This is a genomic window from Phyllobacterium myrsinacearum, from assembly GCF_014138285.1.
GTDB lineage: Bacteria > Pseudomonadota > Alphaproteobacteria > Rhizobiales > Rhizobiaceae > Phyllobacterium > Phyllobacterium myrsinacearum_A.
In genome coordinates this window covers 115,343-172,439 of the sequence record NZ_JACGXN010000004.1, presented here as the reverse complement: position 1 = coordinate 172,439, position 57,097 = coordinate 115,343, and the positions used below count along the sequence as shown (strand labels likewise).

Sequence of the window (57,097 nt, the reverse complement as noted above, 5' to 3'; positions counted from 1 at the left end):
ACAGCCGGAGCCGGGATGACGCTTGTTGCAAGCGGAGAACACAGCCGCATCCCGGAAATAGGAACAGCGCGTCCGCTGCAGCAGATTGCCGCCGATGGTTGCCATGTTGCGGATCTGGGCAGAGGCGGCCAACGCCAGGGATTCCGCCACAGCCGGAAAAGCCGCCCGTATGGCAGGATGATCGGCCACCGCACTCATGCGCGCGAGTGCACCGATAGACGCCATGGTGTCATTGATCTCTATGTGATCGAGCCCGGAAAGGTGCGTGATGTCGACCACGGTTTCCGGTTCGGCAATACCGCATTTTGCAAGATCCAGCAGTGTTGTGCCACCGGCAAGCACCATATGGCCAGCCAGAGCCGAGGCCGTCCGAGCTTCGTCGGCAGATTGCGCGCGCAGATAGCTGAAATTCCTCATGACGTGGCCTCCGCTGCTTCGCGTACCGCAGCCACAATATGGGAATAAGCGCCGCACCGGCAGAGATTGCCGGACATATACTCGCGGATCTCATTATCCGATTTCGTATGCCCCTCCCGGATACAGGCAACCGCCGACATGATCTGACCGGGGGTACAATAACCGCACTGAAAGGCATCATGCTCCAGAAATGCAGACTGGACAGGGTGCAATGCACCGTTAGGGTCTGCGAGACCTTCAATTGTCGTGATGGCGCGTCCTTCAGCCTGTGCCGCAAGGGTCAGGCAGGCAAGTACGCGCTGGCCATCTATGTGGACGGTGCAGGCGCCACACTGGCCCTGATCGCATCCCTTTTTTGTTCCAGTGAGGCCAAGGTGTTCGCGCAGTGCATCCAGCAAGGTCACGCGCGGCTCAACGGCCACGTCTCGGCTCTCGCCGTTAATATCCAGTTTCAGGTTCAGTGTTCCGGTCATCGTATTGCTCCTGCTTTTACGGACGCAGATTGGTTCAACGGCCCGATATGCAAACGCCATGCACGACAAGAAGTTCACATCGCCGTGCACTTTATCTTCTAGACGATCCAAATCCGGGCTAGGTGTATTAGAGACATGACATCGGGGCCTATTCTGCGATAAGAAGGCAAAAGGACTCCACTTAAACGGAGGGGCCTCCGCTTATTTTAAGAACTTGTCGCTCGTGGTCAAGCCCCCATAGGCGTGGAGCAGAATTTGGTCGCAAAACCAGTTACAAGTCCCGAAGAACAGCGTCCGATAGCGAGAGGCATGCGTGCGGATGCACGCCGCAACCGGGAAAAGCTGCTTGAAGTGGCCGCCATCGTTTTCTCAGAGCACGGCATAGAAGGTTCTCTCGAGCAGATCGCGCGTCGTGCAGGCGTCGGTATCGGCACGCTTTATCGCCATTTCCCGACACGCGAGCATCTCGTGGAAGTCGTCTACAGGCGCGAGGTTGAAAGCCTCTGCGCGGCGGCAAGCGAACTGGCGCTTAATCATGCGCCGGATGTAGCGCTTGAAGAATGGATGCACCGTTTCGTCGGGTATATCGCCGCAAAACGGGGGATGACAAACAGCCTGCAGATACTCGTTACCACAAACTCCGAGCTGTTTGCCGCAAGTTCGGGGATGGTCGCCGTTTCACTACGCAATCTCGTCGAAGCGGCAGCCAATCAGGATCTCATCCGGAGAGATATTGACAGCACAGACCTGTTGCACGCCCTGTTCACAATCTATTCCATCCCCGACGCCCCCGATTGGCATGACCGGTCACGCCGCCTGGTGAAACTCCTGATGGATGGACTGCGCTGGGGTGCACGCGACAGACATGGTGCCCGGTCCGACGGAAACCGCGGCTAGGTCTCCGTGATATCCGATAGTGATTCTTCCGCAGGCATAGACTGTAGCAATGTTTCCCGCGCTGATCGCAGATGATTGCGGCAGGCAATATCTACTTTTCCGGCATCGCGTGAACGCAACGCATTGATATAAGCCAGATGTTCTTCCAGAGCCTTGGCATTCCGCGCCCGCTCGTTCACTTTTTTCCATTGATAATGATAGTGAAATACCATGGCGATGACGTCATAGAAATCAATGACGAAACGGTTGCGTGAAGCGGAGTGGATCATGCGGTGAAAACGCTCGTCGAGCTCGGAAAAATCCAGATAGCGGGTGTCGATGTCGCGCAGTAGCGCAATGTGATCAGCCTCCAGAACATCCAGCTCCTGAATGGCGGGGTGATCATCGGGCAGATTGACGAAAGCGATTGCCGAGCGCAGTTCGAAAATCTCACGGATTTCAAACAGCTCCAGAGCAAATGAGCGGGTAAATCCCTTCAGGACCCAATGACTGTTCTTGCGTTTCTCGATGAGCCCGAACCGGCTGAACCGGATCAGAAACTCCCGGACGCTTGAAGTGCCGACACCAATATCGCGGGCGAGTTCCAGCTCATTGATCTGCATACCCGGCTGTGCACCCCCGGCCAGAATACGCTGCATGAAGCTGCGCTCGATGATCTCCGAAAGGGAATCCGTTTCTTCGTCGGGGAAATAGTCGCCCTTTACCGGCTTGCGCAACACGGTCTTGCTACGCTTGGTCCATTCGATGAGACCTTTTTCTTCCAGGGCACTGAGAATGGCGCGAACCGTCGTGCGGCTGATGCCAAGCTTTGTTCCAAGTTCTGGCTCTGACGGAAGCTGGTCAATGTCCTTTAGAAGACGCAGACATCCGTTGTAGCCCTCCTTGAACACTGTGTTCTGCTTCGACATTCTGCTCTTTCGTCATTCTGTAAAGGCACGCTCCGCAAGCGATAGCCGATGCCATGGGAACTGCTCTCTCGTCTTTTTATCCATAAGAGACGTTGACGGCAAAATGTATTTTGTCGATAAAAGACGAAATGCGCGGATATTGACATGTCAATTCAGTGCTCTCACGATTGACTGGTTCTGGGAGGAGCAGTTGGATATCCGAAAGATTGGTAAAACGCCGCTGGCCGTAACGAAGATCGGCTTTGGTGGAGCCGCAATTGGCGGGCTCTACCGCGAATGCACGCGCGAAGCTGCGATGAAAACGTTGCAGACTGCCTGGGACGCGGGCCTGCGCTACTTCGATACAGCGCCTTTTTACGGCTTTGGTCTCTCGGAGAGGCGGACCGGTGATTTTCTCCGTGACAAGCCACGCGACAGCTATGTCCTGTCAACGAAGGTCGGGCGTTTTCTGCGTCCGGTACCGGACGACCAAATCCCTGACCATTCCTACGTAAATCCCCTGCCCTTCGCTATTGACTATGATTACAGCTACGACGGCATCATGCGGTCGTTTGAATTCAGCTTTGCCCGCCTCGGACTGAACAGGATCGATATCCTTTACGTGCATGATATCGGCGCTTACACCCATGGTACCGAGAAAAATGCCGTTTACATGGACCAATTGCTTGGCGGCGGCCTGAAAGCTCTGGAGGAACTCAAATCTTCCGGTGCAATCTCTGCCTATGGTCTCGGTGTCAACGAAGTCGACGTTTGTCTTGATGTTATTGCCCGGCATCCAATTGACTGTATCCTGCTCGCCGGCCGTTATTCGCTGCTCGACCGCTCGGCGGAAAGAGGGCTGCTGGAGGTCTGCCGGAAACAGCAGATTTCCCTTGTCATTGGCGGCGTATTCAACTCCGGCATTCTGGCAACCGGCCCTGTGCCCGGCGCCAATTTCGACTACGGGCCGGCCTCGGAAGACATTCTGGATCGCGTCCGCTCCATGCAGGCAATTGCAACAGCGCACGATGTGCCGCTGGCCGCGGCGGCACTTCAGTTTCCATTCCGCGAGCCCGTGGTGGCAAATGTGCTGATCGGGACAGCAAAGCCCTCGAGCCTGACGAGAAATATCGAGCTTCTTGCAACGAAAATCCCTGATACCATCTACACCGAATGCGAGCCTTTCACGATCCGCTGATCCGCTTGCAAAGAATAGGCATTTAAATTAGCTTCGCATGATCGATGTTTTTTATCGATAAAGAGCGGATTGAAAAGCGCCCTCTCAATCCGGACATAAATAAATAAATCCGGCGCTATGAGAGGAACACAACCATGATTTCTAAGAGAAAGTGCATCAATCGCAGAACTATCCTTGGTACTGCAGGTATCGCTCTGTTGGCAGGAATGGTGTCCGTCGCACCCGTCCGCGCCGCGGATGTGACCATCCCCATCATCGTCAAGGACACGACCTCATTCTATTGGCAGATTGTCCTCGCGGGCGCACGCAAGGCGGGCAAGGACCTTGGTGTCAAAGTGCCGGAGCTTGGGGCTCAGGCTGAATCTGATATCAACGGTCAAATTTCCATTCTCGAAAACGCCGTTTCCGGTAAGCCGGCTGCTATCGTCATCTCACCGACAGAGTTCAAGGCGCTAGGCAAGCCGATCGATGAGGCAGCGAAATCCGTCAAGATTATCGGCATCGATTCCGCTGCGGATTCCAAATCATTCACCTCGTTCCTGACAACGGACAATGTACAGGGCGGACGTGTGGCAGCCGATGGCCTGGCCGCTGCCATCAAGGAAAAATATGGCAAAGCCGAAGGTGAAGTGGCTCTCATCACCGCGCTTCCTGGTGTCGGCTCTCTCGATCAGCGCGCCAAGGGATTCAAAGAGCAGCTTGCAGCAAAGTATCCTGATCTCAAGCTGATCGCCGACAAGGTTGCGGACGGACAGGCCACGACCGGCCTCAACATCACAACCGATCTGATCACGGCCAATCCGAACCTGCGCGGTATCTTCACATCCAATCTGATCATGGCTCAAGGCGCAGGTCAGGCCATTGCCGAGAACAAGGCACAGGACAAAATCAAAGTCATCGGCTTCGACAGTGACGAAAAGCTGGTGAAATTCCTGTCGAACGGAACATTGGCCGGCCTGATCGTTCAGGACCCCTATCGCATGGGCTATGATGGTATCAAAACGGCTCTGGCGGCTTCCAAGGGCGAGAAGACCGAGGCCAATGTCGATACAGGTGCAAACCTGATCACCAAGGCCAACATGAATGAGGCACGCGCACAGGAGTTGCTCAACCCCAAGCTTGACTGATCCTGATATGTCCAACAGTCAGCGGGGCCGCCATGACCGATCATGACATTTCGCACCGGTCCGATAACGGACAGAGTGAAACCATATCCGCAGCGGCGGCCCATTTGCCTATTCTGGAATTGCGCGGGCTCGAGAAGCAATATCTGGGAACCCACGCGCTGAAGCCTGCCGATCTCGCTTTCAAGGCCGGAGAAATTCATGCCATCGTCGGCGAGAACGGTGCGGGAAAATCGACGCTGATCAAGCTTTTGACAGGCGTTATCCCCCGCACCGCCGGTGAGATATTGTTGCGGGGCGAGCCGGTCGCCCTGACAACACCACTGGAAGCCATCCAGCACGGTATAAACGCCGTGCATCAGGAGGTCGTGCTCTGTCCGCACTTGACGGTCGCGGCGAATATCTTTCTGGGCGAGGAACACCGCCGGTTCGGATTGCTGCAACATCGCCATATGGTGCGTGAAGCGCAAAAAATCCTTGATGACCTCGGTTTTGTATTGCCCGCACACGTGCTTCTAAGCGACCTGACAATCGGTCAGCAGCAGCTCATCGCAACAGCTCGCGCAGCAACGCGCGGGGCAAGGTTTCTTATCTTTGATGAACCCACTGCCTATTTGACCCGCGAAGAAGCGGCACAGCTCTTTGCGCTGATCCGCCGCCTGCAGAAAAGCGGCGTGACCATCGTCTATATCAGCCATCGTATGGAGGAAGTCTTCGAACTTGCCGACCGTGTGTCCATCCTGCGTGACGGCCGTTTGGTCGGCACGCGCAATATCGATGACACCAACGAGAATGAGCTGATCAGCCTGATGATCAACCGTTCGATCGAGCAAATCTACCACAAAGTTCCCTTCACATTCGGCAAGACGATCCTCGAGACACAAGCGCTCTCCGGCAGCGGTTTCGAGAATATCAGCATCAGTGTCCGCGAAGGGGAAATCGTCGGGCTTTACGGACTGATCGGTGCAGGACGAAGCGAGTTCGTCACCACGATCTTCGGACGGCACCCGAAATCATCGGGCAAGATTTTCTGGGACGGCAAGGAAGTCAATATCGAGCGCGAACGCGATGCCATCAAGCTTGGGATTGCGTTGGCGCCCGAAAGCCGCCGCGATCAGGGGCTGTGTCTGTCCCTGCCGGTATCGCTTAACCTGAACCTGCCAATCTACAAGCAGCTTAGCCGCAACCTTCTGATTTCCCATCGCGAAGAATCCAGACATGCCGACAGCCAGATTTCAGATCTGCGTATCAAAACTGCCTCGCGCAGTGCCAGTGCAGCAAGTCTTTCCGGTGGCAACCAGCAGAAGATTGTCATCGGCAAATGGCTCAATCACGGCGCCAAGCTTTTTATCTTCGACGAGCCGACAGTCGGCGTCGATGTCGGCACAAAGGCCGAAATCTACCGGTTGTTCTCAACACTTCTGCAAAATGGTGCCGGTATTATTCTGATCTCGTCCTATCTGCCTGAAGTCTATGAACTTGCCGATACCCTGCACGTGTTCCGGCGCGGGCAAATGGTGGCGAGCCATCCTCATAAAACCGTTACGCATGAAGACATTCTGACCCAAGCGCTCGGGTCCGCATCGGCCGATACGGACACGCACAACTGATCTGTTCCACCGCGGCCCCCTGGCCGCACCGACTATCTGGAGAATTATCCTGATGAGCCTGGAAACCAAAGATGTTGGCCCAACTCCGAAACGGCGCTTCAATGTCCTGTTCGGACTGACGCTGTTTGCGCTGCTGCTCGCCCTGTGGCTTGTCCTTGGCGTTTCGACAGACAGTTTCTGGACTGGCAACAACATAGCCAATCTGCTGCGGCAAGGCTCGATGATCGCAATCCTCGCCATCGGTCAGACCTTCGTCATCATAACGGGTGGCATCGATCTCTCCGTCGGCGCGATTGTCGGCTTTACCAGTGTCGTCGTTGCATGGCTTCTGGCCCATGGCTTTCCCGTCTGGGCAGCGATCCTGATTACACTCGGCATCGGGGTCTGCATCGGGCTTTTCCACGGCTTCGGCATCGTTCGGCTCGGGCTTCCGCCTTTCATCATCACACTCGCCACGCTGACATCACTGCGCGGTATCGGCCTGCTGATCACCAATGGTGCGACGATCTCGATCGACAATGATCCTTTCACCGAATTCTCCCGCAATGATTTCGCCGGCATACCCAATCTCTTCTGGATGGTGGTTCTTGTGGGTATCCCGGCGTATATTTTCCTGCACCACAGCCGCTGGGGCCGCTATCTGTTCTCGGTAGGATCGAATGCCGAAGCGTCCCGCCTTTCCGGCGTCAATGTGAAAGGAACGATTTATCTCGCCTACACATTGTCTGCGGTTTGCGCATCATTCGTGGGCTTGTTGCTGGCCTCCCGCATTGGTATCGGCAATGCAACACAGGCGGAGGGCTGGGAGCTGCAGGCCATCGCGTCGTCGGTTATCGGCGGGACCAGTCTTTTCGGCGCTGTCGGCTCCATTCACGGGCCATTGCTGGGCGCCTTTATTCTGGCGACGATCAACAACGGTGCGAACCTGCTTAACGTGAATTCGTTCTGGCAGCGCGTGATCACAGGGGTTCTGATTATCGTGATTGTCTACTTCGATCAGCTGCGCCGCCGACAGAGATAGGGTTCTGATCCCGTGCAACTTTGGAACATTTGAGTGGTTTATCGGTTTCTATAGTACCGAGAGCGAGTTTTGGGAGAGCTCTTGCTTTCGTCAGAGGTCTGGTCGAGCAATCGTAGCGCTTCATCCTTCGATACTCCCAGACCTCGTCCATTTTCACTGGTGAATCAGGCGATATCGAGAACCAGTGCACGATGGTCCGAGACCTCCGGGTGCGCTACAACATCAAACTTCCGGATTTTGACGTGAGGCGTTGTCAGCATGTAGTCGGCAAAGCGCCCGTTTTTCGGATAGAAAGATGTTCTCGTATCAGTGTGACCACCTGTGGTGACAAGATCGGAAAGCCCAAGCCGCGCCAGAGCCTCGAACGTGACGCTCCCGGGCAGGACATTGAAATCGCCGCATACCACCAATCTCTCATCGTTCCGGTGCACCCGCTCGATCAGTCTGACGAGGAAACGTGCCTGCTCCACGCGCAGAGATGAATCCTCTTTTCCCGTGATATCGCGCAGCCCGTGCATATGCGCGACGGTCAGCGAAAACCCATCCTCGTAGCTGAATATCCGGACACAATGGGCATTTCGTGCCCTCGGATGTTCCCCCCAGCCATTGGGCGAGAAGGTACCATGCACAAAGTCCATCGCTTGACCGATGACTGCATGCGTCTTTCGAACGAAGGTAGCCAATCCAAATTCTGAATGCAGCTTGTCTTCGCCATCGAAAAGCAGACCTCTCGCCGTCGGGCAAAAGTAACCAGCATGCTCCGGAAGGGCGGCACATATCTCGTCGAAAAGATGGGCACGCTGCGGAAGTTCCGTATTCCCGTCACGATAGAGAAGCCAGTCGTTCCGTGCATCTGGTGTATGCACAACCTCTTGCAGACAGAAAACATCGGCATCTACACCCGCAAGATACTGGATCAACGGCCCGTGCAGTCTGCCACCCCACACATTGAGGCTAAGTATTCGCAGTGCCATGCCGATCGCTCCTCAGGATGCTCTGACACAGATATATGCGATTCGTAATGTCGTCACACCATCAACGCTTTTCCGGATATTCGAGCAGAGCGATGGTCATACCGCGTTGTTCAGGTTGACGCGTTTGGAAAGTGCGGCAGCGCTTTCCTTCCGCTCGCTGTAGCGGTCTGTGAGATAACCGGAAACATCGCGCGTCAGCAGCGTGAACTTGACAAGTTCCTCCATCACATCGACAACACGGTCATAGAAGGCTGAGGATTTCATGCGGCCGTCTTCATCAAACTCCTGATAAGCCTTGGCGACCGATGACTGGTTGGGAATCGTCACCATGCGCATCCAGCGGCCAAGCACGCGCATCTGATTGACGGCATTGAACGACTGCGACCCGCCCGAAACCTGCATCACTGCAAGCGTTCGTCCTTGTGTGGGACGGATTGCTCCCATGGCGAGCGGTATCCAGTCGATCTGTGATTTCATGACACCTGTCATTGCGCCATGCCGTTCAGGGCTGGTCCACACGTGTCCTTCTGACCAGAGCGAAAGTTCGCGCAACTCCTGTACCTTTGGATGATCAACGGGCGCATCATCCGGAAGTGGTAAACCAGCTGGATCATAAATTCGGGTCTCAGCACCGAAATGTTCCAGCAGACGCGCGGCTTCCTGGGTCAGAAAACGGCTATACGATACCTTTCGGACCGAGCCGTAAAGCAGCAGGATACGCGGGCGGTGTGTCGAGAAGGAAACAGACAGCTTTCCGGCTTCAGGAAGCTGCAGAGCCTCGGATACGATGTTCGGCAAATCAGACAAGGCGCTTTCCCTCACTGTCGACAACGACTTCACCGTCTTCCTTGGTGAACGCGCCCTTCTGCGGGCTCGGCAGAATATCCAGAACTGCTTCGGACGGGCGGGTGAGACGCACGCCATTTTCAGTCACAACAAAGGGACGATTGATCAGGATTGGATGCGCTTCCATGGCGTCCAATAATTGTTCGTCATTCAATGACGGATCATTCAGCCCAAGCTCGGCGTAGGGTGTTCCCTTTTCGCGGATAGCCTCGCGCACAGTTAGTCCAGCCCTGCGGATCAAATCCTTGAGTTCCTGCCTTGCAGGCGGCGTCTTCAGATATTCAACGACTGTAGGCTCGATACCCGCATTGCGGATCAATGCCAGCACGTTGCGCGACGTGCCACAGGATGGATTGTGATAAATGAGAACGGTCATCAGGCGGTCCTTTCTGCTTTTTGAAGGTTCTGGACGGCTGCGCCGCGCTCATACCAATTCTTGCTGCGGTTGACGATCCACACGACCGACAGCATAACCGGAACTTCGATTAATACGCCAACGACCGTCGCTAGGGCCGCGCCGGAATTGAACCCGAACAAGCTGATGGCAGCTGCAACCGCCAACTCGAAGAAGTTGCTGGCACCGATCAGCGCTGATGGTCCGGCCACGCAATGCTGCTCGCCACTGATGCGGTTGAGAATGTAGGCCAGTCCGGAGTTGAAATAGACCTGGATAAGGATCGGCACGGCCAGAAGCGCGATGACGAGAGGCTGTGCGATAATCTGTTCACCCTGAAAACCAAAGAGCATGACGAGGGTTGCAAGCAGCGCCACCAGTGACAACGGCTGGAGAACAACGAGCAATCGATCAAGACCTGCCTTGCCGCCATTCGCCAATAACTGTCTGCGGACGAATTGAGCGATAATGACAGGCACAATGATATAAAGAACCACCGAGAGTATGAGCGTGTTCCACGGCACGGTAATTGCCGAAAGACCAAGCAGCAGTCCAACAATGGGTGCAAAGGCCACGACCATGATCGCATCATTGAGTGCCACCTGCGACAACGTGAAATGGGGCTCGCCCTTGGTGAGGTTTGACCAGACGAACACCATGGCGGTGCATGGTGCGGCTGCAAGAATAATCAGTCCGGCAATATAGGAGTCGATTTGCACCGCAGGCAAATATGGCCGGAACAGCCACCCGATAAACAGCCAGCCAAGCAGTGCCATGGAAAATGGTTTAACCGCCCAGTTGATGAACAGGGTCACACCAATTCCGCGCCAATAGGCGCCGACTTCATGCAGTGAAGCAAAGTCGATGCGCAGCAGCATCGGTATGATCATCAGCCAGATAAGAACGGCCATCGGAATATTCACATTCGCGTATTCGGCCGCGCCAATGGTTTGAAACATGCCGGGGATGAAATGGCCGAGAGCGATGCCAACGACAATACACAAGGCAACCCACAGGGTGAGATAACGTTCAAAGACAGACATTGGATTTCCTCAGAGCAAAAACAGATCGCGTCAGAATGGACGCGCTCAGGCATTGAATTCTTCCTTGGGCGGACAACATGGAACGATGTCAGCGATGAGGGGCGCACAAATCTCCGGGTGACCTGCACAGCAATCTTTCAAGAGGTAATTGATTGCTGCACGAAGGTTCTCGAATTTGGCTCTGTAGATGATGGAACGGCTTTGGCGCTCCGATGCGATCAGTCCCGCGCGGGACAGGATTGCCAGATGTGTCGACATGGTGTTCTGCGGAACATCAAGCAGCCGCGCTATCTCACCCGCTGCAATTCCTTCCGGCTCATGCATCACAATCAGCTTGAAAGCATCCATGCGTGATGGCTGGGCAAGAGCCGAAAAGGCTTCAATGGTGTTCTCTTTTTCCATATATCTGGATTTATCGATATATAAAGCAAATGTCAAGGACACCGAAGCACGTGACTTAACCTGGCAAATCCTTTGCTACGATGGCTCCAGAGGAGACAAATCGCCCAGGATTGTCGGGATGAGTTCGGAAACAGTCGGGTGAACCGGTACCGCCCATTTGAGTGTCACATAGTCCACCTTGGCGCTTATGGCATCGATTATCCCGTGGATCGCCTCATCACCGCCCGTTCCCAAAAAGGCCGCCCCCAAAATCTGCTTTGTCGCGGCATCGGCAACAACCTTCATGAAACCCTGCGTTTCATCCTTCTCGACCGCGCGGCCGACGCGGGTCATGGGCCGTTTGGAAACCAATAAGGGGCGTCCCGTTGCCCGCGCCTGTGTTTCGCTCATTCCCGCCCGGCCGAGTGGCGGATCGATATAAAGCGCATACCCCGGAACGCGATCACTGACCTTACGGTTTTCGCCGTCCAGAAGGTTGGCCGCCACGATCTCGAAATCATTGTAGGCCGTATGCGTAAACGCTCCGCGTCCATTGCAATCTCCGAGCGCCCATACGCCTTCAGCACCCGCCGCGAGACGATCATCGACCTTGATGTAGCCGCGCTCGTCCGTCTCGATGCCGGCTTTATCCAAACCCAGATCGTCCGTATTGGGACGGCGGCCAATCGCCAGAAGCACGTGTGAGCCAACCACTCTGCGCGCGTCTGAATCACAATCGAGATGAACTTCAACACCCTCCGCATGAGGCTTGAAAGCAATACAGCTGGAATTGAGGCGGCAGGAAATTCCTTCGCCCTCCAGAATATGCTTGATCGCCTCGGAAACATCCTCGTCTTCACGCGATACCAGCCGGGGGCCTTTTTCAACGACGGTAACCTGCGATCCAAAACGCCGGTACATTTGCGCGAATTCGAGACCGATGTAACTTCCGCCGATCACCACCAGATGTTTCGGCAGCGTATCGAGCTGCATCATGGTTGTGTTGGTCAGGTAATTGATATCCTGAATTCCCGGCATATCGGGAATATTGGCACGCCCCCCGACATTGATGAAAATGCGCGGGGCGTGAAAGGTCGCTCCGTCAACGCTGATCGTATGCGGATCGACAAACCGGGCGTGGCCTTCGACGACGGTGCAATTCTTCATGCCACGCAGCCATGTCTCCACACCCGTACGGGCGTTAAAGGAAACAGTATCAGCCCTCTGGCGCACACGCTTCATGTCCACGCGAACGGGTTGTTCGATCACAACGCCGTAGTCAGCACCGCGCCTTGCAAGATGCGCCGCATAGGCACTGGCAACCATGGTCTTCGTCGGCATGCAGCCGGTGTTGACACAGGTGCCGCCAAACAGTTTTCGCTCTATTATCAATACATTCATATCGGCTGCGGTTAACCGGCCTGCAAGCGATGGGCCTGCCTGTCCTGCACCTATGATGATCGCGTCGAATGATTGACTCATGACAAGCTCCAACAAGAAAGAATCTCGACAAGGTAGCACAGCGACATTGCCTTGAAAGTGTCCGGCTCAGGCATGGATGCATCGACAGGGGAATGCCGAATCTTTAAACCGCGGAAAGAAAATAGTCCAACCAGCCCCAACCAGCCAAAATTCTGTTAGAAGCAAACAATGAACTATCTGCGGCAAGCCATAGCCAGCCTTACTGTTTTCGGAACCGCAAGCGTACGGGAACTCCGATCCTTGGCCCGGCCGGGGGCACGCATGGTCGACGAATTCGAATGCGTCATATCGGTTCTCCTTGCTATCGTCTTTGCTCATAGCCTTGGTGCCCAGAATGTCGGTTGGGCGGCATTCAGCGGCTATATGGTCATGCGTTCGCATGTGTCCGAAAGCCTCACCCGTGGTATTCTACGCATAATCGGTACGTCAGCGGGCGCGGGTACTGCTTTGGTTCTCGCCCCACTCGTCATCGGCAAGCCGTTTCTTCTCAGTCTGTCGCTCGTGAGTGTCGGCGGCATTACCCTTTACTTCGCCCTTGTTGGCAAACGCAGTTATGCCTGGCTGTTTACCGGCCTGACTTTCTGCATGGTCCTGATTGATGGCATGAAGCACCCGTCAGAATCAGTGCTGCCGTTTGCCCAGTCACGCCTCATCGAAATCCTTGCGGGAACCCTTGCCTGCATTCTCGTCAGTGCCATATCGACCTTCACCATACGGCGCAGACTGCCGCGACAATCCAAGGAAACACCTGCTCAGACGGCAATACGGCACTCTATGATCTGGCACAGGGGCGCAGCAAAACATGCCCTACAGGCCGCAATCGCCCTTGGGTTGATCCCATGGATATGGGTGTGGACTGGCATCACTTCTCTCAGTCAATCGAGTATTACCATAATGGCTGTGATGATGATTCCCGTGACCAGTCTGGCCGCAAGCGTTTTGAACCCCATCACATCGCGTCTGGTCCTGCGCTTTGTCGGCTGTAGCGTGGGCGGCTTGATCGCAACCCTCATTCTGCTCAGCAGTCACCACTCGCCTGTCCTCATGACGCTTGGCGTGTGTATCGGCGTACTCGTCGGACGTCATATCGAAAACAGCAACTCATCCATCAGCTATATCGGAACGCAATTTGTCCTCGCCTTCCTTGTCGTTCTCGTACCGGATACCTACACCGATGCGGCGCTGGAACCTGGTATCGAGCGCTTGGCCGGCATCCTGTTTGGCGTCGTCATTCTGGAGCCTGTCCTGCTTGCGTCGCACTATCTGTTTCGCGATAACCCCTCCCGGAATGGCGATAACGACATGAAGCAGCCATCATCGAACGAATAAATAAACGTGGTAGATGAAGAGCCGGGTTCTTGCTATAAACTTTACGCGCGACAATTTTTATATTGACATAGCAATATAAATTGAACATCCATGCAGCGGACGAAGGTGGGAGAAGCATAGGCCATCGCCAACGGATGAAGCACGGCAGAAGGGCCGCGTGTTATCCGGTCGTGTACCGCCGATGCTCGACTGCCGGCTTTCAAGAAAACAACTGTTCTGGAGGGAACAATGATCCGTACCCATTTTACCAAACTGCTTCTTGCCGGCGCAGCAGCGCTTATGGCCACCGGCGCCTTTGCTGAAGGCATCGGCGCTTCTCTGCTTACCCAGCAGCATCCATTCTACATCTCGCTTGCCTCCGCAATGACAGCGGAAGCCAAGGCGGAAAATGTGCCGCTAGAGATCGCGATTGCAAATCAGGACCTGAACAAGCAGCTCGCCGATGTGGAAGATTTCATCACCAAGGGCGTCAGCGTCATCATCATCTCTCCCGTGGACAGCACGGGCGTCAAGTCGGCCATCACCAAGGCGCAGAAGGCAGGCATCAAGGTGATCACTGTTGACGTTCCCGCCAAGGGCGTTGAGGTCACGTCCCACGTCGGCACCGACAACTATACCGGCGGTGTCAAGGCTGGCGAACTGATGGCCAAACAGATTGGCGACAAGGGCAATGTGGCTGTTATCGACTACCCGACAGTGCAGTCCGTCGTTGATCGTGTCGAAGGTTTCAAAAAAGCGATTGCGTCGCACCCCGATATCAAGATCGTATCCGTCCAGACCGGCATCACCCGGCCCGAGGCACTCGCCGCCGCACAGAATATCCTGCAGGCAAACCCCGATGTCGTCGGTATCTTCGGCTTTGGCGACGATGCAGCGCTGGCTGCCGCCTCGGCCGTCAAGTCTGCAAAGCTTCAGGATCAGGTCAAGGTCATCGGTTTTGACGGCATGGAAGAAGCGCGCAATGCGGTCAAGAATGATCCTGTCATGGTCGGCGTGATCGCCCAGTATCCAGACCAGATGGGCAAGGTTGCTGTTGAGACTGCTAGCAAGGTTATCAAGGGCGAGACCGTTGAAGCCAAGCAGCCGATCATTCCGGGTGTTGTCACCAAAGCAGGCGAAGAAAAGTAATTCTCGCTGACGTCTAAATTCAATAGTGCCGCCCGCGCAGGCCCTCCTCGCGGGTGGCTGTTCAGAAAGACCTCCGGTAAGGATTGTCATTCATGACTGTTTCATCCAACGCCCCTGTGCTTGAAATCAAAGATGTGGCCAAGACCTTCGGCCCCGTAACGGCGCTCAAGCGCATGAATCTTTCCGTTCGGTCCGGGCGCGTTCATACGCTGCTGGGCGAGAACGGTGCGGGCAAATCCACCCTCATGAAAATTCTTGTTGGGCTGTTCCAGCCGACATCGGGATCAATCACGCTCCGCGGCGAACCGTATGCCCCGAGAAATCCCATTGAAGCGAAGGCGCTGGGATTGAGCATCGTGTTTCAGGAACTCAGTCTCTGCCGCAATCTGTCGGTAGCCGAAAATATTCTGGCGACGCATGAACCCAACCGGTTCGGCTTCATCAACGAACGTGATCTCAATGCACAGGCTGCACAGATCGTTCAAGACCTTGGCCTGCCCGTCAATGTGCGTACCAAGGTCGGTGATCTGTCCATCGCCCAGCGCCAATTGGTTGAAATTGCCAAAGGGCTCAGCCGTCCCGCCGACGTGGTCATCCTTGACGAGCCGACATCTTCGCTGTCCGACAGCGAGGCGGAAATCCTCTTCACCATCATTGAGCGCCTGAAGGCCAAGGGCACTGCCATCATCTACATCTCGCACCGCATGGAAGAAATCATGCGGATTTCCGATGATATCACCGTCATCCGTGACGGCTCCTTTGTTGCGACAACGGAAAAGCAGGACACGAGCATCGAAGGCCTGATCGCCCTGATGGTCGGGCGGGAAATGAAGGATATTTATCCCCCGCGTCTTGTCGAGCGCCCTTCATCGGCTGTCGCTCCCGTCCTTGCCGTGGAGAATCTCTCCGAAGAAGGCCGGTTTGAGGATGTTTCGCTCGATGTGCGTCCGGGCGAGGTCGTCGGCCTCTTCGGCCTGATCGGCTCCGGCCGTTCCGACGTGATGAAGGCATTGTTCGGTTTCGGGCAACCGGCCGGGACGATCCGCCTGAACGGCAATCCTGTACATTTGCGCTCCCCGGCCGATGCGATCCGTCATGGCATCGCGTTCGTCACCGAGAACCGCAAGGAAGAAGGTCTGGTGTTGCAGCACAGCGTCGAGCGGAATATCAACATGGTCGCATTGGGCCAGTTGGCCGGACAATTCGGCTTTACCCGCCCCGCCCGCGAACGGGCGGCAGCCAAGACGGAAGTCTTGCGCCTTGCCATCAAGACCGCCTCGATCGAGACACCTGCGGGATCGCTCAGCGGCGGCAACCAGCAAAAGATCGTCATCGCCAAATGGCTGCAGACGCAGCCCAAAATACTCATCCTTGACGAGCCGACGCGCGGCGTTGATGTCGGTGCCAAGTTCGAGATTTATCGCATTATCCGCGAGCTTGCAGCCGCCGGTACCGCAATCCTGATGGTATCTTCGGAATTGCCTGAGGTTCTTGGCCTCAGCGACCGTCTCGTCATCATGCACAGCACGCGCGTGGCAAAAGTGCTGGATGCGCAGGGCGTCAGCCCCGAAACCGTTATGACCTACGCAGCAGGAATACACCAATGACCAATTCGACCGAGACGAAGCAGGCGCTTCTGGCTTCCCCCCTCATCCGGCAATATGGTGGCATCGTCATCTCGCTGATCATCCTCTGTCTGGTCTTCTCCTCGATCAGCCCGCGGTTTCTCGCTTTCAACAACTTTATGAACATCATGCAGCAAGTGGCTGTAATTGCAGTTGCTGCCTATGGCATGACCTACGTGATCCTGCTCGGCGATATCGATCTTTCCGTCGGATCGATCATCGCTGTTGCGGGCATGGTGGCAGCGCAGGCCTTTTCCATGGGTTTTGGCTTTGCGCCCACAGTGCTCATCACGTTGGCGGCTGGTGCCATTATGGGCGGGCTGAACGGGGTCCTGTCGGCAAAACTCATGCTACCCTCCTTCATCGTCACCGTAGCGACCATGGGTATCTATCGCGGCGCCGTCAGCCTGCCGACCAACGGCGCGCCTGCTTCCATCGAGAATGAAACATGGCTGGCTATCGGCAGCGAGAGCTGGCTTGGCCTTCCCATCATTATCTGGATCGTCATCGCACTCTTTGCGATCAACCACGTTGTCCTGTCCCGCACGATCTTTGGCCGCCGTGCCTATCTGGCCGGCGGTAACCGTGAAGCCGCGATCTATTCCGGTATTCGCGTCGATCGGCTGAAGATCATCATCTTCATGATATCAGGCATCATGGCTGCCATTAGCGGAATCTTGCTCTCGTCACGTCTCTCATCGGCTCAGACCAATGCCGGCATGGGCTATGAACTGGATGCAATCGCTGCCGTTGTGCTTGGCGGCACCAGCCTTGCGGGCGGCGTCGGCACCATGGTCGGGACCATACTCGGTGCGCTCATTATCGGTGTCATCAACAACGGCATGAACATGCTGGCGGTCCCCTATTTCTATCAGCTCATCTTCAAGGGTATTGTCATCCTGTTCGCCGTCTGGCTGGACGTGCGCAGCAAGTCGATGCGAGCCTAATCCAGAACGGCAGGCCCGGGAAGGAACACGGCGAACGGTTCGTCCACCGTGCGTTTGAGATAGGCAAGATAAGATGCATAGCTTCCGTGATCGGGGGCGATGCGTCCGAACTGTGCATCCGGAACAGACGCCATCGGAATAAGAACAATGGGTGCGGAAATCGGCGTCAATTGCGCTCCGCGCCCGACCTGCAATGTCGTCAGGATCCCATACATTTCGCCCGTAATGGACGGGCGTGAAACGATGATCAGACGCTGCTGGCCCGATGTGTTTGTCGCGAGATAAATGTGGCCGGAGAGATTTGGAATGGCGACAGTGCCCTGCTGTGTAAACGCCGCATCAAGCCGTTCCTTTTCAAGGAAACGCAGATTGGACGAGGCATCGCTCCAGTTGATCTCGGTGCAATAGGCAAAGATTGCCTTAGGATCCCCAAAGGAGGGACGCAAGGTCAGATATTTGCCTTCGATCCACCCGGCACCTGCACGGGAATAGGCTCCAAATTCCTCGCTGGCATGCCCGTTATTCACCGGCGCCGGGTTGTCGTGTATGTCAGCGGCACGCAGGCGCATGCCAAGTGCTTCTTCAAGCCGAATGGTCGTGGCCAATGTAAACGGCCGGTGGCCGGATAGCGCCTTCTCCAGCGTTGACAGGCTGATCTTCGCCTGATCGGCCAGATACTGCCGTGATACCCGGCGCCGTGCCATCTCCTCACGGATCTTCGTAGCAACAGCCTGGTTCTGCCGCTCCGATAGCTGACTGTCGATGTCCCCGGCCATGCCGCCCCGCTTTCCGTCAAATCGCGTACATTCCTTCACATATCCACACAAGGCCGTCTTGAGCAAGACATGTTGTGACGGGCGCGTGCGGAACATTCCCGAAGCTTACGCTGGCGGCGAAAAGGCCCATGTATGAAATGGGGAAAGCTTCCCGATGGGAGCACCAACAGGAGCTTTCCCGATGAAAACCGCAACCTTCAATACTCAGCAATCTCCACAAGCGATGCCCCATTGGCTACGCCGTACCTGCCATGCACTTTGGTTGATCAACATCGTTGGTTTGCCATTCATTGCGCTCGCGGTGTTCTTTTTCAGTCTGCTCACAGCACACGCCGAAACCAACCAATCACCTCTCGTCACCATGGACGAGGTCAAATCCGGCACGCTTCTGCTGAAAAGCTCGGAAGCAGGCCGTTATATCGAAGCCCCGCGCGTGGCCACGGATGTCGACATCGTCGTCAGCGGCCCCACTGCCCGCGCCCGTATCACCCAGATATTCACAAATCCCTCCAATGGCTGGGTCGAGGCGGTTTATGCCTATCCGCTGCCCGAAGACAGCGCCGTACACGCCCTGAAAATGGTCGTCGGCAAGCGCGTGATCATCGGTGACATCAAGGAGAAAAAGGAAGCCAAAGCCATCTATGAAACGGCGAAGGCATCCGGACAAAAAGCCAGCCTTGTCGAACAGGAACGTCCGAACCTCTTCACCAACTCCGTCGCCAATATCGGCCCGCACGAACAGGTTGTTGTTCAGATCGACTATCAGGAACCTATTCGCCTCTCCGGTGACGAATTCTCCCTGCGCGTACCGCTGGTTGTGGCTCCTCGCTACAACCTGGCACCGATCACGCAGACCGCCGACCTCGCGACCGATGGTTCCGGCTGGGGTACATCAGCCGACCCGGTTCCCGATCGCGACAAAATCACGTCGCCTGTGCTTGATCCGCGCATCAATGCGCCGGTCAATCCCGTCAGCATAAAGGTCCGCTTGCAGGCAGGATTTGCCTTGGGCGACGTAAAAAGCCATCATCATGCTGTCAACACCGAAACCATTGATGCGCAGACGCAGGTCATCTCACTGGCTGGTGACAACCATGCCGATCGTGACTTCGAACTGACTTGGAAACCGCAGAATGCCAAGGCACCCGCTGTTGGCCTGTTCCGCGAAACTGTTGGCAAGAATGACTATGCCCTCGCCTATGTGACGCCGCCGGTTATCGAACAGAAGCAGGAGCAACGCCCCCGCGAGATCGTCTTTGTTATCGACAACTCCGGCTCGATGGGTGGCACGTCGATGAATCAGGCCAAGGCCAGCCTCGACTATGCCTTGAGCCGTCTCAAGTCTGCTGACCGGTTTAATGTCATCCGTTTTGACGACACTATGACCTCCCTATTTCAGGATACTGTTACGGCCAACCGCGACAATGTCTCCACGGCCCGTGAATTTGTCGGCGACCTCGAAGCATCCGGCGGCACGGAAATGCTTGCACCACTGGAAGCAGCCCTGAACGACCAGCGCCCTAATGACCAGAGCTTTGTTCGTCAGATCGTGTTCCTCACCGATGGCGCCATCGGCAATGAACAGCAACTGCTCGATACCATCGCAGCCAAGCTTGGTCGGTCACGCGTCTTCATGGTCGGCATCGGCTCGGCTCCGAATAATTATCTGATGAACCGCGCCGCCGAACTTGGCCGGGGCACCTTTACCTCCATCGGCTCGACCGACCAGGTAGACGAGCGCATGCACACTCTCTTTGCCAAGCTTGAAAGCCCCGTCATCACCAACCTCAGCGCAACCTTCTCAGCGGGCAATGCTGACGTGACACCGGCTATCCTGCCTGACCTCTATCGCGGCGAGCCGCTTGTCATCGCAGCCAAACTTGGCTCGCTCTCCGGCACCCTTACCGTCAAGGGTATGATCGGCACACAACCATGGGAAGTGACCCTTCCGGTTGCCAAGGCAGCAGGGGGTGAAGGCCTGTCGAAACTCTGGGCACGCCGCAAGATTTCCGATGCGGAGGTCGAAAGCACCCTTGGCAAGATCAGCCGCGAAGAAGCCGACAAGCGTATCCTCAAGCTTGCCCTCGAAAACAGCCTCGTGTCGCGCCTCACCAGTCTGGTTGCCGTCGATAAAAACCCATCGCGGTCGCAGGACAAGCCGCTGACCCGCGCCGATGTCCCGCTCAATCTCCCCGCAGGCTGGGACTTTGACAAGGTTTTCGGCGAACAGACGACACGCAAGGCCGCTCTTGAAAAAGCCTCGGACGTTCAGTTGGCAAAGCTGGTGGAAAGCAAAAAGCCGGTTGTCCAACAGGCCCCAACCAATCAGCTTCCCTTGCCACAGACGGCGACCGACGCGGAACTGCGCATGATCGCCGGGTTGATGATGCTCCTCGCAAGTGCCGGACTGTTCTTCTTCACCCGCAAGACCGCAAGGAACCCATCATGAGCGCAACTGAAACAGTGATTGGCATGTCAAAACGGAAAGGCAGGGCGGTTCTCCGCCCTGCCCTGCGGGCCGGAATGATCGTGATGGCTCTGATTGGTCTGATACTGCTCAGCCAAGGTATCTGGATCCACGCGAAGGCCATTGTGGCCCAGGTGCTTCTCGACCGTGCCTTTACCCGGAGCGTCGCAACCGGACAACCGGTGAAGCCTTGGTCATGGGCCGACACCTGGCCGGTTGCGCGGATTGAATTCCCGCGCATTGGTGAAACATCCATCGCCTTGCACGGGGCAAGCGGTCAGGCATTGGCGTTTGGACCCGGCCACGTGGATCGCAGCGCAGAAGCGGGCGAATACGGCACGGCCGTTTATGCAGCGCACCGCGACACCCATTTTGCCTTTCTGAAGAACGTGCAAATAGGCGACATGGTCCAGATTACGCGGGGTGATGGCAAAGCTTTCAGCTATCAGGTGATGGAAACATTGGTAGTCCGTTGGGATCAATCCGGCATTGACACCAACGCCGATGGCAAAAATCTGGTTCTTGCCACCTGCTGGCCATTCAATGCCACAACCTCGGGGCCGATGCGTTATCTGGTCAAGGCACGGATGCTGGAATGAGCTTAGCTATCCAGTTCGCCCCGCCGGATCAGCTCTTCCCTGATGAGCTTCTTGGCGATCTTGCCATAGGCGGATTTCGGCATGTCCGGCCAGAAGACAAAACGCTTCGGCAGTTTGTACCGCGCCATCTTGCCATTTAGCCACGCCATTAACGCGTCGCCATCCGGGGCGCTACCGGGCCGCGCTACACAGACCGCCAGTCCGACCTCACCCCACACCGGATCCGGAATGCCCAGCACCGCCACCTCGCTGATATCCGGATGCATCAATATCTTTTCCTCGATCTCGCGCGGATAGACGTTGGAACCGCCGGAGATGTACATATCGGACGCCCGCCCGGTGATATAGACGAAACCCGCCTTGTCCATATGACCGAGATCTCCGGTACGGAACCAGCCATCGCGAAAGGCTTTCGCATTGGCTTCGGGATTGTCGTAATAGCCCGCGAACACCGCCGGCCCGATCACACAGATTTCACCGGTTTCACCGGGGCCGACCTCCCGGCCGCTCTCGTCCTGTATGGCGACCTGCATGCCGGTCCGCGCGAAACCGCAGGTGCCGATACGCGTATCTGGTCCATCGTCTACACTGTGATAGGCGGGCGGCAGGACCGTGATATTCCCGGTAACCTCACCAAGCCCGAAATACTGCACGAGCACCGGTCCAAGTGTTTTGAGCGCGTGGATCTGGTCTGTCCGGTACATGGGTGCGCCCGCATAAATCACATAGCGCAGGGAGGAGTGATCATGCTCATGCACCGCCGGGTGCTCTGTCAGCATTTTGAGGATCGTCGGCACCGTGAACATATTGCTGACGCGCCATGTCTCGACCAGATGCCATGCCTCGGCCACATCGAACTTCTCTGTCGGCAGCAGGATTGTTTTCGAGCCGCGAGCCACTTGTGTCAGTTGGTGAATGCCCGCACCATGCGACAGCGGCGCCACAACCAGCGATGCATCCTTTTCTGTCGTGCCCGGCATGAGATCGCAGAGATGATTGGTGATGACAAAAGCCATCTGACCATGGGTGAGAACGGCTGCTTTGGGCCGTCCTGTTGTGCCTGACGTGAAGAAGAACCAGCAGGGATCGTCATGATCGACGGAGGCGGTTGCAACCTTCCGGCCATCAAACCGGGTTACGATATCGTCGTAATCGTCGCCGAATTCGGCCTTGCCAATCGCAATGACGAAGGCAAGGTTGGGATTTGCCTCGCGGCTTGCTGTGACATGCTCGGGAAAAAGATGGCCGCAGATCATACCCTTGGCCCCGCTTGCCCTAGCGAGATAGGCGACCTCATCCGGTGTCTGGCGGAAATTCGTCGGTACCCACACGGCACCCAGCTGGAAACAGGCGAACATGGATTCGAACATCTGGTTGCAATTCTGCGACTGGATCAGAATGCGGTCGCCCTTGACGACATCGAACTCACTTTGCAACGCGGCAGCCATGGCATCGACGCGCCGTTGCAATTGGTCCCAGCTCCAGCTTTTATCACCCCAGACAAAACCTGTTTCCTCAGGCAGGCGACGCGCTGTCTGCGCGAGGAAGCCTGACAGGTTCATCACGCGTTTCGACATGGCCGTGATCAGGGCCGCATCCTTGCTGCTCATGCTTTCATCCGTTCGGGTCTTGGTTTGGATTTTACAACGGGTGCTGATGTCCGTCTCGGCCGGTCATTCAGCGGCTGTAAATGCGCCAGCCGCGCCTCGATCTTTTTCGCCTCTGTGCGCATCAGTTCTGCCAGTTCCTGCTGACGCGCAGGCTGCATCCGGCTGTCGATCGCAGCAATACTCAGCGCACCCGCCGCTCTCCCGTCCGGAAAATGAATGGCAACGCCAATGCCCCAGGAATTGGCAAGAATACGTCCGGGATTAAGGGCAAACCCCTGCTCGCGCGTCTTTACAATATCTTCCTTGATCTGCAGGGGCGCCAGATTGGGATAATCGGCAAGCAGCACGGCTTCGTTGGCAGCCAGAATGATATCAATTTCGTCATCCGCCATCGTCGAAAGAATGGCAAGCGAACCACCGCCGACGCCGAGAGGATGCCGGTAACCCGCCTGCAGCGCATGGGTGCGAATGGGATAGGTGCCTTCTTCCCGGTGCAGACAAACCGCATAGGTTTCGCGCTGGATAGACAGAAAACTGGTATCCTGCGTCTTGGCCGAAAGAATGTTCAAGCTATCGCGCGCGATCTGCAGCAATCCGTAACGGCGCGTCGCCAACGTGCCCAGCACATAAGCTTCCTGACCGAGATAATACCGCCGGGTCTGTACGTCCTGCTCAACCAACCCCGAACGGATGAGTGCGAGCAGCAGCCGGCGCGTCGTCGGCTTGTTCAATCCGCTCTGCTCGACAATCTCGCTCAGCGATCCTCCCTGATCGCCAAAATAGCTGACAAGACTGAGAAGACCGAGCGCCCTGTCGACGCTTTGCGATCCGCTGAGACTGGCTGGCGCTGCAATCCTTTCCTCCATGCTTCCCCACATGTTTTCGATCCATATTGTGGATCATTTCGTCGATCTATTGAACTATGGCATAAAAATTATTGCAAGATGCCAGCATTTGTTTATGGTTTTATCAAATTCAATGAGGAGCTGCATTCTACAATATGGACCAATGATTTAAATGGAAGCAATGGAGGTTGCATCTGTTCGATGAGTTCCGGGGGAATGCGCCATGCTGTTTGGGAGGAAATCACATGAATAATCTGTCACGCCGTCAAGTACTGGCCGGCACCGTTGCAACCCTTGTTGCCAGCCCCTTCGTCATGCGGCGTCCGGCCCATGCTGCCGAGTTTTCCTACAAGTACGCCAATAACCTGCCGGTATCCCATCCCATGAATATTCGGGCGCAGGAAGCCGCAGACAAGATCAAGGAAGAGACTGGCGGACGGTTTGAACTGTCGATTTTTCCGTCGAGCCAGCTCGGTTCCGATACGGACACACTCAGCCAGCTCCGCTCCGGCGCGGTTGAATTCTTCACGCTGTCCGGCTTGATTCTGTCGACGCTCGTTCCGGCCGCTTCCATCAACGGTATCGGCTTTGCCTTCCCCGACAGTGCCACGGTCTGGAAAGCGATGGATGGTGATCTCGGCGCCCACGTGCGCAAACAGATCGAGAAATCCAATCTCGTCGCCATGGAAAAGATCTGGGACAACGGTTTCCGTCACATCACGTCGAGCACCAAGCCGATTGTCACGCCTGACGATCTCAAGAACTTCAAGATCCGCGTACCGGTCAGCCCCTTGTGGACGTCGATGTTCACGGCTTTCCAATCCTCTCCGGCGAGCATCAATTTCAATGAGGTTTACTCTTCACTGCAGACCAAGGTCGTCGAGGGTCAGGAAAACCCGCTGGCCATCATTTCGACGGCCAAACTCTATGAAGTGCAGAAATACTGCTCGCTGACCAGCCATATGTGGGACGGTTTCTGGTTCCTGTCGAATCGCCGCGCCTGGGAAGCATTGCCCGATGACGTAAAGACCATCGTTGCCAAGCACATCAACGCCGCCGGTCTTGCCGAACGTGATGACGTGGCAAAGCTCACAGAAACCTTGCAGGCAGACCTGAAGTCGAAGGGTCTTGAATTTAACACTCCCGACCCCGTACCGTTCCGCGATGCCCTGCGCAAGGCGGGCTTCTATTCTGAATGGAAGGGCAAATATGGCGAAGAGGCCTGGGGTCTTCTGGAAAAAGTCGTTGGCCAGCTGGCGTAAGGGCGAAGCTGATGGCGGGGATCAGACTGACGGAAGGCGCCGTGGCGGCGGATGGAGAAAGCATTCTTTCTCCCCCGCCCCGAAATGACAACTCCATTGCATCGAAACTAGACCGGCTGCTTGGACATCTCGTCGAATTTCCTGTGGCAATCCTTGTTGTTGCCGAGGTGGTCATTCTGTTTGCGGGCATTATCGCCCGCTACGTCGTGCATCAACCGTTGATCTGGTCGGACGAACTCGCATCAATCCTGTTTCTGTGGCTCGCCATGCTTGGTGCCGTCGTCGCGTTCCGGCGCGGCGAACATATGCGCATGACAGCACTGGTCGGTATGATGAGCCCGAAGCGGCGGGCGTTCTTCGACGTCATTGCTGTTGTCGGTGCGATGGCATTCCTGCTGTTCATCGTATATCCCGCCTATGATTACGCCCATGAGGAAACCTACATCACCACGCCTGCGCTGGAGATAACCAATGCGTGGCGCGCGGCGGCATTGCCTGTTGGCGCCGGACTGATGATCATCTCGGCTCTCATCAAACTCTTTCAGGTATCGAATCTGCGGAATGTCGTAGCTGCGGTTGCGCTCATCGGTGTCGTGACCCTTGCGTTCTGGCTGCTTGGCCCTTCCCTAAAACCGCTGGGTAACATCAATCTGCTGATTTTCTTTGTCGGCGTGGTTGCAGCGCTCGTTCTCAGTGGCGTCCCCATTGCCTTTTCCTTCGGTCTTGCCACGTTCGGTTATCTGGCATTGACCACGAATGTGCCGATGATCGTTGTCATCGGACGCATGGATGAAGGCATGTCTCACCTCATCCTCCTGGCTGTGCCGCTCTTTGTGTTTCTGGGCGTACTCATTGAAATGACCGGCATGGCGCGCGCTATGGTGCAGTTTCTGGCGAGCCTGCTCGGGCACGTACGCGGCGGCCTGTCCTATGTGCTGATCGGCGCCATGTATCTGGTCTCCGGAATTTCTGGTGCCAAGGCCGCCGACATGGCTGCGGTCGCCCCGGTTCTCTTCCCCGAAATGAAGGCACGCGGTGCCAAGCCTGGTGATCTGGTTGCCTTGCTCTCGGCCACCGGCGCGCAGACAGAGACCATCCCGCCCAGCCTCGTGCTTATCACCATTGGCTCTGTAACCGGCGTTTCGATAGCGGCGCTGTTCACCGGGGGCCTGCTACCCGGTGTTGTTCTGGCGGTCATGCTGTGTTTTGTCGTCTGGCGACGCTATCGCCACGAGGACCTGTCGCATGTGACGCGCGCAACCGGACGACAGATCGGGCGGGCATTTGTCATTGCTCTTCCCGCTCTGGCGCTTCCCTTCATCATTCGCGCTTCCGTTGTCGAAGGTGTGGCGACAGCGACCGAGGTGTCGACCATCGGTATTGTCTACTCCGTGCTGGCCGGGCTTTTCGTCTACAGACAGTTTGATTGGGCAAGACTCAAGCCGATGCTGGTGGATACCGCCTCGCTCTCCGGCGCAATTCTCCTGATCATCGGGGCCGCTACGGCCATGGCATGGGCATTGACACAGTCCGGCTTCTCGCGTGATCTCGCCGCCGCTATGGCTGGCCTGCCGGGCGGGCCCATCACGTTCCTGGCGGTATCGATTGTTGCTTTCATCATCCTCGGCAGCGTGCTGGAAGGCATTCCTGCCATCGTACTCTTCGGTCCGCTGCTGTTCCCCATCGCCCGACAGGTTGGCGTGCATGAGGTGCACTACGCCATGGTCGTGATCCTTTCGATGGGTATCGGCCTTTTCGCACCGCCCTTCGGTGTTGGATATTATGCCGCCTGCGCCATTGGCCGGGTCAACCCCGACGAGGGCATGCGGCCAATCTGGGGTTATCTCGCAGCCCTTATTCTCGGCATCATTCTTGTGGCTGCCGTTCCATGGATCTCGATTGGCTTCCTGTAATGACTGAAAGACTGAAAGACAAAATCGCCATCGTTTTCGGGGCAGGTTCGTCCGGCCCCGGATGGAGCAACGGCAAGGCCGCCGCTGTCGCTTACGCTCGCCAGGGCGCAACCGTCGTGTGCATCGACCTGCAGGAGAAAGCTGCCGAGGAAACAGCTGCGATTATCGCGTCTGAAGGTTTTTCCGCGATTGCCGTAACGTCCGACGTCACGAACAGCGCATCCGTTACAGAAGCCGTAGATAGTACGATCAAACGCTATGGCCGGATCGATATCCTGCACAACAATGTCGGCGTCGCCACGTCGGGCGGCCCGGAAGAGCTCGACGACGAGAAATTCCGTATATCGCTCGATATCAACGTTGGCTCGGTTTTCCGCACGGCCAAAGCCGTTCTGCCGCATATGAAGGCACGCAAATCCGGAGCAATCGTCAACATCTCCTCATTGGCAGCCATCCGCTGGACCGGCTATCCCTATTTCGCCTATTACGCAGCCAAAGGCGCCGTCAATCAGGCGACGGTGGCGCTTGCCATGCAATATGCCCCGCACGGTATCCGCGCCAATTGCATCATGCCGGGCATGATCGACACGCCGCTGATCTACAAGCAGATTTCCGGTAATTACACCTCCAACGAAGAGATGGTCGCTGCCCGTAATCGTCTTGTTCCCTTGGGACAGATGGGAACTGCGTTTGACGTGGCCAATGCAGCCGTCTTTCTTGCCTCCGACGAAGCAAAATTCATTACCGGAGTCTGCCTGCCCGTTGATGGCGGGCAAAGCTGTTCGGCGGTGGTCGGTGCCTGACCGCCGGTTGCAGCAGCCCGGCCCGGCGGCGGTAGAACGGTTCGAAAGTTTCCTCGGGACGGGGCGCACGTTCAGCTTTGACCTTCAACCGGGTCTCAGCATCAACGACGCCATTGCCATCCCGCTTGCCGCCGCAAATCTCCGCGCTGCTGCGCTTGTCATCGAAGGCGGGGCTTTTGCCCCTTTCCATTATCTCATGCCGGCACCGTCCGCCGATGGTCTCCATGCAGCCTGGTACAGCGATACGTTTTCACCCGCGGGTGAAACCCTGATGGAACGGGGCAATGTCACGTTTGGCGAGCGGGACGGCGCGCCGTTTATCCATTGCCATGCCACGTGGATCGAACCGGATGGCAGACGCTGTGCGGGCCATATCCTGCCGCACGAAACGATCGTCAGTCAGCCGATCCGTGCCACGGCGTGGGGTGTAGAGAGTGTGCGCATGGTTTCGGAGCCGGACACGGAAACGGCGTTCACCATTTTCCATCCCGTGCCCGTCGCTGATCAGCCGAGCGCGTTCGCAGGTCCGCAGACAATCATCGCCCGTGTTCGGCCAAACGAAGACATCACCGGCGCGCTTGAAGCCATCTGCCGCAAGCATGGCTTTACCGGCGCTCATCTGCGCGGCGGTGTCGGCAGTCTGATCGGCGCGCGATATGTGGACGGGAGCAGGGTCGACGATATCGCGACGGAAGTGTTCATCACCGGCGGATTTGTTTCGGCGGACTCCAGTGCAACATGCGTCGAGATCGTCATGGTTGATACCAGAGGCGGCATCTCCCACGGGAACCTCCTGCGCGGCGACAATCCCGTCTGCATCACCTTCGAACTGTGTCTGGAAGAGGCCTGAGCAACCTCTTCCCCCAAGCAACAGAGAGGATCACTATCATGACGACATTCGATACCGGCGAGCGTACAGCCCTTGTCACCGGCGGCGCGTCGGGAATCGGCCTCGCCACGGTTCATGCTCTGGCAAAGGATGGCTGGAAGGTTGTCGTCGCGGATCGCGACGTTAAGGAAACCGTGAAGGCAGACTTTGGCAAAGCCTTTCCTGATCGCATCCGGTTCGTCCAACTTGATGTCACCGACGAGCATGCCGTCGAAGCATTGATGGCCGAGACGGAAGCGGAGTTCGGCCCGATCAGAGGCATTGTCTGCTCCGCGGGGATCGGCCGCGATACCCCCTTCTTCGACACCACGGCCGATATGTTCCGGCAGATTTATGAGATCAATGTCATCGGCACATTTCTGGTCACACAGTCCGGCGCGCGCATCATGGCGGCAAATGCCGGCGGCGCGATCGTCAATCTCGCGTCGATCTCAGGCATGCGTGGCAATATAGGGCGGTCGGCCTATGGCGCGTCAAAAGGTGCGATCATCAATCTGACCAAGGTGATGGCCGTCGAGCTCGCTCCCTATAACATCCGCGTTAATGCCATTGCACCCGGCCCGGTCGAAACACCCATGGCAGCTGCCTTGCACACACCCGAAATACGGGAGGGCTGGAGCAAAACAGTACCGCAGCGGCGCTATGGCCAGCCGGAGGAAATCGCCAGCACAATCGCCTTTCTTCTGGACGAAGGCCGTTCGAGCTATGTCACGGGACAGACACTTGCTGTCGACGGCGGATTCACCGCCGGAGGCCTCATCGGCTAGAAATTCCGATGCGCTCACCCATGTCTGGTTCCGGATAGCTCAGGCTCTGCAGCTGTGTCGGGTCAACACCCTCAATCCGGCGCAACACAGCGCGGGCGAGTTCACGCCCGGCATGCCGGATATCTTCGTTATAAACGATGACCTCCGGCCGGAACCACTGCAGGAAATTCGTGGTCTGCTTCGACACCAGATCAATATCCTGTCCAAGCTTCAGGCCAGTTGCCTCAATACCTGCGACAACAGCCACGGCCAGACCGCCGGTACAGCAGATGATCCCGTCCGGCGGGTTTGGTTCGCGCATGAACATCTCGGTGCGGTTGCGCACATCGGTAAGCGAGAGAGTACCATTCCAGTGATCGAGCGTGACAGCTGTTGCACCGGTTTCCTGCAGGCCGCGCCTGAAACCATCGTCCAGATGCCAGTAATAGGTATGCGCCGGACTCGGCCCAGCCACCATGGCAATCCGACGGCGCCCCCGTTCAACCAGACTTTTCACGGCCGCATACGCATAAGCTTCATTGTCGAAGTCGTGAAACGGATGTTCGATGCCCATTCGGGTCCGCCCGTGGGTGGCGAAAGGAAAGTGATGATCCGTGAGATAACGCACGCGCGGATCACTTGGCTCAGTCTGGGACATGATGATCCCGTCAGCGGACCCCGTTTCAATAATGTAGCGGATTGGGTGCATCGGATCATTTTCAGGCGAGTACGGGGTAACGATCAGATGGTATGGCGTCTCGGCCAGAACTTCGGAAATGCCATAGACCAGATTGGACGTGAGCCCCATGATCTCGCTCTGCGCATTGAGCACAAGGCTGATGACATTGGTCTTTCCGGTCCGCAGTCGGACACCCGCGCGGTTCGGCCTGTAGCCGATCTGCTTCGCAATCAATTGCACGCGGGTCTTGGTTGCCTGCCCGATCTCCGGCGCATCCTTCAGCGCCCGCGAAACAGTCGTCACGCCGAGCCCTGCCATGAAGGCGATGGTTTTCAACGTTGGCCGTTCGCCCTCTGCCGGAAGCGCCGCCTTTTCCTCATCAAAAGGAATATGCCGTTTGTCATTCATATCAGTTCAACCATTAGCCAAGCTTTCGCCCTGTATGGACCTGTCAACACGCATCTTCAAGACACTTTGCGCAATTTTCTGTATCGTTTCAGATTATTCAAATACATGACTCCCGCGCTTCAAGTTCACAAGGCATCTCCAGCCCTGCATCTTTCCAGTTCCTCTAGTGCTTCCAACGATGCAGATGCTTATACATTTGCATGTGTTCAAGTAAAATACTGATAAATAACAACTAAATCTCAACGCTACAGCATTTATATCGATGATCGAAAAAATTACAGCATGGCAATTGCATCACAAAAAATTTTCCTCTACCGTACCTGTAACGTTTCAGATTTGGGAGGATACGATGCGTTACCGGACATCACTGGCCATTTTGGCTGCATCAACACTGTTATGGACAACCGGCGTTGCTGGCGCCGTGGATCTTGAAGTCACTCATTGGTGGACGTCGGGCGGCGAAGCTGCGGCGGTCAAGGTTCTCGCAGAATCCTTCGACAAGCAGGGTGGCGACAAGTGGGTCGATGGCGCGATTGCCGGCAGTGGTTCGACGGCAACCCCGATCATCGTCAGTCGTATCCTTGGCGGCAACCCCATGGGCGCAACCCAGCTTAACACCGGCCGCGATGCGGAAGATCTGGTCAAGGCAGGCATGATGACCGATCTCTCGGAGCTTGCGGCGAAGGAAGGTTGGACCGATTTCATCCGCCCGGCAAAGCTGCTTGATGCCTGCAAGTATGAGGGCAAGATCTACTGTGTGCCTGTTAACATTCACTCGGCGCAATGGATGTGGATCAATCCCAACACCTTCAAGGATGCCGGGGTGCCTGTTCCAACCAACTGGAAAGAATTTGTCGCTGCCGCGCCAAAGTTGAAGGAAAAAGGCATTATCCCGCTGGCCACTGGCGACGCCTGGCAGGTCAATACCATTTTCAACGTCATGATCCCGTCTCTCGGCGGCAAGGAACTTTTCAAGAAAGTCTATCAGGACAAGGATGCGGAAGCAGCCGCCAGTCCCGAAATGAAGGCCGTCTGGGAGTCCTTCGCACAGACCCGCGGCCTGGTTGACCCCGGTTATGTCGGCCGCTCCTGGAACGAGGCAACCAATCTGGTGATTACGGGTAAAGCCGGTGCGCAGGTCATGGGTGACTGGGCGCAGGGAGAGTTTGGCGTAGCCAAGAAAGTTGCAGGCAAGGATTATGATTGCCTGCCTGGGCTGGGCGGCAACGCCATCCTCGATACGGGCGGCGATGCCTTCTACTTCCCAAAGAACCAGAACCCTGAGGTGACCAAGGCACAGCTGAAGCTGGCGAGCCTGCTGCTTTCAAAGGAAACACAGGTTGCATTCAATCTCGCCAAGGGCTCGTTGCCGGTGCGCGGCGATGTGGATCTGGAAGCCGCCAATGCCTGCATGAAAAAGGGCATCGAGATTCTGAAAAACCCCGAGAACATTCTGCCATCGCTCAATCAGAATCTGACCGCCGATACCAAGGGGCAGATCGAGGATTTGACGAAGGAATTCTTTGCGGATGCCAGCATGTCCGTTGACGATGCGCAGGCACGCTTCGTCGATATCATCAAGCAGGCACAGTAGAACGCCCCTCCTCTTTGCAAGCCGCCGGTCACACGAGCGATTGGCGGTTGCCGAGAGGGCTGACGGAGAACACAATGAGTTCCACAGCGCGTCCAAATACAATTTTCAAAAACCTGAATGCCAAGGTAGCGGCACTGCCGATGATTGTGACGGTGCTTGTTGTCTTCATCGGCTGCACGGTATGGACCGTCGTTTATTCTTTCACCGCATCGCGGGCGCTACCCGAGCTGACATTCGTCGGATTTGATCAGTACACCCGTCTCTTCAACACGCCCCGCTGGAACATCTCCGCCATCAACCTTGCGATCTTCGGCGTCTTCCTGTTGCTGTTCTCATCGGTCATCGGCTTCCTTCTTGCCGCGCTGATGGACCAGAAGATTCGCTTTGAAAACACGTTCCGTACCATCTTCCTCTATCCCTACGCGCTCTCCTTCATCGTCACGGGTCTGGTCTGGCAATGGATACTCACGCCAACCTACGGCATTCAGAGAGTGGTGCGGGATCTGGGCTTCGAAAACTTCAACTTCTCGATCCTGAACGACCAGCGCTACGCGATCTATGCCGTTGTCATTGCCGGTCTTTGGCACGGCACTGGCCTCGTCATGGCACTGATGCTCGCGGGCCTGCGCAACATTGACGAGGAAATCTGGAAGGCCGCGCGGGTCGACGGCATTCCGATCTGGAAAACCTATCTTTTCATCATCATTCCGATGATGCGGCCCGTCTTCATCACAACCATCGTGCTGACCTCAGCTGGCATTGTACGGGTCTACGATCTCGTCGTCGCACTGACCGATGGCGGCCCCGGCAATGCCAGCGAAGTTCCCGCAAAATATGTCTACGAATTCATGTTCCGGCGCGCCAACCTCGGACAGGGCCTTGCCGCATCGACAATCATGCTGACCACCGTTCTCATTATCCTCATCCCCTGGGCTCTGATGGAATTTCGCGAGGGTAAACGCAAATGACCGTTGCAAGCCAGACCACCATCGAACCGCGCGGCAAACGTCCGGCACAGCGTTTCGCACCATCAACGATCATGATCTACGGCGTCCTGCTGGTGGCCGCGATCTACTACCTGTTGCCGCTTTATGTGATGATTATCACTTCGCTCAAGGGCATGCCGGAAATCCGTCTTGGCAACATCTTCTCGCCGCCGGTGGAGGTCACCTTCCAGTCGTGGAGCACAGCCTGGGACAGTGCCTGCACCGGTCTCTATTGCGAGGGCCTGAAGGTCGGCTTCATGAACTCGGTGAAGATCACGATACCGAGCGTCATCGCATCGATCATGATCGCCTCCGTGAATGGCTATGCACTTGCCAACTGGCGCTTCAAGGGATCGGAAGTCTTTTTCAGCATTCTCCTGTTCGGCGCATTCATCCCCTATCAGGTGATGTTGTATCCACTCGTCATCATCACCCGTGAACTTGGCATTTTCGGCACACTGACCGGTGTTATCGTGATCCATACCGTCTTCGGCATGCCGATCCTGACGCTGCTCTTCCGCAACTATTTCGCTTCGCTGCCGGTCGAGCTCTTCAAGGCCGCCCGGGTCGATGGTGCGGGTTTCTGGCGCATCTTCTTCCAGATCATGGTGCCAATGTCCGCGCCTATCTTCGTTGTTGCGATCATCCTGCAGGTCACAGGCATCTGGAATGACTTTCTCTTCGGTGTCGTGTTCGCCGGTACGAAAAACGTCCCCATGACGGTGCAGCTCAACAACATCGTCAACTCGACGCAGGGCGTCAAGGAATACAACGTCAACATGGCGGCAACCATTCTGACAGGTCTGGTGCCGCTGCTCGTCTACTTCTTCTCAGGCAAATATTTCGTCAGGGGCATTGCCGCTGGCGCCGTCAAAGGATGAACGCGCATGCAGCCAATCTTTCTACAACGGTTTCACGGGAGCGGATCGGCATGACCCAGCAAAGTCCCAGCGTTTCGATCAAGGATCTTTCGCTCAACTACGGTTCGGTCAGCGTACTCAAGGATCTCAACATCGACGTCGCCGATGGTGAATTCCTGGTGCTGCTGGGACCTTCCGGTTGCGGCAAGTCCACCTTGCTCAATTGTATCGCCGGACTGCTGGAAATCTCGGACGGGCAGATTTTCATCAAGGATAAGAACGTTACGTGGAAGGAGCCGAAGGATCGCGGCATCGGCATGGTGTTCCAGTCCTATGCGCTCTATCCGCAGATGACGGTTGAGAAAAATCTTTCTTTCGGTCTGCGTGTGGCGGGACTGCCCAAGGCGGAGATCGAAAAGCGCATCGCCAATGCCGCGGACATTCTTCAGATCGGGCCGCTCCTGCAACGCAAGCCCGGCGCACTTTCCGGCGGCCAGCGCCAACGCGTCGCCATCGGCCGGGCACTGGTGCGCGATGTCGACGTATTCCTGTTCGATGAGCCCCTGTCCAATCTGGATGCGAAGCTGCGCTCGGAACTGCGTGTCGAGATCAAGCGCCTGCACCACAAGCTCGCCAACACGATGATTTACGTGACGCATGACCAGATTGAGGCATTGACGCTTGCGGATCGCATCGCGGTCATGAAGGGCGGCTTGATCCAGCAACTGGATGAACCACTCACCATCTACAACAAGCCGCGCAATTTGTTTGTCGCAAGCTTTATCGGCTCACCCTCGATGAATTTCCTCAAGGGGGAGATTGCCGAAAGGGACGGCAAACCCATCTTCAGTATCGCCGATCTTGACGTTTCTCTGGAGAGTTATGCGGCACTCGAACCCTTGCAAGCGGGACGTTCCGTCATTTTCGGGTTTCGCCCCGAGCACATCACACTCAGCGATCAACCCGGGCCCGCCGGCCGCTCCTGTCAGGCGACCGTCGATCTCGACGAGCCTATGGGTGCCGACAGTCTCGTGTGGCTGAAAGTCGCCGGCAAGGCTGTGTCCGTTCGTGTCGACTCCGGACGGCGTTACCAGAATGGTGAGATCGTCCATCTCACGTTCGATCCAGCACTTGCATCCCTTTTTGACTCCCAGACCGAAGACCGAATCTAGCAAACCATATGGAGTACTGACCGTGACTGATTTTTCCTACCAGCTCTACAGTTCCCGCAATTTTCCGCCGCTCGATAGAATACTCCCGATCCTGCAGAAGAATGGTTATGCGCAGGTCGAAGGCTATGGCGGGCTTTACGCGGATGCGGCGGCAACCCGGGCCGCGCTCGACGCCTATGGCCTCACCATGGCATCCGGCCATTTCAGCATCGATCTCCTGGAAAAAGAACCGAACAAGGTACTGGACATAGCCGGTACGTTGGGCATGAAAGCCATCTATTGCCCACATCTGGCAGTTGAACAACGTCCGTCGGATGCGTCCGGCTGGTCGGATTTCGGCAAGCGGCTTGAGGCGGCTCACGCCACCTACAGCAAGGCAGGGTATCTCTTTGGCTGGCACAACCATGATTTCGAGTTCAAGGCACTGGCTGATGGCTCGATCCCGCAGAAACTCATCCTCGATGCGGCGCCAGGCATTTCATGGGAAGCCGATATCGCCTGGGTCATCCGTGGTGGGGCTGATCCCTTCCAGTGGATCAAGGATTACGGTTCCCGCATCAGCGCAGTCCACGTCAAGGATATCGCACCGGCAGGCGAAAACACCAATGAAGACGGCTGGGCGGACGTTGGCCACGGCACCGTCGACTGGAAAGCACTCTTTGCAGCGTTGAAGAATACGCCAGTCCAGTACTTCGTCATGGAACACGACAATCCGTCGGATGATGAACGGTTTGCCCGCCGTTCCATTGCTACGGTCAAGGCATTTTGAAGAAAGACAGCATCATGGCAAAAACACTTGGTATCGGCATTATCGGTGCGGGCAATATTTCCGCCACCTATTTGAGGCTCGGCCCGCTCTTCAAGGGCATTGAAATGCGTGCTGTCGCCGATCTGAACAAAAAGGCGGCAGAAGCGCGCGCCAAGGAATTTGGCGTTGAAGCGCGCAGCATCGACAAGCTGCTTGCAAGCGATGATATCGACCTGGTCGTCAACCTTACCGTGCCGGACGCGCATTTTGCCGTCTCGCACCAGATCCTTTCGGCCGGCAAGCATCTCTATTCGGAAAAACCGCTCACCCTGTCGCTCAAGGATGGCATCGAGTTGCAGAAGCTCGCCCACAAGAAGGGTCTGAAGGCGGGCTGCGCACCCGACACCTATCTGGGCGGGGCGCACCAGCTGGCGCGTAAAGCGGTGGATGACGGCAAAATAGGCACGATCACATCGGGGACCGCCCATGTCATGAGCCACGGCATGGAACACTGGCATCCTAATCCGGACTTCTTCTTCCGCCCCGGCGGTGGCCCCATCCTTGACCTTGGCCCCTATTACATTGCCAATCTGGTCAACCTCATCGGGCCGGTGAAGCGGGTGGCTGCCCTGACATCGATGGCAACGCCGACGCGCACCATTTCCAGTGAACCGCGCAGGGGGGAAACCATTGAGGTAACAACGCCGACAACCATTCAGGCGCTGCTTGAATTTGTCAGCGGCGCTTCAATCACCCTGTCTGCAAGCTGGGATGTCTGGGCGCATCATCACCCCAATATGGAACTCTACGGAACGGATGGCTCGCTGTTTCTGCCTGATCCGAATTTCTTCGGCGGCGATGTCAAACTGGCCAAGCCGGGAAAGAAGGCAAAATCGTTGAAGAGCTGGGCACATCCTTTTGGCATTCCGAACCAGAAGCATTCTGTCGGCATGATGGCCAATTATCGCACGGCCGGGCTGGCAGACATGGCGGCGGCCATTATCGAAGGCCGCGACATTCGCTGCTCCATCGACCGGGCACTGCACGGCGTCGATGTCATGGTTTCAATCCTGCGCTCCGGCGAGGAAAAGAAGTTCATCGACATCAAATCGAGCTGTACCCGTCCCGAAGCTCTTGGAATCAAGGAAGCCAAATCCTTGCTCAAGAAGAAATAAGCCTCCCAAGGCGATTCACCCCCTCTGCCCGGTGCGGCAGAGGGGTTTGGCTTGGGTTTCAATCAGTGCTTTGCACCGGATCGAGCAAGTGCGGCCCCGGTCCCTGTTCCGACAGTTCATCCCACGGATTACGCAAAGGGCAGTCCTGCATTGACAGACAGCCGCACCCTATGCAGCTGTTCAACTGGTCACGCAGTCCGATCAGTTTGTTGATCCGGTCATCCAGATCCGCTTTCCAGCCTGCCGAAAGTCGCCGCCAGTCAGCAGGTGTTGGGGCGCGCCCCTGCGGCAAGGTCGACAAAGCTTCTGATATCGATGACAGCGGTATGCCGGTCCGCTGTGCGACCTTGATGATGGCAACGCGGCGCAGAACCTCGCGTGAATAACGACGTTGGTTGCCTCGGTTGCGTTCGCTTTGGATAAGCCCCTTGCTCTCGTAGAAATGCAGCGTCGAAACCGCCACGCCGCTGCGCGCCGCCACTTCACCCACTGTCAGCTGTCTATGCCGTTCGCATGGTTTGATTGTCATGGCCGCACCTCAACCTCAATATTACTTTAGGTTTATAGTGAACTGCCCGAACATTGTAAATTTGTTGGGTAAGCTATTTTTCCGGCTGGACATGGCACGCGAGAGAGGTTCCTTTAGGGGAACGAGTTTGACATTCGCATCCCATTTGACATCACCCGAGATATGCAAATGTCAAATTCAAAGGACCACTAGCGTCCGACATGATCATTAGGAGGAAGAGTATGCAGACCCGTTTCACAACGGTGGTTTCTTTCACCGTTTCGCTCGCTTTGAGCACAATTCCCATCACCACCGCCTTGGCAGCATCGCCCGAACCGGCAAAAGCCGAGCATGGCATGGTCGTGTCAGCCCAGCATCTGGCAACGGAAGTCGGCGTTGACGTTCTGAAAAGTGGCGGCAACGCCGTGGACGCGGCGGTAGCTGTGGGCTATGCGCTCGCCGTGCTTTACCCGACGGCAGGCAACATTGGCGGCGGCGGTTTCATGACGATTCGCCTCAAGGACGGCAAGACCACCTTCCTCGATTTTCGCGAGCGTGCTCCGCTGGCAGCCACTAAAACCATGTATCTCGATGACAAGAGCAATATCGTCAAAGGTCTGAGCCTCGACGGTTATCTGGCGGTTGGTGTACCGGGATCCGTTGCAGGATTTGAACTGGCGCGTGAGAAGTATGGCACCAAAAAACGCGAGGAATTGCTGGGACCGGCAATCCGTCTTGCGCGGGATGGTTTCGAGCTGGTTCAGGGTGATATCAATTCGTTCAAAGCCGGCAATAAGAGGCTCGCCAAGGATCCGGCCGCTGCAGCAATTTTTCTGAAGCCCGACGGCAAGCCCTATGCGGTCGGCGAGACGTTGATTCAGACCGATCTTGCTGCAACACTCTCCGGCATTTCTGAAAAAGGCACGGACTCATTCTACAAGGGCGCGACCGCTGATGCGATCGTCAAGGCCAGTCAGGACAAGGGCGGCATTCTCGCCAAGCAGGATTTCGAACAATACAAAGTGCGCGAACTGGAACCGATCAAATGCAATTACCGCGGATATGATATTGTATCGTCACCACCGCCAAGCTCCGGCGGCGTGATCATCTGCGAAATCCTGAATGTTCTCGAGGGCTATCCGCTGTCCTATCTGGGCTACGGTTCCGCAGAAACCGTGCATGCGATGGTCGAGGCCATGCGCTATGCCTATGTCGACCGCAACTCGGCACTTGGTGACCCGGATTTCGTCAACAATCCAGTCTCGAAATTGCTCGACAAGGCCTATGCCAAGGAAATTCGCGAGAAGATCAGTCCATTCAAAGCAGGGATTTCCAAAGAGCTGATGCCCAAGGGCCTTGGCGAAAGCAAGGAAACAACGCACTATTCGATTATCGACGATGAAGGCAATGCCGTTGCCGTCACCTATACGCTGAACGGTTCTTTCGGTGCCGGTGTCGTTGCCCCCGGGACCGGCATCCTTCTCAACAACGAAATGGATGACTTCACTTCCAAGCCCGGCGTTCCCAATCTCTATGGCCTGGTGCAGGGCGAAGCCAATGCCATCGAGCCCAAGAAGACGCCTCTCTCCTCCATGAGTCCGACGATCATTTCCAAGGACGGCAAGCCGTTCATGGTCATCGGCAGCCCCGGCGGTTCGCGCATCATCACCATCACGCTGGAAGCGATCCTCAACGTGATCGACCATGGGATGAACATCCAGGAAGCGATTGACGCGCCGCGCATTCATCACCAGTGGCTGCCTGATAAAGTTTACATGGAGCCCTATGCGCTGTCAGCCGATACGCGCAAGGTACTGAGTGACATGGGCCACGTCGTCCAGATCGACAAGGACTGGTCGATCTGGGGTCAAGCGGCCGGTATTCTCGTCGGCGGTGCAAGCCTTTCGGATATCGAAAAAGGTGATGGTGCACGCTACAACGGCGCTATCGACAGCCGGGCGAGTTCAGGCGAAGCAAAGGGCTACTAAATCGCCCTGGTGGCTGGCAATATTCTTGCCAGCCATCTTTTTCAGCAACTGAAATCGATCATGCGGTCGCGCAGCTGCCGGATCGTTGTGGCATTCGCGTTGGCAAAGGCGAAGCGTAGAAATTGCGTGTGTCCAGCCCCGAAATATTCACCAGGAATGGCCAGTATACCCGCCTGTTTGGCCAATTGTTCCGCCACTTCCACCGAGGTTTTATTCTCGAAGGGATGGCGGACAAAAGCAAAATAAGCGCCAACAGCTTCGAGTTTCCAGCCACCGAGACCGATCATCGTCTCACGCAACGCGTTGGCGCGGGTTTCGATCTCCAAGCGGTTGGCGGAGCGCCAATCGCTCAATGCGGGAAGCGCACGGGCCACCGCAATTTGCGGCGCGCGGGGTGCGCAGATCTGCAGATTGTCCATGATCTTGGCAATTTCCGTAACAACGGCTTCTCCCGCTGTCACCGCTCCCAGCCTATGCCCTGGAATGCAGAAGGATTTGGAAAAACTGTAGAGCTGGATCAGATTGTCTTCCCAGCCGACTTCGCTGAAAAGGTCATGCGGCTCACCAGATCCGTCGGTGAGAAAGTCGCGATAGGTCTCGTCCAGAATGAGCCAGACACCACGTTTCCTGCACACCTCAAAAATCGCTTTGAGCCGTTCGGGTGAGTACACGGCGCCGGTCGGATTGTTTGGTGTAACCAGCGCCAGGGCACGCACACCCGGCACCAGCGCTTTTTCGACTGCCTGCACCGTAGGTACGAAACCATTCTCCGCATTGCAAGGAACAAAACCTGTTTTGATACCGAGCATTGACAGCGTGGTTTCGTGGTTAAAATAAAATGGATCGCTGACGAGCACAGTCTCGCCTGCCGCAGCCACGACCATGGCAGCACAGATGAAAGCCTGATTGCAGCCCGATGTGATATGGACGTTTTGACCGCCGATTCCGGCACCATAGAGTTCGGACATGTGCGTGGCGTAGGCATCGCGCAAGATGATCTCGCCCTCGATCGGTCCGTAATTCGCATAGGCGACTGAAGACGCCGCTTCGCCCAGCCAGCGCAGCATGTCCGGATGCGGCGGGTAGCCGGGAACCGCCTGCGATAGGTCGATCAAAGGGCCATGTCCGCCCGCATAGGACCTGCCCCATGCCTGCACGGCCGGGATGGGCGGAGGAGACAGGCGGGTCACGAGCGGGTTCAACAGAGCAGCAGTCATGGATAATCGTCCTATCGGATATCGGTCTTGGTTCGGCGCTTCTGCGCGCGGTCAAGCCTTTTGGGTCGTGTTGTGGGAATGGATGGCGGCACCGTCAATCGCTCAGGCGCACTGACTTTGCCATTGCGCCGCCGGATGATCCGGCGCGCCGATGTCTGCGGTTCGGTGATCGTATCAGCCTCCAGCGAGGCGAAGAGCCAGTCAATGAAGACCTTGACGATGGGAGCGTTGCGCACTTCGTTGCGGCAGGCGACGTGGAAGGCATCGTTGGCCGGAACGGTCAGATCGAAAGGCACAATCAGTTCACCCTTGGCGATCAGATTGCTCGCAGTGATCGTGTCGCCCAGCGAAACGCCTTGGCCATAAAGTGCAGCTTCTGTTGAAAGCCGCGCATCGCTCATGAAATGCTGGGCGCCACGCGCCAGATCGGTGGCATCAGCCGCCGCGAGCCAGGTATTCCACTCGCGCCCATCATCCCCATGCAAGAGAACATGATTGCGCAAATCACGCACCGAGCGGAGCGGACGGCTGTTGAGAAGCGTCGGGCTGGCCACCGGAAAGAGCTTCAGCGTGCTCCACAAACGCGACCAGCAATCCGTCCATTTGCCATCGCCGTAGAGCACGCAGACATCCACATCCGGCGATTGAAGGTGATGTGCCTCATTGGTGGCGATCAGTGTCAGCCGGATATCCGGATATTGTTCGGTGAACTGGTTCATACGGGGAATCAGCCAGAGCGACAAAAGAGCAGGCACGCACGTCACCGTCAGTTCGCCCTGGGTGGTGGGGCGCTTCATCAGGGCGGTCGCGGTTGCAATATCCTCAAACGCTTTGGAAACGGTCGGCAGAAGCAAGGCGCCCTGAGCCGTCAACTTGAGCCTTTGCGCACCGCGCTCGAACAGTTGCACGTCAAGTGTTGCCTCAAGAGCCTTGATCTGGTGACTGATGGCGCCATGGGTCACATTGAGTTCCCGGGCCGCTGCAGTCACAGACCCATGCCGTGCCGTCGCTTCGAACGCGCGTAAAGGATTCAAAGGAGGCAGCCGGCCAAGTGTCATGGGAGACTCCAATAGACATCAAATCCAGATTTGTCATGTGAGATTTTCTCACACAAAACCCTACAACAATGTCAATTGCTTTTCTATGGCTTTTGTATCGATAATACCGGGAACAGAGGCGAAAAGCCCAAGGGAACAGACACGGGCGGATAATATCGGACATCCCTCATGCGGGTAGTCCCCACCGCATTTTCCCCTGAGCTTTCAGATAGCAGGATACTGTCATGGCATCATGGGATGAGAAAAAGCTGAACGATCTGCGGTCCAAGTATGGCGAAAGCCATGGCGGCGAGCTGTTTGATCCTACCTTCCGCAAGGTTGCAGACAAGATTTTCTCCAAGAGCGGCACGCGCCTCGCCCCCTATGCCGGCATTCCAACATTCCTCACCGCGCCTTACATGCCAGTTGATGCCGCCGAACCAGATTTCGGTAATCTTCAGGTGGCGATTGTCGGTGTGCCGATGGACCTCGGCGTCACCAATCGTCCCGGTTCGCGCTTCGGTCCGCGTGCTGTGCGCACCATCGAACGTATCGGACCCTATAATCACGTGCTCGGATGCGCGCCCGTCTTTGATCTGCGCGTTGCCGATATCGGCGACGTTCCCTTTGCCAGCCGCTACCGGCTGGAACAGAGCCACGACGATATCGAGCGCCGGTTCAACCAGATTGTCGACGCCGGGGTGGTGCCGCTTGCCGTTGGCGGCGATCATTCCATTACCCATCCCATTCTCAAGGCCGTCGGCAAGAAGCGTCCGGTCGGCATGATTCATATCGATGCCCATTGTGATACGGGCGGTGCCTTCGACCAGACGAAGTTCCACCATGGCGGTCCTTTCCGCAATGCGGTGCTCGATGGCGTTCTTGACCCCACGCGCACAATCCAGATCGGCATTCGCGGATCGGCGGAGTATTTGTGGGAATTCTCCTATGAATCCGGAATGACTGTCATCCATGCGGAAGAGGTAACGGGTCTCGGCATACCTGCCATCATCGAGAAGGCGCGTAAAATCATCGGCGACGGTCCGACCTATCTCTCATTCGATATTGACAGTGTTGATCCAAGTTTTGCTCCGGGCACCGGTACGCCCGAGGTTGGCGGCCTGACGACACGCGAAGTCCTCGAACTGATCCGCGGCCTCAAGGGTATCAATCTCGTGGGCGGCGATGTGGTGGAAGTCGCTCCGCAATACGATGCGACAACCAACACAGCCCATGCGGGTGCGCAGGTCCTGTTTGAAATCCTGAGCCTGATGGTCTTCAGCCCGTTTGTAACAGCCAAACGCGATCGATGGGCCTGACAGAACGGTGCGGTCACTAATCTCCGCACTGTCAAAAAATAATAACAAGAAGGGGACTACAATGACATTCAATACCACTCTCAAATCATCCATTGCCGCGCTTCTGCTGCTGAGTGGCGCAACTATCGGCATGACCGCTGCGCACGCGGATGCCATTGATGACATCACCAAGGCGGGCGTTCTCAACGTCGGCGTCTTTGCTGACTTCCCGCCGTTTTCCTCGGCAAGCGCCGACATGACGCTGAAGGGCTATGATATCGACGTAGCCCAGGCTCTCGCCGACGCATTGAAGGTCAAGCTCAAGACCGTCAGCGTTACCGGTCAGAACCGCATTCCCTACCTCACGGAACATCGTGTCGATCTTCTGATGAGCGTCGGCTACAGCAAGGAACGCGAACAGGTTCTTGATTTTGCCGCCCCCTACGCGCCGTATTACATCGCGGTGATCGGCCCGAAGGCGCTTGACATAAAGAACAAGGACGACCTCGCCGGAAAGAGTATTGCAGTCAATCGCGGTACACTTGAAGATACATCCCTGACTGCAGCGGCACCGGCTTCGGCCGATGTGAAGCGCTTTGACAATTACAACGCCGTTATTCAGGCTTTCATCTCCGGTCAGACGCAGCTCATGGTGGTAGGCAATGATGTGGGCGCACAGGTACTCGCGCGTCAGGAAGCCCTTGCACCAGAACAGAAATTCCAGCTTCTGACGTCTCCCTCACACATTGCCCTGAACAAGAAAGAAGATCGTCTCAAGCAGGCTATCAATGATGCCGTTGCCAAGATGCTTGCGGATGGCTCGCTCAACAAGAGCTCCGAAGCCTGGCTCAAGACACCGCTCAATCCCGCCAACCTCAAGGATTGAGTAGTGGGCTATGCGCTCGATTTTGGCTGGCTGAACGATGCGCTTGGCATGATTGCCAGCGGCGCGGTCATGACGGTTTTCCTGATCGTCGTGACCTCAGTCGCTGGTACATTGCTCAGCATCTTTGGTGCCATCGGGCGCCGCAGCCGCCACGCAATCCTGCGCAAGCTGGTTGCCGGATATGTCGAACTCATTCGCAACACGCCGTTTCTGGTGCAGTTGTTCTTCATCTTTTTCGGGTTGCCGCGTCTCGGGATCCGCCTTGATCCCGTGACGGCAGCCATCCTCGCCATGACCCTGAACATGGCAGCCTACAGCACGGAGATCGTCGGCGCCGGATTGGATGCTGTTCCCAAAGGACAGACTGAAGCGGCGAAGGCACTCGGCCTTCGCCCGAGAACCATCTTCATCAAGATCGTGCTGCCGCAGGCGTTGAAGGTTATCTTCCCTGCCCTGACCAGCCAGATCGTTATCATGATGCTGGAATCCGCCGTCGTTTCGCAGATCGCCGTGCGGGAACTGACCTATGAGGCCGACATGCTTCAGGCGCGCACCTTCCGCGCCTTCGAAACCTATTTTGTCATAACTCTGGTCTATCTCGGGCTCAGTATCGCCCTGCGCAGGCTGCTTTATGCGGCTGGCCGCCGGTCGATTGCCGGAGGTATGGCATGATCGAATTCACCTTCTGGGACATAGCGCGTAATCTTTTGCTGGCAGCCCGCTGGACGGTATTGCTTTCCGTCGTCGCGTTTGCCGGAGGTGCCATCGTGGGTGTGGCGATCCTCCTCGCACGCATCTCGAAACGCAACTGGCTGCGGCGCAGCGCGCAATATTACATCGGCCTTTTTCAGGGAACGCCGCTGCTGATGCAACTGTTCTTGCTGTTCTTCGGCCTGCCGCTGCTGGGCTTCCGCATCGAAGCATGGACAGCGGCAGTCCTCGGCCTCACGCTCTGTGCCAGCGCCTTCCTTGCCGAAATCTGGCGGGGCGGCGTGCAGTCCCTGCCAAACGGCCAATGGGATGCCGGAAGCAGTCTTGGCCTGCACTACATCGCGCAGCTGCGCCTGATTATCCTGCCTCAGGCTTTTGCCATAACACGGGCGCCAACGGTCGGCTTTCTGGTCCAGCTGATCAAGAGTACGGCTCTGACGTCCATCATCGGATTTGAAGAACTGGTCAGGACTTCGAACGCCATCAACAATGCGACATTCGAACCCTTCACGGTCTACGGACTGGTGGCATTGATCTATTTTGTTCTGTGCTACCCGCTGACGCGTTACACTAAGAAACTGGAACTTCGTACCGCACAACGCTAGAGCGCGCGCAGCATTGGTAAAAAGAGTGGGAATCGGCCAGAAACTGGCAAATAAAAAGGAGATCGGACTATGGATACAATTCTCAAGAAAGCGGTCACCCGTCGGGCCGTGCTCGCCGCCGGTGCTCTGGGCACTGCAATGCTTGCCATGCCATCCGTGCTGCGGGCGCAGGACAAGTCTTTGAAAGTCGGCGTCTATGGCGGCTATTTCAAGAATTCGTTCGACAAGAACATTTTTCCCGAATTCACCAAGGCAACCGGCATTGCGGTTGAATCCGTTGCCGAGCCAACGGGTGAAGCCTGGCTCGTTCAGTTGGAACAGGCCGCCAAGGCCGGTGCGGCACCCGCCGATATTTCGATGATGTCGCAGGTCGCCATGATCAAGGGGCAGTCGACGGAACTCTGGACCCCGCTTGATGCGGCAAAACTGCCGAATTCAAAAAACCTGCTCGACCGTTTCATCAACAAATACCCGGATGGGCGTATCGCCGGCATTGGTGCCGTTGCGTGGTATATCACGCTTGTGACCAACACCGACGTCTTCAAGGAAGCACCGACATCGTGGCAGGCGTTCTGGGATCCGGCAAATGCCGACAAACTCGGATTACTCGCCCTCGTTTCCAACTCCTTCCTTCTGGAAGTGACCGCAAAGACGTTCTTTGGTGGCACCAATGCCCTCGATACAGAAGAAGGCATTCTCAAAGTTTTCGACAAGCTTGCCGAAGTGAAGCCGAATGTCCGCCTCTGGTACCGCGATGAAGCGCAGTTTGAACAGGCGCTGAAGTCAGGCGAAATCCCGATGGGTCAATACTATCACGACGTCACCGGGCTCGCCGCGTCTGAAGGCCATCCGGTTCGCTCGACCTTCCCGAAGGAAGGCGGCATTCAGGATTCCGGTTGCTGGGCACTGTCGCGTGCTTCAAAAAAGGTCGACGAGGCTCATATCTTCATCGATTACATGAGCCAGCCGGCCATTCAGGCAACATTGTCGCGCAAGGTGGGAACAGCACCAACGGTCAAGCGTGAATTGCTTGATCTGAGCGACAAGGAGTTTGCGGCCGTTTCATCGGATATCGAACCGATCCTGCCGCGTTATGATCTCCTGACGAGTAAAGCCGACTTCCTCAATCAGAAATGGACTGAATTGATCGTTGGCTGATAGTGTTTCCTGCCGGATTGTATGAATGTGAAACCCGGCCTATTCCGAACCGGGTTTCTTTTTAACGACGATGAACGAAACGAGGGCTCAATGTCCGGACTGGTTCTGAACGGTGTCACCAAGCAGTTTGGTACATTTACTGCTGTAGAGAACGTGCAGCTTTCCGTGCCGCACGGCACGTTTGTATGCATGCTTGGGCCGTCGGGCTGTGGCAAGACCACGCTTCTGCGGATGATTGCCGGGCTCGACGATCCAACCGGCGGTTCCATTCTGCTTGATGACGAAGACATCACCAAAGTGCCGACGCACAAGCGCAATCTCGGCATGGTGTTCCAGTCACTGGCCCTGTTCCCGCATTTGAGCGTTGGTGAGAATATCGCCTATCCCCTGCGCATCCGTGGCAAAAGCCGCGAAGAGCAGAAAAAGCGTGTCGACGAGCTTCTGTCTCTGATTCACTTGGCCGGCTATGGCGACCGGCCCGTTTCGAAACTATCCGGCGGTCAACGCCAGCGCGTGGCTATCGCCCGTGCCCTGGCACTTTCACCCAAGCTGTTCCTGCTGGACGAGCCACTGTCCGCACTGGATGCAAAACTGCGTGAAGCGATGCAAGTGGAGTTGCGGCAGCTGCAGCAGAAACTTGGCATCACAACCATTGTCGTTACGCACGATCAGCGCGAAGCCATGACCATGGCCGATACGGTGGTGGTCATGAATGGCGGCCATATTCGTCAGGCTGCCTCACCGATCGAGATTTACCGCAAGCCCGCCGATACGTTTGTTGCGGATTTCATCGGATCGACAAATCTCATCGAGACGACTGCTGATAATTCTGGGCTGGCTTCGGTGTTTGGACATGGCGTGCCCGGTCTTGTCCTGCCATCAGGCTTACAGAAGGCAACGATTTCCGTGCGGCCTGAAGATGTGCACCTGACAGCACCGGGTAACGGAGCCATTACCGGCACTGTGACCTTCGTGCGTGATCTTGGCGGTACGATCGAAACCTTCGTGGAAGCGGGCGGCAAGCAGATCGTTGCGGTCTCCACCCCGCGTGCCCGCCCCGACGTTACGGCAGGACAACAGGTCGGCATCGTGCTTGCACCTGAGGTCTGTGTGGTGCTGAAGCAATGAAGCGCGAAGCCCCCCAATCCATAGCCGATTACGGGCCGCTGTTTTTTCCTGCGGGTATGCTGCTGGTGTTTTTCGTGGTGCCATTCGGCACAATGATCGCGGTGAGCTTCTTCCAGCGCCAGCAAGGCGGCTTCTATACGCCCGCTTTTGTCCTTTCCAACTACGAGCGTTTTCTTACCGTCTTCTTCGGTGGTGTTCTCGGCTTCTCGCTGATGCTGGCCGTCACAGTTGCCGTGTGTTGTGTTGTTCTTGCTCTGCCCTTCACCTATCTCCTTTCAAAATTGCCGCGTCGGTTGCAGGTGATATGGCTCGTTGCCCTGCTCTCGGTGCTTTCGCTGTCGGAAGTCATCATCGGCTTTGCCTGGTCCACCCTGTTTTCGCGGACGGCCGGGATCACCAACATTCTTGTTCAACTCGGCTTGATGAAACAGGCTGTCGCACTGTCGCCGAGTTTCGGGGCGGTGCTGACGGGAATGGTCTATCAGGCCCTTCCCTATACGGTCCTCGTTCTTTATCCCGCCCTTGTCCGACTTGACCCAACACTGATGGAGGCCGCGCGGACACTGGGTTCGTCGCCCGTACGAGCTTTTTTCAACGTGCTTGTGCCGGCACTGCGCAACACGATCATGGCAACGCTGATCATGGTTTTCATCTTCGCGCTGGGCTCGTATCTGCTACCGCAGATTCTTGGCAGGCCGCAGCATTGGACGCTCTCCGTTCTCATCACCGATCAGGCCATTTACCAGTCCAACATGCCGTTTGCGGCGGCCATGGCCGTGTTTCTGGTGCTTGTAACACTTGGTCTCGTCGCTCTCACTTTGCTGATCGGCCGCAAGGGAGAAAAGGCATGATCACCTGGCTCAGGCGCTTTTATTTCTTCGCCATAGGGCTGTTTCTGGCCCTTCCACTCATCGTGGTTGCAGGCGTATCGGTCAACGCAAAGCAGACGCTGGCCTTTCCGCCTCAAGGCTTTTCGCTGGGCTGGTACGGTGAAATTTTCCTGAACCCGGAGTGGCGCAGTGCCCTGTTTGCCTCGGTCCTGCTTGCCACCACATCGGCGGCATTGGCCGTGCTTATTGCGCTGCCACTCTCGTGGTTTCTGTGGCGGCGCATTGCGCCCTGGGCAAATGTTTTTCAGGTCCTCGGCATTGCACCGTTCACGCTGCCGCCTGTCATCACTGCGCTTGGTCTGCTGACATTCTGGGCCACCACCGGTTTCTACGGCCAGCCATGGACCGCTGTCATCGGCCATGCAATTTTCTTTGTGACATTGCCACTGGTGACCCTGTCGCTCGGATTTTCGGCCATTGACCGCTCATTCGTCGAGGCTGCCGCAACAATGGGCGCCAATGATCGCACCATTTTTCGCACGGTCATCCTGCCTCTCATCCTGCCCTATCTGGTTTCAGGCTACGCCTTCGCTTTCGTGCTGTCGCTCAACGAGTATATCGTTGCCTACATGACCGTCGGTTTCACGCTGGAAACACTCCCCATCAAGATTTTCAACGCGCTTCGCTATGGTTACACACCCACGATGGCTTCGGTAACGATCCTATTTGTTGCTACGGCCGCAGTGATTTTTTCACTCGTCGCCAAGTTCGGTGACCTACCCAAACTGCTTGGCGCCATGGCCACGGATGACAAATGATGCGGATGGCAGCGCTCCAGATGCAGGCGATTTGCGGTGATGTCGATGCCAATCTGGCGCGCATCGAGCAAGCCGCAAAAGATGCGGCCGAAGCTGGCGCCGATCTGCTGGTGGCACCGGAACTAGCCTTGACCGGTTATGGTGCGGGGGAAGCGATCATAGCGTTGGCTGAACCTGCAAACGGCAGCCAGATCAGCCGATTGCGGGACATATCGAGAGCCAATGCCATAGCCATTGTTGCGGGCTTTGCGGAACGGCATGGCGATCACGTGCATAACAGCGCAGCTTTTGTCTGCGGTGACGCCCAACCTGCCGTCTACAGGAAATCGCATCTTTACGGCGATTATGAGCGGGCCCTGTTCACCGCGGCAAAGCCAGCCAGCTGCCTTGTCCAGCTTGCCGGGCTCAAGCTGGGGATACTTATCTGCTATGACGTAGAATTTCCTGAGAATGTCCGCCGGCTTGCTCTGGCTGGGGCCCAAATCATTCTCGTGCCCACAGCCCTCCCCGCAGGTCCGTCGGGGGAATTCATTGCCGCGCACATGATTCAGGTCCGGGCTTTCGAGAACCAGATATTCGTGGCCTATGTCAACCACGCGGGCAGCGACGAACGCTTCACCTTTGCGGGCCTGTCGCGTATTGCCGCGCCGGACGGCAGTCTCATTGCGGCCTGCTCGAACGCGGATGAACACCTGCTTTTTGCCGACATTGACCGGCATGCTTTTGCCGCTTCCATTGACGGCAATCCCTATCTGAAAGACCTGACACGGATATGACCGAAACAATCGATACAGACGTTCTCGTTATCGGCGCCGGGATTGCGGGTGTTGGCGTCGCTGCCGAACTCGCCAGTACACACAAGGTCATCATCGTCGAGCGCGAGAACCAGCCAGCCTACCATTCGACAGGACGCTCGGTTGCGATATTCCTGCCTAATTACGGCAATGACGTCATTCGGACGCTCAACCATTTCAGTGCCCCTATGTTTCAGCAGCGCGATGTGAATCTGTTTCCCGAACCGCTGCTGACGCGGCGCGGAGCACTGACTATTGCCGATGAGACAGGCATCGAACGTTGCCACGACCTGATCCGGAACGGTATCAATGTCGAGGAGATCAGTGTGGATCATGCCGTGGAAATGGTGCCTATCCTCAACCGCGATCATATCAAGGCGGCCTGCTATCAGGCCGAAGCACAGGACATCGATGTCAACGCCCTGCATCAGGGGTGGCTGCGCAAGGCAGCGGCTCTCGGTGTTGAACTTCACACGTCCAGTGAGGTCGTTCGTGCGAGCCGCACGAACGGTTGTTGGCTGATCGAGACGCCGGATCGGATATTCCGTGCCAAAACGGTCGTCAACGCCTCCGGCGCGTGGGCGGATGTTATAGCAGGTCTCTTCGGCAGCAAGCCGCTCAGCTTTACACCCATGCGCCGTTCGGTGGCCGTGCTGCCTCCGCCGGAAGGTTACGACACGCGTGGCTGGCCGGTGGTCGATGACGCCAACGACTCATGGTACTTGAAGCCGGATGGCGGTCGATTGTTCGTCTCCCCGTGCGATGAAATTCCCGTTGAACCGCACGACGCCTATGTCGATGACATGATCCTCGCCGAGGGTCTCTACCGTTACGAACAGGCAGTGATCACGCCGGTCAACCGCGTCGAGCGGAGCTGGGCTGGCTTGCGCACCTTCGCGCCGGACCGCACACCCGTCGCCGGTTTCGACGGCGAAGTTGACGGGTTCTTCTGGCTTGCCGGACAGGGCGGCTACGGCATCCAGACCGCTCCTGCCCTCTCGCAATTTGCTGCAATGCTCATTCGCCAGCAATCCTTGCCGGACGGTCTGGCAAAAATTGCACCTCGCCTTGCCGCGACGCGCTTTCAGCCGAGCAAGGGATAGCCACCAAAAATTTCCACCTGACTGCCAACCTCTGACCGGATGAAATCACTGAGCACGCGAATGCGTGGTGTGTTGACAATATCCTCATGGCAGATGAGCCAGTAATCGCGATTGAGATGCATTTCCTTTGGCAAGACAGGCACCAGTTCCGGATAATTATACGCAATGAAATAGGGCAGAATGCAAAGTCCAAACCCCGAGCGGGCAGCACTCAACTGGGCAAAGACACTCGAACTCTGATAGGCGGGCCGCAAGCCGGGCAGGATTTCGCGCATATAGTCCAGGCCCGGCGTGAAAATCATGTCCTCGATGTAGCCAATGAACCGGTGACCGGACAGATCCGAGCGCTCCCGGATTACGGGATGCTGCGCAAGGTATTCCTGCGCCCCATAAATGAACAGGCGATAGGGCATCAGCTTTTCCTGATGGTACGGACCGGTGCGCGTCGCGTTCAAGGTAATCGACAGATCGGCCTCACGGCGCGACAGCGAGACAATCTGTTGGATCGTCACCATCTCCACGGAAAGACTGGGATAGGACTTCGCCATAATGGGGAGCCGGTTTGCCAGAAAAAAATTGGCGATGCCCTCCAGAATGCTCAGGCGCACGACACCGCTGAGTGACACCGTTCCGCCGGACGCTTCATTCTGAAACCGCTCCGCTTCGCGCTCCATGATTTCAGCGGATTCGATCAGCTTCTCGCCCAATGCGGTCAGGATGTAACCGCGCGGGTTTCGTTCAAACAGACGCGCCGAAAGTGCCTCCTCCAATCGGTCAATCCGCCGGGAAACAGTAACATGGTTGGTGCGCAGCCGACGGGCCGCCGTCGTGAGCTGGCCGGTCCGCGCCACCGCCAGAAAGTACTGCAAATCATCCCACGTATATTGCCGCACGCCTTACCTCGCATGTACATTTTTGTACTTATTCTGTGCAAAAATAGGTGTTTGTGTACTTATTTGTCAATGCTACAGTTTTTTCAACGAATGGTTGCCTGCAACGACAAACGGGACAATCATAGGGGCAAGAATTATCCGGCGGGAGGAATAGCTGACCGGATTGAGGAGGAGAACCGAACCGCTTGGGCGCAGACATCTCTGCGTCATGGCTTTGGGTCATTTTCAATCGAGACGATCAAGTCCGCGACGGTCCATCATGCGATGATCCTGTGAGCGGCATTTCTTTGGGAGGAGAACAGAATGAAATTATTGGCAATTGCAACTGCAGCTCTCATGGCCGCAACCGTTATGCCTGCGGCAAGTGCAGAGATTTCCGACGGCAAGGTCAAGATCGGCATCTTGAACGATCAATCCGGCGTCTACGCGGATTTTGGCGGCAAGTGGTCTTACGAAGCCGCAAAGATGGCTGCGGAGGATTTTGGCGGCAAGGTGCTGGATGCACCGATCGAGATCATAACGGCCGACCATCAGAACAAGCCTGACATCGCCTCCAACATTGCCCGCCAGTGGTATGACACCGAACAGGTCGACTCGATCATGGAGCTGACCACGTCATCTGTTGCACTCGCCGTACAGGGCATTTCCAAGGAAAAGAAGAAGATTGATCTTGTGACCGGTGCGGCCACGGCCGAACTGACCGGCAAGCAGTGCTCGCCCTACGGTTTTCACTGGGCCTATGACACCCATGCTCTCGCTGTCGGCACCGGCGGCGCGCTGGTGAAACAGGGTGGTGACACCTGGTTCTTCCTGACTGCCGATTATGCTTTCGGCTATTCACTGGAAGAGCAGACGAGCAAGTATGTCACTTCAAAGGGTGGCAAGATTGTCGGGTCGGTACGCCATCCGCTTGCGACAAGCGATTACTCCTCGTTCCTGCTTCAGGCACAGTCGTCCGGCGCGAAGGTGATCGGACTTGCCAATGCCGGACTGGATACGGCAAACGCCATCAAACAGGCCGCTGAATTTGGTATCGTATCCGGCGGCCAGCGCCTGGCCGCCTTGTTGTTCACCCTGGCGGAGGTGCACGGTCTCGGACTTGAAGCAGCACAGGGCCTGACCCTGACAGAAAGCTTCTACTGGGATCGCGACGACCAGTCCCGCGAGTTCGGACGCAAGTTCTTCAAGCGCACGGGCCGTATGCCGAACATGATCCAGGCTGCTACCTATTCAGGCGTCATGCAGTATCTGAAAGCCATTCAGAAAGCTGGAACTGATGACACCGAAAAAGTTGCCGCTGCCATGCACGAAATGCCCGTCGACGATGTTTTCGGGCGCGGCGCCAAGGTCGGGGCCAACGGCCGCCTGATCAGCGATGTCTATCTGATGGAAGTCAAGAAGCCATCGGAAAGCAAGGAACCATGGGACTATTACAAGGTGCTCGCCACGGTTCCTGGAGCTGAAGCCTATATGAAGCCAGCCGAAAGCGGCTGCGATCTGGCCAAGTAGTCCATATGACAGCTTCGCTGACAAACACGGCATTCGGGGGAGGACATACCTCCCCCGAGAACGCCGGTAACGCCGGATCCCGGGTGGTTCTCTCCGCCCGTGGCCTGCGCCGGGACTTTGGTGGTTTCATCGCCGTCAACAATGTCGATCTGGATGTTCATCACGCCAAAGTCCATGCTCTGATCGGCCCGAACGGTGCAGGAAAGACCACTGTCTTCAATCTTCTGACCAAATTTCTGCAGCCATCAAGCGGCACGATCACCCTCCTTGATCATGACATCACCAGAACCGATCCGGCCAAGGTTGCCCGCATGGGGCTGGTCCGCTCATTCCAGATTTCAGCGGTTTTCCCGCATCTGACGGTCCTCGACAATGTACGCGTTGCGCTACAGCGCCCGGGCGGACTCTCCACCCAGTTCTGGCTGCCGACCAGTGCGCTCAACCGGCTGAATGATCGCGCCATGGAACTGATCAGCGCTGTCGGTCTGCAGGACGCCCGCAACAAGCTCGCCGCCGACCTCTCCTATGGCCGCAAACGTGTTCTGGAGATTGCAACCACGCTGGCGCTCGACCCGAAGGTGCTGTTGCTGGACGAACCCATGGCAGGCATGGGCCACGAGGATGTGCATATCGTTTCAGACATCATCCGCGAAGTCGCCCGCGACCGTGCCATTCTGATGGTGGAACATAATCTGAAGGTTGTGGCAGACCTTTGCGATCAGGTGACCGTCCTTCAACGTGGCGAGATCCTCATCTCCGGCGACTATCAGACTGTCAGCCAGGATGAACGGGTGCGCGTGGCCTATATGGGGACCGAACATGACTGATACCAAACCCCTTCTCGCCGTCCGCGATCTTCACGCCTGGTATGGTGAAGGCCATGCGTTGCATGGCATCAATCTTGACATTCATGAGGGCGAGACCGTCACGCTTCTGGGCCGCAACGGTGTCGGCAAAACCACCACCCTGCGCTCGATCATGGGCATTATCCGCAAGCGCACGGGCAGCATTACGTTTAACGGCAAGGATATGATGCGTGTGCCTTTGCACCGCACGGCCCATGCGGGCATTGGCTTCGTGCCGGAGGAACGCGGTATCTTCGCCACGCTTTCTGTCGATGAAAATCTCAACCTGCCACCCATCGTTGCCAAAGGCGGTATGTCGATATCAGAGATATACGACCTGTTTCCCAATCTGAAGGAGCGGCGCAACAGCCCCGGAACGAAATTGTCGGGCGGCGAACAGCAGATGCTGGCAATTGCCCGCATCCTGCGCACGGGCGTCAAATTACTGCTGCTTGATGAGCCCACCGAAGGCCTTGCCCCCGTTATCGTCCAACGCATCGGCGAAGTGCTGGTCACCCTGAAGCAACGCGGTATGACCATCCTTCTCGTCGAACAGAACTTCCGTTTCGCCAGCAAGGTCGCAGACCGATTTTATCTGGTGGACCACGGCAAGATCATCGACGATTTCCATGTCCGGGAGTTGCCGGACCGTATGGCCATGCTCAACGAAGCACTGGGAGTCTGATCATGATTTTCGGGATACCCATGCAAGCCCTGTTCGGACAATTGCTGATTGGCCTGATCAACGGCTCGTTCTATGCCATGCTCAGCCTTGGTCTGGCGATCATCTTCGGTCTGTTGCGCGTGATCAATTTCGCCCATGGCGCCCAATACATGCTTGGCGCTTTCATCGGCTATCTCCTGCTTGCGCAGCTCGGCATCGGCTATTGGCCCGCCCTGCTTCTCGCGCCGATTGTGGTCGGCGTCGCGGGTGCACTGGTCGAGCGCGTCGCGCTTTCGCGCCTCTATAACCTAGATCACCTGTATGGGCTGCTCTTTACCTTCGGTCTCGCCCTCGTGATCGAGGGTACGTTCCGCTATTATTACGGTGCAGCGGGTCAACCCTATGCGGTGCCCTCTGCCCTTGCTGGGGGGTATAATCTCGGTTTCATGTTCCTGCCGAAATATCGCGCGTGGGTTGTACTTGCCTCGCTTGCTATCTGTCTTGGCACATGGCTGCTGATCGAAAAGACCCGGCTGGGTTCCTATCTGCGGGCTGCCACAGAAAACCCTACACTCGTTCGGGCCTTCGGCATCAACGTGCCGCTGCTCCTGACCTTCACCTATGGCCTTGGGGCAGGACTTGCCGGTCTCGCAGGCATCATGGCCGCACCGATTTATCAGGTTAGCCCGCTGATGGGCTCAAATCTGATCATTGTCGTTTTCGCCGTGGTTGTCGTCGGTGGCATGGGCTCCATTCTCGGTGCCATCGTCACTGGTTACATGCTCGGAATCTTCGAAGGGCTGACCAAAGTGTTCTACCCCGAAGCGTCCAACATCGTGATCTTCGTCATCATGGCGATTGTTCTGCTTGTCCGTCCGGCAGGCCTGTTCGGAAGGGAGGTCTGAAATGACCGATACAACCGTATCTTCTGTTCAGAAGAACAAGTTCTTCACCCTTGAAATGGTGCTGATCCTCATCGGCGTTGCATTGCTGATTTTGGCCCCATTCCATTTCTACCCGGTCTTCCTCATGAAGGTGCTGTGCTTTGCGCTGTTTGCCTGTGCCTTCAACCTGCTTCTTGGTTACACGGGAATTCTCTCTTTCGGCCATGCGGCATTCTTCGGCGGAGCCGCCTATTTCACCGCCCATTCTGTCAAGGAATGGGGATTTCCGCCGGAGCTTGGCATTCTGCTTGGCGTCTTCGGCGCTGCAATACTCGGCCTGATCATCGGTTTTTTCGCGATCCGGCGTCAGGGCATCTACTCGACCATGATCACCCTTGCCCTGTCACAGATGTTTTTCTTCTTCTGCCTGCAGGCATCCTTCACAAAGGGCGAAGACGGTATTCAAGGCGTGCCGCGCGGTAAGCTCTTCGGGTTCATTGACCTGAACGACCCGCTTAACATGTACTTCTTCGTGCTGGCGGTCTTCCTGATCGGTGTTTTCATCATCTGGCGCATCATCAACTCGCCCTTCGGCATGATTCTTAAATCCGTCCGGGAAAACGAGAACCGCGCCATTTCGCTGGGCTATTCGGTTGCGCGCTACAAACTCGCTGCCTTTGTCATGTCAGCGGCGCTCACCGGTCTGGCGGGCGGTCTGAAGGCCATTGTCTTTCAGTTCGCGACGCTAACCGATGTGAGCTGGCAGATGTCAGGTGAAGTCGTGCTGATGACGCTTCTCGGCGGTATCGGCACACTGGTCGGTCCGATCATCGGTGCCGGCTTTGTCTCCGCGCTGGAAAATTATCTCGCCACGTCGGAATTTCCCGTCACGGTCATCACCGGCATTATCTTC

Annotated in this window: 55 protein-coding genes (2 of these 55 cut by a window edge); 38 read left to right on the top strand and 17 right to left on the bottom strand. The window is 56.5% G+C overall.

The annotated features are described in order from the left end of the window. Both FHW16_RS15495 and FHW16_RS15490 read right to left on the bottom strand, forming a co-directional pair. Positions 1-417, bottom strand: the start of a protein-coding gene (locus FHW16_RS15495; RefSeq protein ID WP_182550117.1) for an FAD binding domain-containing protein. It extends 567 nt beyond the left edge of the window; 417 of the gene's 984 nt are visible here — the first part of the coding sequence; its start codon is at positions 415-417; its stop codon lies beyond the left edge, outside the window. Continuing rightward, entirely contained in the window at positions 414-890 is a 477-nt protein-coding gene (locus FHW16_RS15490; protein ID WP_182550116.1) for a (2Fe-2S)-binding protein, read from the bottom strand. Before FHW16_RS15490 ends, FHW16_RS15495 begins: the two co-directional genes overlap by 4 nt. Before the next feature lie 309 nt (positions 891-1,199). On the opposite strand from FHW16_RS15490, the gene FHW16_RS15485 reads away from it, so the two are divergent. Further along, positions 1,200-1,787, top strand: a complete 588-nt coding sequence (locus tag FHW16_RS15485; protein ID WP_182550252.1) for a TetR/AcrR family transcriptional regulator — start codon at positions 1,200-1,202, stop codon at positions 1,785-1,787. On the opposite strand, the gene FHW16_RS15480 is transcribed toward FHW16_RS15485, so the two are convergent. After that, the gene (locus tag FHW16_RS15480) at positions 1,784-2,695 is read right to left on the bottom strand and encodes a GntR family transcriptional regulator (protein WP_182550115.1); all 912 of its coding nucleotides are present in this window, start codon (positions 2,693-2,695) and stop codon (positions 1,784-1,786) included. The genes FHW16_RS15485 and FHW16_RS15480 overlap by 4 nt on opposite strands. Before the next feature lie 190 nt (positions 2,696-2,885). Here FHW16_RS15480 and FHW16_RS15475 point away from each other — a divergent pair, with 190 nt between their 5' ends. The 4 genes from FHW16_RS15475 (at position 2,886) to FHW16_RS15460 (ending at position 7,627) form a co-directional block, all read left to right on the top strand. Next, positions 2,886-3,872, top strand: coding sequence for an aldo/keto reductase (locus FHW16_RS15475; RefSeq protein ID WP_182550114.1), 987 nt, complete (start codon positions 2,886-2,888; stop codon positions 3,870-3,872). Between the two features lie 134 nt (positions 3,873-4,006). Further along, positions 4,007-4,999 (top strand): ABC transporter substrate-binding protein, encoded by a 993-nt coding sequence (locus tag FHW16_RS15470; RefSeq protein ID WP_182550113.1) that lies wholly within the window; start codon positions 4,007-4,009, stop codon positions 4,997-4,999. A 32-nt stretch (positions 5,000-5,031) separates the two neighbouring features. Further along, on the top strand, positions 5,032-6,606 hold the full coding sequence (locus tag FHW16_RS15465) for a sugar ABC transporter ATP-binding protein (RefSeq protein ID WP_182550112.1): 1,575 nt from the start codon (positions 5,032-5,034) through the stop codon (positions 6,604-6,606). Between the two features lie 52 nt (positions 6,607-6,658). Further along, positions 6,659-7,627, top strand: a complete 969-nt coding sequence (locus FHW16_RS15460) for an ABC transporter permease (protein ID WP_182550111.1) — start codon at positions 6,659-6,661, stop codon at positions 7,625-7,627. A gap of 164 nt (positions 7,628-7,791) precedes the next feature. On the opposite strand, the gene FHW16_RS15455 is transcribed toward FHW16_RS15460, so the two are convergent. The 6 genes from FHW16_RS15455 to FHW16_RS15430 form a co-directional block, all read right to left on the bottom strand. Then, positions 7,792-8,601: an endonuclease/exonuclease/phosphatase family protein gene (locus FHW16_RS15455; protein ID WP_182550110.1), complete on the bottom strand. Its 810-nt coding sequence runs from the start codon at positions 8,599-8,601 to the stop codon at positions 7,792-7,794. Positions 8,602-8,697: 96 nt separating this feature from the next. Then, a complete protein-coding gene (gene arsH / locus FHW16_RS15450; RefSeq protein WP_182550251.1) occupies positions 8,698-9,399 on the bottom strand; it encodes an arsenical resistance protein ArsH in 702 nt (233 codons plus the stop codon). Position 9,400: 1 nt separating this feature from the next. Continuing rightward, positions 9,401-9,823: an arsenate reductase (glutaredoxin) gene (gene arsC / locus FHW16_RS15445; RefSeq protein WP_182550109.1), complete on the bottom strand. Its 423-nt coding sequence runs from the start codon at positions 9,821-9,823 to the stop codon at positions 9,401-9,403. Next, complete coding sequence (arsB, locus tag FHW16_RS15440) at positions 9,823-10,884, bottom strand: ACR3 family arsenite efflux transporter (protein ID WP_182550108.1); 1,062 nt, start codon at positions 10,882-10,884, stop codon at positions 9,823-9,825. Before arsB ends, arsC begins: the two co-directional genes overlap by 1 nt. 45 nt (positions 10,885-10,929) lie before the next feature. Beyond that, complete coding sequence (locus FHW16_RS15435; protein ID WP_182550107.1) at positions 10,930-11,286, bottom strand: ArsR/SmtB family transcription factor; 357 nt, start codon at positions 11,284-11,286, stop codon at positions 10,930-10,932. A 75-nt stretch (positions 11,287-11,361) separates the two neighbouring features. After that, entirely contained in the window at positions 11,362-12,747 is a 1,386-nt protein-coding gene (locus FHW16_RS15430; RefSeq protein ID WP_182550106.1) for an FAD-containing oxidoreductase, read from the bottom strand. A 168-nt stretch (positions 12,748-12,915) separates the two neighbouring features. Here FHW16_RS15430 and FHW16_RS15425 point away from each other — a divergent pair, with 168 nt between their 5' ends. From FHW16_RS15425 to FHW16_RS15410, 4 genes are all read left to right on the top strand, one after another. Further along, the gene (locus FHW16_RS15425; protein ID WP_182550105.1) at positions 12,916-14,076 is read left to right on the top strand and encodes an FUSC family protein; all 1,161 of its coding nucleotides are present in this window, start codon (positions 12,916-12,918) and stop codon (positions 14,074-14,076) included. Positions 14,077-14,304: 228 nt separating this feature from the next. Next, entirely contained in the window at positions 14,305-15,204 is a 900-nt protein-coding gene (locus FHW16_RS15420) for a substrate-binding domain-containing protein (protein ID WP_182550104.1), read from the top strand. Between the two features lie 92 nt (positions 15,205-15,296). Then, positions 15,297-16,811 carry a sugar ABC transporter ATP-binding protein gene (locus FHW16_RS15415; protein ID WP_182550103.1) on the top strand — a complete coding sequence of 505 codons (1,515 nt, stop codon included), beginning with the start codon at positions 15,297-15,299 and terminating at the stop codon, positions 16,809-16,811. Continuing rightward, the gene (locus FHW16_RS15410) at positions 16,808-17,776 is read left to right on the top strand and encodes an ABC transporter permease (protein WP_182550102.1); all 969 of its coding nucleotides are present in this window, start codon (positions 16,808-16,810) and stop codon (positions 17,774-17,776) included. The genes FHW16_RS15415 and FHW16_RS15410 overlap by 4 nt, the downstream gene beginning before the upstream one ends. On the opposite strand, the gene FHW16_RS15405 is transcribed toward FHW16_RS15410, so the two are convergent. Continuing rightward, complete coding sequence (locus tag FHW16_RS15405; RefSeq protein ID WP_182550101.1) at positions 17,773-18,552, bottom strand: helix-turn-helix domain-containing protein; 780 nt, start codon at positions 18,550-18,552, stop codon at positions 17,773-17,775. The two genes, FHW16_RS15410 and FHW16_RS15405, sit on opposite strands and share 4 nt — an antisense overlap. Positions 18,553-18,775: 223 nt before the next feature. Between FHW16_RS15405 and FHW16_RS15400 the strand changes: the two genes are divergently transcribed. Then, positions 18,776-21,001: a marine proteobacterial sortase target protein gene (locus FHW16_RS15400; protein ID WP_432652038.1), complete on the top strand. Its 2,226-nt coding sequence runs from the start codon at positions 18,776-18,778 to the stop codon at positions 20,999-21,001. Further along, complete coding sequence (locus FHW16_RS15395; protein ID WP_182550099.1) at positions 20,998-21,618, top strand: class GN sortase; 621 nt, start codon at positions 20,998-21,000, stop codon at positions 21,616-21,618. The genes FHW16_RS15400 and FHW16_RS15395 overlap by 4 nt, the downstream gene beginning before the upstream one ends. Before the next feature lie 2 nt (positions 21,619-21,620). Here FHW16_RS15395 and FHW16_RS15390 read toward each other — a convergent pair whose 3' ends face one another. Next, positions 21,621-23,228 (bottom strand): acyl-CoA synthetase, encoded by a 1,608-nt coding sequence (locus FHW16_RS15390; protein ID WP_182550098.1) that lies wholly within the window; start codon positions 23,226-23,228, stop codon positions 21,621-21,623. Next, positions 23,225-24,106 (bottom strand): IclR family transcriptional regulator, encoded by an 882-nt coding sequence (locus FHW16_RS15385; RefSeq protein ID WP_432652034.1) that lies wholly within the window; start codon positions 24,104-24,106, stop codon positions 23,225-23,227. The genes FHW16_RS15390 and FHW16_RS15385 overlap by 4 nt, the downstream gene beginning before the upstream one ends. A gap of 212 nt (positions 24,107-24,318) precedes the next feature. Between FHW16_RS15385 and FHW16_RS15380 the strand changes: the two genes are divergently transcribed. Genes FHW16_RS15380 through FHW16_RS15360 form a run of 5 tightly spaced genes read left to right on the top strand, consistent with a single transcriptional unit; the run spans position 24,319 to position 29,707 of the window. Then, positions 24,319-25,335: a TRAP transporter substrate-binding protein gene (locus FHW16_RS15380; RefSeq protein WP_182550097.1), complete on the top strand. Its 1,017-nt coding sequence runs from the start codon at positions 24,319-24,321 to the stop codon at positions 25,333-25,335. Positions 25,336-25,346: 11 nt separating this feature from the next. Next, positions 25,347-27,248, top strand: a complete 1,902-nt coding sequence (locus tag FHW16_RS15375; protein ID WP_182550096.1) for a TRAP transporter large permease subunit — start codon at positions 25,347-25,349, stop codon at positions 27,246-27,248. Beyond that, entirely contained in the window at positions 27,248-28,051 is an 804-nt protein-coding gene (locus FHW16_RS15370; RefSeq protein WP_182550095.1) for an SDR family NAD(P)-dependent oxidoreductase, read from the top strand. Before FHW16_RS15375 ends, FHW16_RS15370 begins: the two co-directional genes overlap by 1 nt. After that, a complete protein-coding gene (locus tag FHW16_RS15365) occupies positions 28,014-28,901 on the top strand; it encodes a PCC domain-containing protein (protein WP_182550094.1) in 888 nt (295 codons plus the stop codon). Before FHW16_RS15370 ends, FHW16_RS15365 begins: the two co-directional genes overlap by 38 nt. Positions 28,902-28,939: 38 nt before the next feature. Next, positions 28,940-29,707: an SDR family NAD(P)-dependent oxidoreductase gene (locus FHW16_RS15360; protein ID WP_182550093.1), complete on the top strand. Its 768-nt coding sequence runs from the start codon at positions 28,940-28,942 to the stop codon at positions 29,705-29,707. On the opposite strand, the gene FHW16_RS15355 is transcribed toward FHW16_RS15360, so the two are convergent. Then, positions 29,697-30,773: a LacI family transcriptional regulator gene (locus FHW16_RS15355; protein ID WP_182550092.1), complete on the bottom strand. Its 1,077-nt coding sequence runs from the start codon at positions 30,771-30,773 to the stop codon at positions 29,697-29,699. The genes FHW16_RS15360 and FHW16_RS15355 overlap by 11 nt on opposite strands. A gap of 349 nt (positions 30,774-31,122) precedes the next feature. Here FHW16_RS15355 and FHW16_RS15350 point away from each other — a divergent pair, with 349 nt between their 5' ends. The 6 genes from FHW16_RS15350 to FHW16_RS15325 all read left to right on the top strand — a co-directional run bounded on the left by FHW16_RS15350 (position 31,123) and on the right by FHW16_RS15325 (position 37,308). After that, entirely contained in the window at positions 31,123-32,367 is a 1,245-nt protein-coding gene (locus FHW16_RS15350) for an ABC transporter substrate-binding protein (protein WP_182550091.1), read from the top strand. Positions 32,368-32,441: 74 nt separating this feature from the next. Next, positions 32,442-33,335 carry a carbohydrate ABC transporter permease gene (locus FHW16_RS15345; RefSeq protein WP_182550090.1) on the top strand — a complete coding sequence of 298 codons (894 nt, stop codon included), beginning with the start codon at positions 32,442-32,444 and terminating at the stop codon, positions 33,333-33,335. After that, positions 33,332-34,234: a carbohydrate ABC transporter permease gene (locus FHW16_RS15340; RefSeq protein ID WP_182550089.1), complete on the top strand. Its 903-nt coding sequence runs from the start codon at positions 33,332-33,334 to the stop codon at positions 34,232-34,234. Before FHW16_RS15345 ends, FHW16_RS15340 begins: the two co-directional genes overlap by 4 nt. 50 nt (positions 34,235-34,284) lie before the next feature. After that, positions 34,285-35,385 (top strand): ABC transporter ATP-binding protein, encoded by a 1,101-nt coding sequence (locus FHW16_RS15335; RefSeq protein WP_182550088.1) that lies wholly within the window; start codon positions 34,285-34,287, stop codon positions 35,383-35,385. A gap of 22 nt (positions 35,386-35,407) precedes the next feature. After that, a complete protein-coding gene (locus FHW16_RS15330; protein WP_182550087.1) occupies positions 35,408-36,154 on the top strand; it encodes a TIM barrel protein in 747 nt (248 codons plus the stop codon). Between the two features lie 14 nt (positions 36,155-36,168). Next, the gene (locus tag FHW16_RS15325; RefSeq protein WP_182550086.1) at positions 36,169-37,308 is read left to right on the top strand and encodes a Gfo/Idh/MocA family protein; all 1,140 of its coding nucleotides are present in this window, start codon (positions 36,169-36,171) and stop codon (positions 37,306-37,308) included. Positions 37,309-37,366: 58 nt separating this feature from the next. Here FHW16_RS15325 and soxR read toward each other — a convergent pair whose 3' ends face one another. Then, entirely contained in the window at positions 37,367-37,837 is a 471-nt protein-coding gene (gene soxR, locus FHW16_RS15320) for a redox-sensitive transcriptional activator SoxR (protein WP_182550085.1), read from the bottom strand. A gap of 221 nt (positions 37,838-38,058) precedes the next feature. Here soxR and ggt point away from each other — a divergent pair, with 221 nt between their 5' ends. Beyond that, positions 38,059-39,804, top strand: a complete 1,746-nt coding sequence (gene ggt, locus FHW16_RS15315; protein ID WP_182550084.1) for a gamma-glutamyltransferase — start codon at positions 38,059-38,061, stop codon at positions 39,802-39,804. 41 nt (positions 39,805-39,845) lie between these two features. On the opposite strand, the gene FHW16_RS15310 is transcribed toward ggt, so the two are convergent. Together FHW16_RS15310 and FHW16_RS15305 are read right to left on the bottom strand one after the other, a co-directional pair. Beyond that, entirely contained in the window at positions 39,846-41,021 is a 1,176-nt protein-coding gene (locus FHW16_RS15310; RefSeq protein WP_182550083.1) for an aminotransferase, read from the bottom strand. Between the two features lie 11 nt (positions 41,022-41,032). Continuing rightward, positions 41,033-42,079, bottom strand: a complete 1,047-nt coding sequence (locus tag FHW16_RS15305) for a LysR substrate-binding domain-containing protein (RefSeq protein WP_182550082.1) — start codon at positions 42,077-42,079, stop codon at positions 41,033-41,035. A gap of 224 nt (positions 42,080-42,303) precedes the next feature. Between FHW16_RS15305 and speB the strand changes: the two genes are divergently transcribed. From speB to FHW16_RS15255, 10 genes are all read left to right on the top strand, one after another. Then, positions 42,304-43,377 carry an agmatinase gene (speB, locus tag FHW16_RS15300; RefSeq protein WP_182550081.1) on the top strand — a complete coding sequence of 358 codons (1,074 nt, stop codon included), beginning with the start codon at positions 42,304-42,306 and terminating at the stop codon, positions 43,375-43,377. A gap of 61 nt (positions 43,378-43,438) precedes the next feature. Next, complete coding sequence (locus FHW16_RS15295; RefSeq protein WP_182550080.1) at positions 43,439-44,242, top strand: transporter substrate-binding domain-containing protein; 804 nt, start codon at positions 43,439-43,441, stop codon at positions 44,240-44,242. Between the two features lie 3 nt (positions 44,243-44,245). Beyond that, positions 44,246-44,914 (top strand): ABC transporter permease subunit, encoded by a 669-nt coding sequence (locus FHW16_RS15290; protein WP_182550079.1) that lies wholly within the window; start codon positions 44,246-44,248, stop codon positions 44,912-44,914. Further along, positions 44,911-45,558 carry an amino acid ABC transporter permease gene (locus FHW16_RS15285; RefSeq protein WP_182550078.1) on the top strand — a complete coding sequence of 216 codons (648 nt, stop codon included), beginning with the start codon at positions 44,911-44,913 and terminating at the stop codon, positions 45,556-45,558. The genes FHW16_RS15290 and FHW16_RS15285 overlap by 4 nt, the downstream gene beginning before the upstream one ends. A gap of 69 nt (positions 45,559-45,627) precedes the next feature. Continuing rightward, on the top strand, positions 45,628-46,716 hold the full coding sequence (locus tag FHW16_RS15280) for an ABC transporter substrate-binding protein (protein ID WP_210278150.1): 1,089 nt from the start codon (positions 45,628-45,630) through the stop codon (positions 46,714-46,716). Between the two features lie 90 nt (positions 46,717-46,806). Continuing rightward, a complete protein-coding gene (locus FHW16_RS15275) occupies positions 46,807-47,844 on the top strand; it encodes an ABC transporter ATP-binding protein (RefSeq protein WP_182550077.1) in 1,038 nt (345 codons plus the stop codon). Beyond that, positions 47,841-48,695: an ABC transporter permease gene (locus tag FHW16_RS15270; RefSeq protein WP_182550076.1), complete on the top strand. Its 855-nt coding sequence runs from the start codon at positions 47,841-47,843 to the stop codon at positions 48,693-48,695. Before FHW16_RS15275 ends, FHW16_RS15270 begins: the two co-directional genes overlap by 4 nt. Beyond that, positions 48,692-49,492: an ABC transporter permease gene (locus FHW16_RS15265; protein ID WP_182550075.1), complete on the top strand. Its 801-nt coding sequence runs from the start codon at positions 48,692-48,694 to the stop codon at positions 49,490-49,492. The genes FHW16_RS15270 and FHW16_RS15265 overlap by 4 nt, the downstream gene beginning before the upstream one ends. Beyond that, on the top strand, positions 49,489-50,268 hold the full coding sequence (locus tag FHW16_RS15260) for a carbon-nitrogen hydrolase family protein (protein ID WP_182550074.1): 780 nt from the start codon (positions 49,489-49,491) through the stop codon (positions 50,266-50,268). The genes FHW16_RS15265 and FHW16_RS15260 overlap by 4 nt, the downstream gene beginning before the upstream one ends. Then, positions 50,265-51,389 (top strand): NAD(P)/FAD-dependent oxidoreductase, encoded by a 1,125-nt coding sequence (locus FHW16_RS15255; protein ID WP_182550073.1) that lies wholly within the window; start codon positions 50,265-50,267, stop codon positions 51,387-51,389. The genes FHW16_RS15260 and FHW16_RS15255 overlap by 4 nt, the downstream gene beginning before the upstream one ends. On the opposite strand, the gene FHW16_RS15250 is transcribed toward FHW16_RS15255, so the two are convergent. Beyond that, positions 51,371-52,282 (bottom strand): LysR substrate-binding domain-containing protein, encoded by a 912-nt coding sequence (locus FHW16_RS15250; protein WP_182550072.1) that lies wholly within the window; start codon positions 52,280-52,282, stop codon positions 51,371-51,373. The genes FHW16_RS15255 and FHW16_RS15250 overlap by 19 nt on opposite strands. 303 nt (positions 52,283-52,585) lie before the next feature. Here FHW16_RS15250 and FHW16_RS15245 point away from each other — a divergent pair, with 303 nt between their 5' ends. The 5 genes in view from FHW16_RS15245 to FHW16_RS15225 are tightly spaced (at most 55 nt apart) and all read left to right on the top strand, a layout consistent with a single transcriptional unit that may run on beyond the window. Then, positions 52,586-53,791 (top strand): ABC transporter substrate-binding protein, encoded by a 1,206-nt coding sequence (locus tag FHW16_RS15245; protein ID WP_182550071.1) that lies wholly within the window; start codon positions 52,586-52,588, stop codon positions 53,789-53,791. A gap of 5 nt (positions 53,792-53,796) precedes the next feature. Next, positions 53,797-54,618: an ABC transporter ATP-binding protein gene (locus FHW16_RS15240; RefSeq protein WP_246711795.1), complete on the top strand. Its 822-nt coding sequence runs from the start codon at positions 53,797-53,799 to the stop codon at positions 54,616-54,618. Continuing rightward, positions 54,611-55,321, top strand: coding sequence for an ABC transporter ATP-binding protein (locus FHW16_RS15235; protein WP_182550070.1), 711 nt, complete (start codon positions 54,611-54,613; stop codon positions 55,319-55,321). The genes FHW16_RS15240 and FHW16_RS15235 overlap by 8 nt, the downstream gene beginning before the upstream one ends. Then, a complete protein-coding gene (locus FHW16_RS15230; RefSeq protein ID WP_182550247.1) occupies positions 55,318-56,205 on the top strand; it encodes a branched-chain amino acid ABC transporter permease in 888 nt (295 codons plus the stop codon). Before FHW16_RS15235 ends, FHW16_RS15230 begins: the two co-directional genes overlap by 4 nt. A 55-nt stretch (positions 56,206-56,260) precedes the next feature. Next, positions 56,261-57,097, top strand: partial view of a branched-chain amino acid ABC transporter permease gene (locus FHW16_RS15225; RefSeq protein WP_432652037.1) — the 5' portion only. It continues 93 nt past the right edge of the window; the window shows 837 of its 930 coding nt (coding positions 1-837); its start codon is at positions 56,261-56,263; its stop codon lies off the right edge, out of view.

What these genes read in the sequence shown, in the direction of transcription:
- FHW16_RS15370 (WP_182550095.1), top strand. Translation starts at nt 27,248, where the DNA reads ATGACTGAAAGACTGAAAGACAAAATCGCCATCGTTTTCGGGGCAGGT.
- FHW16_RS15460 (WP_182550111.1), top strand. Translation starts at nt 6,659, where the DNA reads ATGAGCCTGGAAACCAAAGATGTTGGCCCAACTCCGAAACGGCGCTTC.
- FHW16_RS15260 (WP_182550074.1), top strand. Translation starts at nt 49,489, where the DNA reads ATGATGCGGATGGCAGCGCTCCAGATGCAGGCGATTTGCGGTGATGTC.
- FHW16_RS15455 (WP_182550110.1), bottom strand. Translation starts at nt 8,601, where the DNA reads ATGGCACTGCGAATACTTAGCCTCAATGTGTGGGGTGGCAGACTGCAC.
- ggt (WP_182550084.1), top strand. Translation starts at nt 38,059, where the DNA reads ATGCAGACCCGTTTCACAACGGTGGTTTCTTTCACCGTTTCGCTCGCT.
- FHW16_RS15340 (WP_182550089.1), top strand. Translation starts at nt 33,332, where the DNA reads ATGACCGTTGCAAGCCAGACCACCATCGAACCGCGCGGCAAACGTCCG.
- FHW16_RS15410 (WP_182550102.1), top strand. Translation starts at nt 16,808, where the DNA reads ATGACCAATTCGACCGAGACGAAGCAGGCGCTTCTGGCTTCCCCCCTC.
- FHW16_RS15245 (WP_182550071.1), top strand. Translation starts at nt 52,586, where the DNA reads ATGAAATTATTGGCAATTGCAACTGCAGCTCTCATGGCCGCAACCGTT.
- FHW16_RS15490 (WP_182550116.1), bottom strand. Translation starts at nt 890, where the DNA reads ATGACCGGAACACTGAACCTGAAACTGGATATTAACGGCGAGAGCCGA.
- arsB (WP_182550108.1), bottom strand. Translation starts at nt 10,884, where the DNA reads ATGTCTGTCTTTGAACGTTATCTCACCCTGTGGGTTGCCTTGTGTATT.
- FHW16_RS15470 (WP_182550113.1), top strand. Translation starts at nt 4,007, where the DNA reads ATGATTTCTAAGAGAAAGTGCATCAATCGCAGAACTATCCTTGGTACT.
- FHW16_RS15435 (WP_182550107.1), bottom strand. Translation starts at nt 11,286, where the DNA reads ATGGAAAAAGAGAACACCATTGAAGCCTTTTCGGCTCTTGCCCAGCCA.
- FHW16_RS15380 (WP_182550097.1), top strand. Translation starts at nt 24,319, where the DNA reads ATGAATAATCTGTCACGCCGTCAAGTACTGGCCGGCACCGTTGCAACC.
- FHW16_RS15345 (WP_182550090.1), top strand. Translation starts at nt 32,442, where the DNA reads ATGAGTTCCACAGCGCGTCCAAATACAATTTTCAAAAACCTGAATGCC.
- FHW16_RS15375 (WP_182550096.1), top strand. Translation starts at nt 25,347, where the DNA reads ATGGCGGGGATCAGACTGACGGAAGGCGCCGTGGCGGCGGATGGAGAA.
- FHW16_RS15355 (WP_182550092.1), bottom strand. Translation starts at nt 30,773, where the DNA reads ATGAATGACAAACGGCATATTCCTTTTGATGAGGAAAAGGCGGCGCTT.
- FHW16_RS15415 (WP_182550103.1), top strand. Translation starts at nt 15,297, where the DNA reads ATGACTGTTTCATCCAACGCCCCTGTGCTTGAAATCAAAGATGTGGCC.
- FHW16_RS15235 (WP_182550070.1), top strand. Translation starts at nt 54,611, where the DNA reads ATGACTGATACCAAACCCCTTCTCGCCGTCCGCGATCTTCACGCCTGG.
- FHW16_RS15295 (WP_182550080.1), top strand. Translation starts at nt 43,439, where the DNA reads ATGACATTCAATACCACTCTCAAATCATCCATTGCCGCGCTTCTGCTG.
- FHW16_RS15400 (WP_432652038.1), top strand. Translation starts at nt 18,776, where the DNA reads ATGCCCCATTGGCTACGCCGTACCTGCCATGCACTTTGGTTGATCAAC.
- FHW16_RS15305 (WP_182550082.1), bottom strand. Translation starts at nt 42,079, where the DNA reads ATGACACTTGGCCGGCTGCCTCCTTTGAATCCTTTACGCGCGTTCGAA.
- FHW16_RS15420 (WP_182550104.1), top strand. Translation starts at nt 14,305, where the DNA reads ATGATCCGTACCCATTTTACCAAACTGCTTCTTGCCGGCGCAGCAGCG.
- FHW16_RS15480 (WP_182550115.1), bottom strand. Translation starts at nt 2,695, where the DNA reads ATGTCGAAGCAGAACACAGTGTTCAAGGAGGGCTACAACGGATGTCTG.
- FHW16_RS15485 (WP_182550252.1), top strand. Translation starts at nt 1,200, where the DNA reads ATGCGTGCGGATGCACGCCGCAACCGGGAAAAGCTGCTTGAAGTGGCC.
- FHW16_RS15465 (WP_182550112.1), top strand. Translation starts at nt 5,032, where the DNA reads ATGACCGATCATGACATTTCGCACCGGTCCGATAACGGACAGAGTGAA.
- arsC (WP_182550109.1), bottom strand. Translation starts at nt 9,823, where the DNA reads ATGACCGTTCTCATTTATCACAATCCATCCTGTGGCACGTCGCGCAAC.
- FHW16_RS15285 (WP_182550078.1), top strand. Translation starts at nt 44,911, where the DNA reads ATGATCGAATTCACCTTCTGGGACATAGCGCGTAATCTTTTGCTGGCA.
- FHW16_RS15265 (WP_182550075.1), top strand. Translation starts at nt 48,692, where the DNA reads ATGATCACCTGGCTCAGGCGCTTTTATTTCTTCGCCATAGGGCTGTTT.
- FHW16_RS15425 (WP_182550105.1), top strand. Translation starts at nt 12,916, where the DNA reads ATGAACTATCTGCGGCAAGCCATAGCCAGCCTTACTGTTTTCGGAACC.
- FHW16_RS15405 (WP_182550101.1), bottom strand. Translation starts at nt 18,552, where the DNA reads ATGGCCGGGGACATCGACAGTCAGCTATCGGAGCGGCAGAACCAGGCT.
- FHW16_RS15335 (WP_182550088.1), top strand. Translation starts at nt 34,285, where the DNA reads ATGACCCAGCAAAGTCCCAGCGTTTCGATCAAGGATCTTTCGCTCAAC.
- FHW16_RS15255 (WP_182550073.1), top strand. Translation starts at nt 50,265, where the DNA reads ATGACCGAAACAATCGATACAGACGTTCTCGTTATCGGCGCCGGGATT.
- FHW16_RS15385 (WP_432652034.1), bottom strand. Translation starts at nt 24,106, where the DNA reads ATGTGGGGAAGCATGGAGGAAAGGATTGCAGCGCCAGCCAGTCTCAGC.
- FHW16_RS15360 (WP_182550093.1), top strand. Translation starts at nt 28,940, where the DNA reads ATGACGACATTCGATACCGGCGAGCGTACAGCCCTTGTCACCGGCGGC.
- FHW16_RS15350 (WP_182550091.1), top strand. Translation starts at nt 31,123, where the DNA reads ATGCGTTACCGGACATCACTGGCCATTTTGGCTGCATCAACACTGTTA.
- FHW16_RS15395 (WP_182550099.1), top strand. Translation starts at nt 20,998, where the DNA reads ATGAGCGCAACTGAAACAGTGATTGGCATGTCAAAACGGAAAGGCAGG.
- FHW16_RS15270 (WP_182550076.1), top strand. Translation starts at nt 47,841, where the DNA reads ATGAAGCGCGAAGCCCCCCAATCCATAGCCGATTACGGGCCGCTGTTT.
- FHW16_RS15325 (WP_182550086.1), top strand. Translation starts at nt 36,169, where the DNA reads ATGGCAAAAACACTTGGTATCGGCATTATCGGTGCGGGCAATATTTCC.
- FHW16_RS15275 (WP_182550077.1), top strand. Translation starts at nt 46,807, where the DNA reads ATGTCCGGACTGGTTCTGAACGGTGTCACCAAGCAGTTTGGTACATTT.
- FHW16_RS15240 (WP_246711795.1), top strand. Translation starts at nt 53,797, where the DNA reads ATGACAGCTTCGCTGACAAACACGGCATTCGGGGGAGGACATACCTCC.
- speB (WP_182550081.1), top strand. Translation starts at nt 42,304, where the DNA reads ATGGCATCATGGGATGAGAAAAAGCTGAACGATCTGCGGTCCAAGTAT.
- FHW16_RS15390 (WP_182550098.1), bottom strand. Translation starts at nt 23,228, where the DNA reads ATGAGCAGCAAGGATGCGGCCCTGATCACGGCCATGTCGAAACGCGTG.
- FHW16_RS15365 (WP_182550094.1), top strand. Translation starts at nt 28,014, where the DNA reads ATGGCGGGCAAAGCTGTTCGGCGGTGGTCGGTGCCTGACCGCCGGTTG.
- FHW16_RS15310 (WP_182550083.1), bottom strand. Translation starts at nt 41,021, where the DNA reads ATGACTGCTGCTCTGTTGAACCCGCTCGTGACCCGCCTGTCTCCTCCG.
- FHW16_RS15430 (WP_182550106.1), bottom strand. Translation starts at nt 12,747, where the DNA reads ATGAGTCAATCATTCGACGCGATCATCATAGGTGCAGGACAGGCAGGC.
- FHW16_RS15280 (WP_210278150.1), top strand. Translation starts at nt 45,628, where the DNA reads ATGGATACAATTCTCAAGAAAGCGGTCACCCGTCGGGCCGTGCTCGCC.
- soxR (WP_182550085.1), bottom strand. Translation starts at nt 37,837, where the DNA reads ATGACAATCAAACCATGCGAACGGCATAGACAGCTGACAGTGGGTGAA.